The sequence below is a fragment of the Mycobacterium novum genome (genome assembly GCF_010726505.1).
In the GTDB taxonomy this organism is placed as follows: Bacteria; Actinomycetota; Actinomycetes; order Mycobacteriales; family Mycobacteriaceae; genus Mycobacterium; species Mycobacterium algericum.
The window spans coordinates 2,189,511-2,247,181 of record NZ_AP022562.1; the positions used below are offsets into that span (position 1 = coordinate 2,189,511).

General features: G+C 68.9%; 42 protein-coding genes and 1 pseudogene (1 of these 43 only partly in view). 28 read left to right on the top strand and 15 right to left on the bottom strand.

Annotation, left to right across the window (positions count from 1 at the left end; genetic code table 11):
• Nucleotides 1-2,438, top strand: the 3' portion of a protein-coding gene (locus G6N19_RS10175; RefSeq protein WP_193466255.1) for an MMPL/RND family transporter. It extends 463 nt beyond the left edge of the window; 2,438 of the gene's 2,901 nt are visible here — the last part of the coding sequence; its start codon lies off the left edge, out of view; its stop codon occupies nt 2,436-2,438.
• A gap of 6 nt (nt 2,439-2,444) precedes the next feature.
• On the opposite strand, the gene G6N19_RS10180 is transcribed toward G6N19_RS10175, so the two are convergent.
• Nucleotides 2,445-3,005 (bottom strand): TetR/AcrR family transcriptional regulator, encoded by a 561-nt coding sequence (locus G6N19_RS10180; protein WP_013831060.1) that lies wholly within the window; start codon nt 3,003-3,005, stop codon nt 2,445-2,447.
• A 59-nt stretch (nt 3,006-3,064) separates the two neighbouring features.
• Nucleotides 3,065-3,538, bottom strand: a complete 474-nt coding sequence (locus tag G6N19_RS10185) for a DUF2834 domain-containing protein (protein WP_013831059.1) — start codon at nt 3,536-3,538, stop codon at nt 3,065-3,067.
• 81 nt (nt 3,539-3,619) lie between these two features.
• Here G6N19_RS10185 and G6N19_RS10190 point away from each other — a divergent pair, with 81 nt between their 5' ends.
• Together G6N19_RS10190 and G6N19_RS10195 are read left to right on the top strand one after the other, a co-directional pair.
• Nucleotides 3,620-4,198, top strand: a complete 579-nt coding sequence (locus tag G6N19_RS10190; protein ID WP_193466256.1) for a TetR/AcrR family transcriptional regulator — start codon at nt 3,620-3,622, stop codon at nt 4,196-4,198.
• Between the two features lie 67 nt (nt 4,199-4,265).
• A complete protein-coding gene (locus tag G6N19_RS10195) occupies nt 4,266-5,828 on the top strand; it encodes a phytoene desaturase family protein (protein WP_013831057.1) in 1,563 nt (520 codons plus the stop codon).
• A 25-nt stretch (nt 5,829-5,853) separates the two neighbouring features.
• Here G6N19_RS10195 and G6N19_RS10200 read toward each other — a convergent pair whose 3' ends face one another.
• Nucleotides 5,854-6,183 carry a hypothetical protein gene (locus tag G6N19_RS10200; protein ID WP_013831056.1) on the bottom strand — a complete coding sequence of 110 codons (330 nt, stop codon included), beginning with the start codon at nt 6,181-6,183 and terminating at the stop codon, nt 5,854-5,856.
• Nucleotides 6,180-7,733, bottom strand: coding sequence for an MBL fold metallo-hydrolase (locus G6N19_RS10205; RefSeq protein WP_193466367.1), 1,554 nt, complete (start codon nt 7,731-7,733; stop codon nt 6,180-6,182). The genes G6N19_RS10200 and G6N19_RS10205 overlap by 4 nt, the downstream gene beginning before the upstream one ends.
• Before the next feature lie 132 nt (nt 7,734-7,865).
• Between G6N19_RS10205 and G6N19_RS10210 the strand changes: the two are divergent.
• From G6N19_RS10210 to G6N19_RS10225, 4 genes and pseudogenes are all read left to right on the top strand, one after another.
• Nucleotides 7,866-8,655, top strand: a pseudogene (locus G6N19_RS10210) (lysophospholipid acyltransferase family protein).
• A 7-nt stretch (nt 8,656-8,662) separates the two neighbouring features.
• Nucleotides 8,663-9,436 carry a lysophospholipid acyltransferase family protein gene (locus G6N19_RS10215; RefSeq protein ID WP_193466257.1) on the top strand — a complete coding sequence of 258 codons (774 nt, stop codon included), beginning with the start codon at nt 8,663-8,665 and terminating at the stop codon, nt 9,434-9,436.
• A gap of 6 nt (nt 9,437-9,442) precedes the next feature.
• Nucleotides 9,443-10,237: a lysophospholipid acyltransferase family protein gene (locus G6N19_RS10220; protein WP_193466258.1), complete on the top strand. Its 795-nt coding sequence runs from the start codon at nt 9,443-9,445 to the stop codon at nt 10,235-10,237.
• On the top strand, nt 10,237-11,079 hold the full coding sequence (locus G6N19_RS10225; RefSeq protein WP_193466259.1) for an HAD family hydrolase: 843 nt from the start codon (nt 10,237-10,239) through the stop codon (nt 11,077-11,079). The genes G6N19_RS10220 and G6N19_RS10225 overlap by 1 nt, the downstream gene beginning before the upstream one ends.
• 60 nt (nt 11,080-11,139) lie before the next feature.
• Here G6N19_RS10225 and G6N19_RS10230 read toward each other — a convergent pair whose 3' ends face one another.
• Together G6N19_RS10230 and G6N19_RS10235 are read right to left on the bottom strand one after the other, a co-directional pair.
• Nucleotides 11,140-12,849 carry an N-acetylmuramoyl-L-alanine amidase gene (locus G6N19_RS10230; RefSeq protein ID WP_041319127.1) on the bottom strand — a complete coding sequence of 570 codons (1,710 nt, stop codon included), beginning with the start codon at nt 12,847-12,849 and terminating at the stop codon, nt 11,140-11,142.
• 150 nt (nt 12,850-12,999) lie between these two features.
• A complete protein-coding gene (locus G6N19_RS10235) occupies nt 13,000-13,878 on the bottom strand; it encodes an exported repetitive protein Erp (protein WP_041319124.1) in 879 nt (292 codons plus the stop codon).
• Between the two features lie 315 nt (nt 13,879-14,193).
• On the opposite strand from G6N19_RS10235, the gene glf reads away from it, so the two are divergent.
• From glf to G6N19_RS10270, 7 genes are all read left to right on the top strand, one after another.
• Nucleotides 14,194-15,417 carry a UDP-galactopyranose mutase gene (gene glf / locus G6N19_RS10240; protein WP_193374493.1) on the top strand — a complete coding sequence of 408 codons (1,224 nt, stop codon included), beginning with the start codon at nt 14,194-14,196 and terminating at the stop codon, nt 15,415-15,417.
• Nucleotides 15,414-17,315, top strand: a complete 1,902-nt coding sequence (locus tag G6N19_RS10245; protein ID WP_083038067.1) for a glycosyltransferase — start codon at nt 15,414-15,416, stop codon at nt 17,313-17,315. Before glf ends, G6N19_RS10245 begins: the two co-directional genes overlap by 4 nt.
• Nucleotides 17,312-17,872 carry a phosphatase PAP2 family protein gene (locus G6N19_RS10250; RefSeq protein WP_041319118.1) on the top strand — a complete coding sequence of 187 codons (561 nt, stop codon included), beginning with the start codon at nt 17,312-17,314 and terminating at the stop codon, nt 17,870-17,872. The genes G6N19_RS10245 and G6N19_RS10250 overlap by 4 nt, the downstream gene beginning before the upstream one ends.
• Entirely contained in the window at nt 17,869-18,792 is a 924-nt protein-coding gene (locus G6N19_RS10255; protein ID WP_013831045.1) for a decaprenyl-phosphate phosphoribosyltransferase, read from the top strand. Before G6N19_RS10250 ends, G6N19_RS10255 begins: the two co-directional genes overlap by 4 nt.
• Nucleotides 18,770-20,782: a flagellar motor control protein ZomB gene (gene zomB / locus G6N19_RS10260; RefSeq protein WP_269473697.1), complete on the top strand. Its 2,013-nt coding sequence runs from the start codon at nt 18,770-18,772 to the stop codon at nt 20,780-20,782. Before G6N19_RS10255 ends, zomB begins: the two co-directional genes overlap by 23 nt.
• Before the next feature lie 290 nt (nt 20,783-21,072).
• Nucleotides 21,073-22,056: an esterase family protein gene (locus G6N19_RS10265; RefSeq protein WP_109559494.1), complete on the top strand. Its 984-nt coding sequence runs from the start codon at nt 21,073-21,075 to the stop codon at nt 22,054-22,056.
• 165 nt (nt 22,057-22,221) lie between these two features.
• Nucleotides 22,222-23,115 (top strand): esterase family protein, encoded by an 894-nt coding sequence (locus G6N19_RS10270; protein ID WP_193466260.1) that lies wholly within the window; start codon nt 22,222-22,224, stop codon nt 23,113-23,115.
• A 51-nt stretch (nt 23,116-23,166) separates the two neighbouring features.
• Here G6N19_RS10270 and G6N19_RS10275 read toward each other — a convergent pair whose 3' ends face one another.
• On the bottom strand, nt 23,167-24,021 hold the full coding sequence (locus G6N19_RS10275) for a hypothetical protein (protein ID WP_232062610.1): 855 nt from the start codon (nt 24,019-24,021) through the stop codon (nt 23,167-23,169).
• Between the two features lie 161 nt (nt 24,022-24,182).
• On the opposite strand from G6N19_RS10275, the gene culp6 reads away from it, so the two are divergent.
• The 8 genes from culp6 to G6N19_RS10310 all read left to right on the top strand — a co-directional run bounded on the left by culp6 (nt 24,183) and on the right by G6N19_RS10310 (nt 38,525).
• Nucleotides 24,183-25,250, top strand: a complete 1,068-nt coding sequence (gene culp6 / locus G6N19_RS10280; protein ID WP_013831040.1) for a carboxylesterase Culp6 — start codon at nt 24,183-24,185, stop codon at nt 25,248-25,250.
• 322 nt (nt 25,251-25,572) lie between these two features.
• Entirely contained in the window at nt 25,573-27,486 is a 1,914-nt protein-coding gene (gene fadD32, locus G6N19_RS10285) for a long-chain-fatty-acid--AMP ligase FadD32 (RefSeq protein WP_013831039.1), read from the top strand.
• Nucleotides 27,487-27,510: 24 nt separating this feature from the next.
• Nucleotides 27,511-32,859, top strand: coding sequence for a polyketide synthase Pks13 (pks13, locus tag G6N19_RS10290; RefSeq protein ID WP_193466370.1), 5,349 nt, complete (start codon nt 27,511-27,513; stop codon nt 32,857-32,859).
• Complete coding sequence (locus tag G6N19_RS10295; protein WP_193466261.1) at nt 32,856-34,430, top strand: acyl-CoA carboxylase subunit beta; 1,575 nt, start codon at nt 32,856-32,858, stop codon at nt 34,428-34,430. The genes pks13 and G6N19_RS10295 overlap by 4 nt, the downstream gene beginning before the upstream one ends.
• Before the next feature lie 80 nt (nt 34,431-34,510).
• A complete protein-coding gene (locus G6N19_RS10300) occupies nt 34,511-35,110 on the top strand; it encodes a Na+/H+ antiporter NhaA (RefSeq protein ID WP_197912084.1) in 600 nt (199 codons plus the stop codon).
• A complete protein-coding gene (locus tag G6N19_RS20980; RefSeq protein WP_013831035.1) occupies nt 35,074-35,241 on the top strand; it encodes a Na+/H+ antiporter NhaA in 168 nt (55 codons plus the stop codon). The genes G6N19_RS10300 and G6N19_RS20980 overlap by 37 nt, the downstream gene beginning before the upstream one ends.
• 174 nt (nt 35,242-35,415) lie before the next feature.
• Nucleotides 35,416-36,690: a PE-PPE domain-containing protein gene (locus G6N19_RS10305; protein WP_232062612.1), complete on the top strand. Its 1,275-nt coding sequence runs from the start codon at nt 35,416-35,418 to the stop codon at nt 36,688-36,690.
• Between the two features lie 296 nt (nt 36,691-36,986).
• Nucleotides 36,987-38,525 (top strand): MFS transporter, encoded by a 1,539-nt coding sequence (locus G6N19_RS10310; protein ID WP_193466262.1) that lies wholly within the window; start codon nt 36,987-36,989, stop codon nt 38,523-38,525.
• Here G6N19_RS10310 and G6N19_RS10315 read toward each other — a convergent pair.
• The gene (locus G6N19_RS10315; RefSeq protein WP_013831031.1) at nt 38,515-39,123 is read right to left on the bottom strand and encodes a TetR/AcrR family transcriptional regulator; all 609 of its coding nucleotides are present in this window, start codon (nt 39,121-39,123) and stop codon (nt 38,515-38,517) included. The genes G6N19_RS10310 and G6N19_RS10315 overlap by 11 nt on opposite strands.
• A gap of 216 nt (nt 39,124-39,339) precedes the next feature.
• Here G6N19_RS10315 and G6N19_RS10320 point away from each other — a divergent pair, with 216 nt between their 5' ends.
• The 4 genes from G6N19_RS10320 to G6N19_RS10335 are packed head-to-tail and all read left to right on the top strand — an operon-like array spanning nt 39,340 to nt 41,730.
• Nucleotides 39,340-40,086 (top strand): hypothetical protein, encoded by a 747-nt coding sequence (locus G6N19_RS10320; RefSeq protein ID WP_013831030.1) that lies wholly within the window; start codon nt 39,340-39,342, stop codon nt 40,084-40,086.
• Nucleotides 40,083-40,832, top strand: a complete 750-nt coding sequence (locus G6N19_RS10325; protein ID WP_013831029.1) for a hypothetical protein — start codon at nt 40,083-40,085, stop codon at nt 40,830-40,832. The genes G6N19_RS10320 and G6N19_RS10325 overlap by 4 nt, the downstream gene beginning before the upstream one ends.
• 20 nt (nt 40,833-40,852) lie before the next feature.
• Nucleotides 40,853-41,428 carry a cytochrome c oxidase subunit 3 family protein gene (locus G6N19_RS10330; protein WP_193464860.1) on the top strand — a complete coding sequence of 192 codons (576 nt, stop codon included), beginning with the start codon at nt 40,853-40,855 and terminating at the stop codon, nt 41,426-41,428.
• A gap of 2 nt (nt 41,429-41,430) precedes the next feature.
• Nucleotides 41,431-41,730: a cytochrome C oxidase subunit IV family protein gene (locus G6N19_RS10335; protein WP_193464861.1), complete on the top strand. Its 300-nt coding sequence runs from the start codon at nt 41,431-41,433 to the stop codon at nt 41,728-41,730.
• Nucleotides 41,731-41,815: 85 nt separating this feature from the next.
• Here G6N19_RS10335 and G6N19_RS10340 read toward each other — a convergent pair whose 3' ends face one another.
• The 4 genes from G6N19_RS10340 to G6N19_RS10355 form a co-directional block, all read right to left on the bottom strand.
• On the bottom strand, nt 41,816-44,974 hold the full coding sequence (locus G6N19_RS10340) for an arabinosyltransferase domain-containing protein (protein WP_193464862.1): 3,159 nt from the start codon (nt 44,972-44,974) through the stop codon (nt 41,816-41,818).
• The gene (locus G6N19_RS10345; RefSeq protein WP_193464863.1) at nt 44,971-48,249 is read right to left on the bottom strand and encodes an arabinosyltransferase domain-containing protein; all 3,279 of its coding nucleotides are present in this window, start codon (nt 48,247-48,249) and stop codon (nt 44,971-44,973) included. Before G6N19_RS10345 ends, G6N19_RS10340 begins: the two co-directional genes overlap by 4 nt.
• Nucleotides 48,250-48,351: 102 nt before the next feature.
• Nucleotides 48,352-48,672 (bottom strand): hypothetical protein, encoded by a 321-nt coding sequence (locus tag G6N19_RS10350; protein WP_013831024.1) that lies wholly within the window; start codon nt 48,670-48,672, stop codon nt 48,352-48,354.
• Between the two features lie 181 nt (nt 48,673-48,853).
• Nucleotides 48,854-52,075, bottom strand: coding sequence for an arabinosyltransferase domain-containing protein (locus G6N19_RS10355; RefSeq protein WP_408632496.1), 3,222 nt, complete (start codon nt 52,073-52,075; stop codon nt 48,854-48,856).
• Between the two features lie 51 nt (nt 52,076-52,126).
• On the opposite strand from G6N19_RS10355, the gene G6N19_RS10360 reads away from it, so the two are divergent.
• Nucleotides 52,127-52,822 (top strand): alpha/beta hydrolase, encoded by a 696-nt coding sequence (locus tag G6N19_RS10360; RefSeq protein WP_193464864.1) that lies wholly within the window; start codon nt 52,127-52,129, stop codon nt 52,820-52,822.
• Here G6N19_RS10360 and G6N19_RS10365 read toward each other — a convergent pair.
• The 3 genes from G6N19_RS10365 to G6N19_RS10375 form a co-directional block, all read right to left on the bottom strand.
• Nucleotides 52,776-54,635 carry a galactan 5-O-arabinofuranosyltransferase gene (locus G6N19_RS10365; RefSeq protein ID WP_193464865.1) on the bottom strand — a complete coding sequence of 620 codons (1,860 nt, stop codon included), beginning with the start codon at nt 54,633-54,635 and terminating at the stop codon, nt 52,776-52,778. The genes G6N19_RS10360 and G6N19_RS10365 overlap by 47 nt on opposite strands.
• Before the next feature lie 196 nt (nt 54,636-54,831).
• The gene (locus G6N19_RS10370) at nt 54,832-55,608 is read right to left on the bottom strand and encodes a decaprenylphospho-beta-D-erythro-pentofuranosid-2-ulose 2-reductase (RefSeq protein ID WP_193464866.1); all 777 of its coding nucleotides are present in this window, start codon (nt 55,606-55,608) and stop codon (nt 54,832-54,834) included.
• Nucleotides 55,609-57,003, bottom strand: coding sequence for an FAD-binding oxidoreductase (locus tag G6N19_RS10375; protein WP_013831019.1), 1,395 nt, complete (start codon nt 57,001-57,003; stop codon nt 55,609-55,611).
• 78 nt (nt 57,004-57,081) lie between these two features.
• Between G6N19_RS10375 and G6N19_RS10380 the strand changes: the two genes are divergently transcribed.
• A complete protein-coding gene (locus G6N19_RS10380; protein ID WP_232062364.1) occupies nt 57,082-57,642 on the top strand; it encodes a hypothetical protein in 561 nt (186 codons plus the stop codon).
• The last annotated feature ends 29 nt before the right edge of the window (nt 57,643-57,671 follow it).

The window sequence follows — 57,671 nt, forward strand, 5'->3', positions numbered from 1 at the left end:
AGTCGGTCAAGGCGGTGCAGCAGGTGGTCGACAGTGTGACGGCGCCGCCCGGCGTCACCGCCTATGTGACCGGTGGTGCCGCGCTGGCGGCCGATCAGGACAAGGCCGGCACCCGCAGCATGCACGTGATCGAGGGCCTGACGTTCGTGGTGATCATCACCATGATGCTGCTGGTGTACCGATCCATCACCACCGTGCTGCTGGCGCTGTCGATGGTGGTGACCGGTCTGATGTCGGCCCGCGGCATCGTCGCGTTCCTGGGCTACCACGGGTTGATCGGGCTCTCGCCGTTCGCGACCAGCCTGCTGGTGACGCTGGCGATCGCGGCCGCCACCGATTACGCGATCTTCCTGATCGGCAGGTACCAGGAGGCCCGCGCTGCCGGCGAAGACCGGGAAAGCGCCTACTACACCATGTTTCGCAGCACCGCGCATGTGGTGCTGGGCTCGGGGATGACGATCGCGGGGGCCACCATGTGCCTGCACTTCACCCGGCTGCCGTACTTCCAGTCGTTGGGTATCCCCCTGGGTATCGGCATGACGGTCGTCGTCATCACCTCACTGACGATGGGGTCTGCCGTCATCTCGGTGGCCGGCCGGTTCGGGACGCTGCTGGAACCCAAGCGGGCCAGCCAGGGTCGAGGCTGGCGCAAAATCGGTGCGGCCGTGAGCCGTTGGCCCGGGCCGGTGCTGATCGCCGCTACCGCGGTCACCATGGTCGGCATCCTGGCACTGCCCGGTTATGAGCCGGGTTACAACGACCGCGCCTACATGCCGGCCGACCTGCCCGCCAACCAGGGCTTCCTGGCCTCCGACCGGCATTTCCCCTCGGCGCGGATGAACCCCGAGATGCTGATGATCGAAACCGACCACGACGTACGCAACTCGGCCGACTTCTTGATCATCGAGCGAATCGCCAAGCGCGTCACCGCCGTGCCCGGCATCTCCCGGGTCATGTCCATCACCCGGCCGCAGGGCATTCCGATGGAGCACTCCACGTTCGGCTACCTGATCGGCATGCAGTCGGTGAGCCAGGAGATGACCCGGAAGTTCAACGAAGACCGCACCGCCGAGATGCTGGCGCAGGCCGAGGACATGCAGGTCAACATCGACACCATGACCAAGATGATCGAGCTCATGGAGCAGATGAACGCCACCATGGGCCGGATGGTCGGCAAGATGCACCTGATGGTCTCCGACATCGAGGAACTGCGCGACAAGATCGCCAATTTCGACGACTTCTTCCGGCCGATGCGCAGCTACTTCTACTGGGAACCGCACTGTTTCGACATTCCGGTCTGTTATGCGCTGCGGTCGGTCTTCGATGCCATGGACGGCGTCGACACCATGACCGACGCCTTCAAGGGGATCATTCCGGACATGGACGCGATGGCCGCGCAACTGCCGCAGATGCTGGCGTTGATGCCGCCGATGATCCAGATGATGAAGAACGCCAAGGCCATGATGGAGTCCACCTACGCCACCCAGAGCGCACTGGCCAAGCAGCAGGCGGAGGCCCAGGGGGATCCCGCCGCGATGGGGGAGGCCTTCGACAAGGCCCGCAACGACGACTCCTTCTACCTGCCGCCGGAGATCTTCGACAACGAAGAATTCCAGCGCGGCATGAAGATGTTCATCCCCCCCAACGGTCACGGGGTGCGGTTCATCATCACCCACGAGGGCGACCCGCTCAGCGCCGACGGCATCGAGCACATCGACGCGATCAAGCTCGCGGCCAAGGAGGCGATCAAGACCACGCCGTGGGAGGGCTCCAAGATCTACGTCGGCGGTACCGCCGCGATGTTCAAGGACATGCAGGAGGGCTCCGATTACGACCTGATGATCGCCGGAGTGGCGGCGCTGTGCCTGATCTTCATCATCATGCTGATCATCACCCGTGCCGTGGTGGCCGCGCTGGTGATCGTGGGTACCGTGGTGGTCTCGCTGGCCGGCGCCTTCGGTATGTCGGTGTTGGTGTGGCAGCACATCATCGGGCTGCCGGTGCACTGGATGGTGCTCGCCATGGCGGTGATCATCCTGTTGGCCGTTGGCGCCGACTACAACCTGCTGCTGGTGTCGCGGCTCAGAGAGGAGATCCACGCCGGGCTGCACACCGGCATGATCCGGGCCATGGGTGGCAGCGGGTCGGTGGTGACCGCCGCCGGACTGGTGTTCGCCTTCACCATGATGACGATGGCGGTGAGCGAACTCCGGGTCATCGGACAGGTCGGCACCACCATCGGTATGGGGCTGCTGCTCGACACGTTGATCATCCGCTCGTTCATGACGCCGGCGATCGCCACGCTGCTCGGGAAGTGGTTCTGGTGGCCGCAGGTGCCGCGGCTGCGGCCGCCGCCGTCACCGTGGCCCGCACCGCTGCAACGGGATCCGCATGAGGCGCTGGTGGAATCCGGCGGCGGATCCCACCGGAAGTGGTGAGCGTCCTCAGGTCAATGGCGCCATGATCCGCCGTGCGGTGTCCAGCAGGATACTGTGCAGCTGCTCGTCGTCGATGTCCTCGAGTTCGGGATCGGCTGCGGTGGTGAAGGTTCCGGCCAGCAGTGTGGTCGTGATGATGCGGTCTTCGGCGGTCGGGGAGGGGCCTTGCAGGAGTGCCGCCGCCGCATCGTGGGTTGCCATGAAGTCCTCGCGCGAGCGCACCGCGTATTCCACGGCGCGGTCGTAGAACAAGAAGGTGAGCCGGCGGTATCGCACCGCCAGCTCGACCACGCCGCTGACCGTCACGTCGCGCTTGCCCTGCGTGGTCGGCATCGCCTCGGCGATCTTGATCACCCGCACGATGTCGTCGAACATCGGCTCCACCACGGCCATCACGATGTCGTCGCGGGAGCGGAATTGGTAGTACACGGCCGGTTTGCTCACGCCCAGCCGGTCGGCGATCATCTGCAGCGAGGTGCCGCCCACGCTGTGCTCCATGAACAGGTCCAATGCCGCCTGCAGCACTCGCTCGCGCGCGGAGCCGCGCGGCGCCACCGGCTTGGCCACGACATCCCTCCCGTCGTCGCGGCCAAGCCTAGCGCGCGGGGGTTTTCGGAGCGGTTCTGCTACGCCGTTGCGGTGGCGTGGCGGCGCTGGCGTTCCATGGTCGCGAAGTAGAACGCGTAGGCGAACGCACAACTGGTGAACAAGCTCGACACGAAGTACAGCCACGGGTGCCGTAGGCCCCGCCGGTAGCCGTCCACGACGGTGAACAGCGGTAGCAGAATGACGTTGATGATGGTGTAGTCCTGGCTGGCCGAGCCGGCCGCCGGGTTGGTGTACATCAGCTGGATGTACTGGGTCCAGCTGCCCGGCCCCCAGATCGGGTTGTGGTTGGGGCCGCCGGCGTACTCGTTGACGAAGCGGATGTTGAAGTACCAGCCCAGCCCGATCGAGGCGATGCCGATCACGTAGTACACCACCTCCATCGGCGAGAACTGTCCGCCCTGAGGCGGTTTTGCGAAGACCGCGCGGTTGGCCGCCACGATCCAGCCGACGGTCGCCAGGCCCAGCACTGCATGCACGAGGAGCGAGATCATGCGCTCAGTGTCACCACGACCCGCGAGTTTTGTCAATATTGTCATTCTGGACGTGCCGGGCGCTGCGGTACGTTTAGCCGCATGCCCCGAGCGCCGCAGACCGCGCGCAGCGAACGCACCCGCGAAGCGCTGCGTCAGGCCGCGCTGGTGCGGTTCCTGGCCCAGGGCGTCGAGGACACCTCCGCCGAGCAGATCGCCGCCGACGCCGGAGTCTCGCTGCGCACCTTCTATCGGCACTTCACCTCCAAGCACGACCTGCTGTTCGCCGACTACGACGCCGGCCTGCAGTGGTTCCGCAGCGCACTGGCGGACCGGCCTCCGGGCGAGCCGATGGTCGAGTCGGTGCAGGCCGCGATCTTCGCCTTCCCCTACGACGTTGAGGCGGTGACCCGTATTGCGGCGCTGCGCGCCGAGGAACTCGACCCCGAGCGGATCGTGCGGCACATCCGGCAGGTCGAGGCCGACTTCGCCGACGCGGTGGCCGAGCGGTTGCGGGCTACCCAGGGGCCCGCTGACCCGCTGCGGATCGCGGTGACGGCTCGCTGCATCGCCGCGGCGGTGTTCGCCGCGATGGAGGTCTGGATGCTCGATGAGGATCGCTCGTTGGCTGAGCTGGCCCGGATGTGCCGGACCGCGCTGGAGTCGCTGGCCAACCGCTAGTTACGTCAATATTGACAAAACCTCGCCCGCCGTGTCAGCCTCGGCGCAACGGAAGGCGGGTGCGCGGGTGAGTTTCAAGGCCGATTACGACGCGATCGTCATAGGCGCCGGGCACAACGGGCTGGCGGCGGCGCTCATCCTGCAGCGCGCCGGCCTGCGCACGCTGTGTTTGGAGGCCGGGCGTTACCCCGGCGGGATGGCCTCGACGGTGGAGCTGTTCGACGGCTATCGGTTCGAGATCGCCGGTTCGGTGCAGTTCCCGACGTCGGCTGCGGTCAGTGCCGAGCTGGGTCTCGATGCCCTGGACAGCATCGACCTCGAGGTGATGTCGGTGGCGCTGCGCGGTGTCGGCGACGACCCGCTGGTCCAGTACACCGATCCGATGAAGCTGTTCACCCACCTGTCCGAGGTGCACGGCGCCGAGGCGGTCAACGGCATGGCGGGCCTGCTGGCCTGGAGCCAAGCCCCCACCCGGGCGCTGGGCCGCTTCGAGGCCGGCCGTCCGCCGAAATCACTTGATGAGATGTATGCCTGCGCCACAAATGAATTCGAGCGCTCGGCGATCGACGACATGCTGTTCGGCTCGGTCACCGACGTGCTGGACCGTTACCTGCCCGACCGGGAAAAGCACGCCGCACTGCGCGGATCGTTCACGGTGCTGGCCGTCAACACGCTCTACCGCGGGCCGGCCACGCCCGGCAGCGCCGCCGCGCTGGCCTACGGACTCGGCGTTCCCGACGAGAACACCGTGCTGATGAAGAAGCTGCGCGGCGGGATCGGGGCGCTCACCCGGCACTTGTGCGACACCTTCACCGGGTTGGGCGGTGAGCTGCGGCTGCGCAGCGCCGTGGCGGAGATCCTTGTTGGCGATGGGGCGGTGGCCGGCGTGCGTACCGAATCCGGCGACACGCTGAGCGCCCCGGTGGTGGTCTCGGCCATCGCCCCCGACGCCACCGTCACCGGGCTCCTCGACTCGGCCGCCGTGCCCGACGACGTCCGCGCCCGCTACGCGCGCACCGATCACCGCGGCTCGTACCTGCAGATGCATTTCGCCCTCGACGAGGCCCCGGAGTTCGCCCCGCCCTACCAGGCGCTCAACGACCCCGCCATGCAGGCCTCGCTGGGGATCTTCTGCACGCCCGAGGAAGTGCAGCAGCAGTGGGAGGAAGCGCGGCGCGGCGTCGTGCCGGCCGATCCGACCGTCGTATTGCAGATCCCGTCGCTGCACGACCCCGACCTCGCCCCGCCGGGCAAGCATGCCGCGTCGGCGTTCGCGCTGTGGTTCCCGATCGAGGGCGATGGCAACTATGGCGAGATGAAGGTCGAGATGGGCCAGCGGGTGATCGACAAGATCACCCGGCTCGCACCGAATTTCGAGCGCAGCATCAGCCGGCACACCACCTTCACCCCGCGCCATATGGGCACCATGTTCGGCGCCCCCGGCGGGGATTACTGCCACGGGCTGCTGAACCCGGACCAGATCGGGCCCAACCGGCCCGGCGCCCGCGGCTTCCTGGGGCAACCGCTGGTCGACGGGCTGTACCTGGGCAGCGCCGGCTGTCACGGCGGCCCCGGCATCACCTTCATTCCCGGCTACAACGCCGCGCACGCGGTGCTGGCCGACCGTTGAGCGCACGCTGGACGCGAAATACCCGTCAGCCGGCCAGCAGTTCGTCGAGCAGCTCCTGGAACGCCGTCGGATCCACCGGGGTGAACGCCGGCTGCGGCCAGCCGGCGTCGGCGAGATCCAGGGTGATCAGCGTGCTGCGCAACGGCCGCTTGACGTCCAGCGGCAGCCAGCGCCGCAGGTCCGAACTGCCCCACAGCCGGAACCGGTGTGTCAGCATGCCCAGCGGCTCGGCACGATAGCCGCGGATCGCCGACAACGGGATCACCTTCGAGGTGCCGGACGGAAAGTGGTAGCGGCGCAACGTGATCGCCCGGCGGTCCAGGGCGACCAATCCGTCGTCGTAGGAGCCGGTCACAGCTTCTCGCAGCGCAGCTCGTGCCCCTTGGCGGTCAGGCAGCGCCCGGTGCGCAGGTCCCATTGCCAACCGTGCTGATTGCAGGTCAGCGTCTCGCCGTCGACCACCCCGAACTTCGACAGGTCGGCCTTCATGTGGGGGCAGCGGCGCTGAATCTGCCAGCCGGCCAGGGTGATGGTCGCCGAGTCGTCGTGGCTCTCGCCGAACCAGCCGTCGGCGTAGACGATCCGGTCCTCGGTGAGGCACTTGAAAAACGTGTAGAGGTACTCGTTGTAGCCGCCGACCCGCCACGCCTTGAAGCGGGTCGACAAGAAGATGGTGTTGACCCAGTCGGGTTCCTCGTCACGCAGCACGGTGCGCACCAGCTCGGGCGGGATGGCGAAGCCGTACCGGAATTTCTCGCCCGGAACCGGTTCGCGCACCATGCGTTTGGGAAAGTCCAGCACCACCGTCTCGGTATGCCCGGGACCGTCGAGCACCAGCTCGACCGGATAACCGATGCCGTCGCAGATCTCGTTGCTGCGGCCCATGATCGGTTCGAACAGTGCGCGCAGCCCCTCGAGCATCGCCGGGCCGGCCGCCGGCGCCCAGGACGCCTTCTCGGCGGCCAGCACCGGCGCCATCCGATCGGCGTAGGCGGCGATGTAGGCCGCCTTGCCGGCCGTGAAGATCGTCTCGACGTCGTCGGCCGGATGGGTCAGCGAATCCAGTTGCGCTCCGGTGAAATCCGCCGTGGTGCCGGGAACCATCAGCAGCCCGCCGTCGTGGCCGTTGCGCCGCAGCTGATCCAGGAACACCAGCTGGTCGGGGAAGATGTTGGCCGGATCGCCGTGATCGTCGTTGAGATGGCGCAACTCGGAATCCAGAAAGCACGGCGGGCCGGCCGAGGGCACCACCCATCGGGCGCCGACGTGGGCGACGTACTGCCGGGCGCGGTCCATCTGGCGTTGCCGCTTCTGGGTGCCGAACGCCTCCTTCGCGCGGGCCGGCATGTCGTAGACCATCGGGTACCAGATCGCCCCCGAGTACTGCAGCAGGTGCACGTCGATGCCGTCGAACTCGTCGAGCACGTCCAGGTCGATCGGCCGCGAGTCGTTCATGTTGAACACGGTGGTCACCCCGTCGCAGACCACCAGCCCCGAGTCGCCGATCGGGCCGTCGGCCGGGGCGCGCAGCGCGATGATCATCACGTCCAACTCACCCTTGGGGCCCGTCACGGTGTGCCGCACCGAGTCGGAGGTCTCGAAGAACCGGTGAAAACCCAGCGCCTCCAACTCCCGGCGCAGGTCCGGCACCGGATAGTCGGGCAGCAGCACCGTCGCGTCCTTGTTGACGTGGGCTGCCAGGTGGCGCGGGTCGAAGTGGTCGTGGTGCAGGTGCGAGATGTAGAGGTAGTCGCAGTCGCCCAGGGCGTCCCAGTCCAGCGTGGAGTTGTCGGGGAACGGGAACCACGATGCGAAGTAGGCCGGGTTCACCCACGGGTCGCACAGAATGCTCCCCGCGGCGGTGTCGATCCGGAAGCCGGCGTGTCCGACGCTGGTGACCCGCACTTGCACCTTCCCGACGCTGTAACCGATACCTCCCGAGCTTAACGGCGGCACGCCCACCGACATCGCCCAGGCGATCGCAAGCGCGGCGGAGCCCGGCGAAGCGGGTCGGCGTATGACCTAGGCTGGACGACTGTGGAGCCGTGGTACGGGAGTGTCGCTACCGTTGCGCGCACGTTGTGGCGCTTCCAGGGGGTGAAGATCACCGTCACCGGTGCGGAGCACGTGCCCCCCCAGTGGCGGCGCCGTGGTGGCGATCAACCACACCGGCTACCTCGACTTCGCATTCGCCGGACTGGCCGCCTACATGGGCAAACCGCGCCGCCGGGTGCGGTTCCTGGTCAAGCAGGAGATGTTCGACAACCGGTTCGTCGGCCCGATCATGCGCGGCTGCCGGCACATCGCGGTCGACCGTGGCCAGGGAGCGGACGCCTACGCCGCCGCCGTCGACTACCTCAAGGCCGGCGAGCTGGTCGGCGTCTACCCCGAGGCGACCATCAGCCGCAGTTTCGAACTCCGGGAGTTCAAGAGCGGCGCCGCCCGAATGGCGATCGAGGCGCAGGTGCCGATCGTCCCGCACATCGTCTGGGGCGCCCAGCGGATCTGGACCAAGGATCACCCCAAGCGGCTGGGTCGCTCCAAGGTGCCGATCTCGGTGGCGATCGGCGAGCCGATACCGCCGACACTGCCCGTCGAGGATCTGCGGGCGCTGTTGCAGACCCGCATGCAGCACCTGCTTGAGCAGGCCCAGGACGCTTATCCCGAACACCCGGCCGGGGCGTTCTGGGTGCCGCACCGGCTGGGCGGCGGTGCCCCGACCCCCGCCGAGGCGCTGCGGCTCGACGCCGAAGAAGCCGCCCGCAAAGCCGCGAAGCGTGATGCCCGAAATCAGCAGCCCCCGACCGCGACGGGCGGCTTGGAGTAGCCCTGGCATGCAGCCGGTTTTTCGTGCGCTGGAACTGGCAGCGGTGACCATGGTGAAGGTCTCCGCCACCCGACTGGATTTCGAGGGCCTGGAACACATCCCGGCCACCGGCGGCGCGGTGATCGCCATCAACCACACCGGCTACGTCGACTTCCTGCCGGCGGCACTGGCGGTGTACCGGCGGAAACGCCGGATGCGGTTCATGATCAAAGCCGAGATGCAGCGGGTGAAGGTGGTGAATTTCCTGATCAACCACACCGGCACCATCCCAGTCGATCGGGGCGCCGGGTCGCACGCCTACCGGCATGCGGTGGCCGCGCTGCGCTCCGGCGAGGTGGTCGGGGTGTACCCGGAGGCGACCATCAGCCGCAGCTTCGAGCTGAAGGACTTCAAGTCCGGGGCCGCCCGGATGGCCCTCGACGCGCAGGTGCCGATCGTCCCGCTGATCGTGTGGGGCGCTCACCGGCTGTGGACCAAGGATCACCCGAGGGCGCGGCTGGTCGCCAGCAAGATACCGATCACCGTCCTGGTGGGACCGCCGCTGGCCCCGGCAGGCGATGCGGCCACCCTCAGCGCCCGGCTCCGCGCGGCGATGGTGCCGATGCTGGACCGGGCACAACGGGAGTATCCGCACCCGGCGGGTGAATACTGGGTGCCGCGACGACTGGGCGGCACTGCGCCCACTCCGCAGGAGGCTAGGGTTCTCGATGAGCGGGAGCTGGCTGAACGGATGCGCAAAGGGGCGGGTCAGGGCCGACCGGACGCATCGAGCACGGAGTAGTAACGCATGGCCGAACCACTGTTCCGAACCCTGGAGATGGTCATCCCGCCGCTGGTGAGGGCCAACGGGCCGCATCCGACGTTTCAGGGGCTGGAGAACGTTCCCGAATGCGGCGGTGCGGTGCTGACCCTCAACCACACCAGTTACCTGGACTGGTATCCGGCCTCGATCGCGGCGCTGCGGCGGAACCGGCGGCTGCGGTTCATGATCAAGTCCGAGATGACCGAGGTGCCGGTGATCGGCTACGTGATCAAGCACATCAAGCTGATCCCGGTCGACCGTTCCGCGGGGGCAGGCGCCTACGACGTGGCGGTACAGCGGCTGCGCGAGGGCGAGCTGGTCGGGCTGCACCCGGAGGCCACCATCAGCCGCAGCTTCGAACTGCGTGAGTTCAAGTCCGGCGCCGCGCGGATGGCCCAAGCGGCCGGTGTCCCGCTCATCCCGGTGATCGTCTGGGGCATCCACCGGGTCTGGACCAAGGACCACCCGAAGCAGCTGTGGCGCAACCACGTTCCGGTGCTGGTGAAAATCGGTGAGCCGATGGCCGCCTCCGGCGATGCCGAGGCGACCACCGCCGAGCTGCGTGGCACGATGGCCGCGATGCTTGAACAGGCGCAACTGGAGTATCCGCACCCCGCCGGCGCGTACTGGGTGCCGCGGCGGCTCGGTGGCGGCGCTCCCACCATTGCCGAAGCACTGGCGATGCGCGAAGCCGAGCTGGCCGAGCGCGACCGCCAACGCATGGCGCAGCCGCACGGTGGCCGGCTGCGGCGGGCGCTGGCCGGCCGGGGGCGATATTGATGACACGGCCGGCACTGCCGCAGCACCCGATCCCCGCGCTGATCGCCAGTGACGTCGACGGCACCCTGCTCGACAACGCCGAGAACATCACCGAGCGCACCCGGGCGGCGGTGCATGCGGCCGTCGACGCCGGCGCCGGCTTCATTTTGGCGACCGGGCGCCCGCCGCGCTGGATCCCACCGGTCGTCGATGCGCTCGGGTTCGCGCCGCTGGCGGTCTGCGCCAACGGGGCGGTGCTCTACGACCCGAACACCGACCGGGTGATCTCGACGCGGACGCTGTCGGCGGACAGCCTGGTCAAAATGGCCGAGGTCGTCGGCCGCGTCATCCCCGGCGCCGGCCTGGCCGTGGAGCGCATCGGCGAGCGTGCGCACGATGCGGTGACGCCGCAGTTCGTCAGCTCGCCGGGCTACGAACACGCCTGGCTCAACCCGGACAACACCGAGGTGTCCCTGCAGGACCTGCTGTCGCAGCCGGCGATCAAGTTGCTGATCCGCAAGGCGGGGGCGGCCAGCGCCGACATGGTCGCGGAGTTGGCGGCCCACATCGGCAGCGCCGCGGAGTTGACCTATTCCACCAACAACGGGCTCGTCGAGGTGGTGCCGGCGGGCATCACGAAGGCCAGCGGCATCGAGGAACTGATCACGCCGCTGGGGATCGGCATCGAGCAGGTGGTGGCCTTCGGGGACATGCCCAACGATCTGCCGATGCTGGTGCAGGCGGGCCACGGCGTGGCGATGGGCAACGCCCATCCGGAGGTGCTGGCGGCCGCCGCGGAGATCACCGCGCCCAACACCGAGGACGGCCTGGCGCGGGTGCTGGAACGGATTTTCCCCGGTTGACGCTGCGCTGATGGCGCGGCTTTCTCGCAGTCTTCCGCCGTACCCGCAGCATGAACGGCGCTAGTTGACGCCGATCACCCGCGAGAAGCGCTCCAACTGCACCGGCGGGCCCTCCGGCGGGGGCGGCGGCAGTTCTTCGGCATTGCCGTCGATAACCCGGATGACGCTGCCGTCGGCCCGGTTGTAGTTCAGCGTGCCGTGCTGGAAGTTCTGCCCGATCCACTCCGGTTCGGGGATCTCGGCGCTGGTCGGCAGCCCGAGCATGCCGCGCTCGTAACCCAATGCCGCCCAGGCGTCGTAGATCGCCCCGGTGATCGGCTGGGCACCGGTCTCCGGTGACCAGTACACCGCGCCGCGCTCGAAGGTCGCGTACTTGGTGGAGCCCTCGCCGATCGCCTCGGGCGAGGTGGGGGCACCGAGCAGGCCCGCCGCGCCGCCCAGCTCCAGCCAACGGGCGTGGATGGCGCCGCCCTGCATCGTCCTGACGAGGTCTTCGGGGCCCGGCGGATCGCCGAAACGGGCGGCGATATCCCGGATCTCGTTGAGCGCCACGTACCCGTGCTCGCCGGGGCACTCCGTCTCGTCGAGGTCGCGGTGGCCGATGATCGCCGGCAACGACAACGCCGAGCCGCGCGGAAAGTGGGTGAAGGAGCCGCCGCCGGAGGTCAGTTGGACGGTGCTGCGCGGGTCGGTGCGGTCCAGCCCCAACCGCCAGCCCAGCAACCGGCCGACGGTCTCGAGCTGAATCGGCGGTGGCGGCGCGTCGTCGAAGGTGCCGATCATCGACACCCCCCAGGTGTTCTTGTTGAACCCGCCGGCGTGGCTGCCCACGATGCCCTTGGTGATGCCGCCCGCCCGGCCCTCGAACACCTGGCCGTACTTGTCCACCAGCGCGTTGTAGCCGATGTCGCACCAGCCCAGGGCGCGGGTGTGGTAGGCGTAAATGGCCCGGATGATCGCCGCCGAGTCTTCGGGGGAGTAGTCGTTGGAGCCGGCGGTGTGATGCACCACCGCGGCTTGGACCGGGCCGCTCTCGGCCGGCTTGCCGCAGCGGCCGCGGGCGCCGGCACCCCATTGACTGCGGGGAATGATGTTGGGCGGCTGTCCCGGTGCCAGCGCGGCGCTCGGCGGGGTCCATTGCGCGTCGACCGGGGCTTTGGGCGGGGTGATCAGGACCGCGGAGATGTTCTGGGCGAACGGCTGCGCGGCGGTGGCCGGCACATAGCCGAGGTCGGGTTTGGGTGTGGAATGCGGCTTCGACCCGGGCCCCGCCTTGGCCCCGGTCTTGGGATCCGGCTTGGCCTTGGATTCGGGCTTGGTGTCGGCGGATTCGGGCCGGGTGAGCGCGATCTGGACCGCGGTGGTCCGGCCGACGAACACCGGTTCGGTCCCGTCCGGTCCGGGAGCGGGCGCATCGGCCGGCCGGGGCTGCGATAACGCGTCCTTGACCTCGTGGGCGGTGGCATACCAAGGGCCCCACGACCCGTCGGCGCGCCTGGCGCGGACCTTCGCCGAGGTGCCGCTGAGATCGCCGCCGGTGAGCGCCACCATGGTGAAGGGCTCGTCCTGGGTGATCTCTCGGACCGTGACGCCCGGTCCGAGGTCGGGCAGTGGTTGCTGGTTCAGCTTGGTCGCCGCGGCGCTCGGGGGAGCCGGTGTGGTCCCCGCCGACTTCGACCCCGGCCCGGCGTCCAGTGCCCACGGCAGGATCAGCACGGTCGCGACGGTAGCGGTCAGCTTGATCGTCGGCGGGGGACGACGTGTTGGCACGTGCTGATGTTACGTATGTGTCTGTTGTTGTTCGTGATGCGACACGCGCCTGACCGACGTGGGCGAACGTCAAACGACACCGCAGAGTCCCACGTTGCCCGGCGGTGCGGGCTGACTCTGCGGTGCCGTTTAGGGAAACAGGCTTCGTTGTTACGGAGCCGGCACGGCGGCGGGAGCCGCCGCGGCGGCCGGACCGGCGCCCTGCGCGGCTTGCGCGATGGACGGGATCACCACACCCTTGAGCAGGTCGATGGCCTGTCCGGCGCCCAGCTGGTTGGCCGCGCTCATCAGGTCGCTGACGACGCCGCCCTTCTCCTCCGGCACGCCCATGCCCAGCGAGGGGTCGCCGAGGATCGGGTAGGTGCCGTCCAGGCCCGGGTCAAGGCCCACCGGCGAGGTGAGCGGCATGCCGTCGGAGCCCAGCAGACCGGTGTCCGGGCTGGTCAACCCGGGGCTGGTCAGCGACGAATCGGACAGCGACGGGGTGGTCAGACCGGGCGAGGTCAGCCCCGGGGCGCCCAGCGACGGCGTGGTCAAACCCGGCGAGGTCAGGCCCGAGGTGGTCGACACACCGGGTGTGCCCGCCGGCGGCGTGGCCAGCGACGGCGTGGTCAGCGACGGGTCGGTGAGCCCCGGTGAGGTCAGGCCCGGTGAGGTCAGGCCCGGCGAGGTCAGCCCCGGCGAGGCAGGGTAGAGCCCCGGTGAGGTCAGGCCGGGCGAGGTCAGGCCGGGCGAGGCGGGGTACATCCCCGGCGACGCGGGATACATCCCGGACCCTGCCCCGTTGCCGAAGCCGCCCGGCACCGGCGGAAGGTTCACGCCGAACTGGGACAGGCCCTGGGTGAGGGCGGAGATCAGCTCGTTGGGCAGGTCGGCCACCGACGCGGCCGCGACGAAGTCGTGGTGCTGCGGGGCGCTGTTGTGGGCGGCCAGCTCGGATACTGCGACAACTGCAAACGGACTTGCGACCGCTAGGGCGGCGACTGCGCTCATAGTGGTCGAGAGCCTGCGTCGACGTCGGTTCGGCACGGAAGTCTCCTCAATGTGTTTTGCCCTTCAGTCCCGAGGGGCTGTAGAGCGTTTACTGCCTACCCGAACGACGGTACGCGTGTGACTAGTGTGAATAGAGTGACGAGATCGAATCGTGAGGAAACCGCGACCAACCCTTCCCCGGCGCCGGCGCCCCGCCGCTTGCCGATATTGCGCTGACGCCGCGAATCGGCGCGTTTTGCCTGCGTAGGCGCAATCTCGCGGTGCCGCCGGCGCTACGAGGGACCGTCCGGCCGGCTGGGCAGCGGAAATGGCGGGGCGCCGACGCTGCTCGTGGCCGCTGTTCAGCTACCCTTGGCGCCGATGACTTCACCTGCTAGTCGCTACGACCTCTATGTTGTGGGTTCTGGATTCTTCGGCCTGACCATCGCCGAGCGCGTGGCCACGCAGCTCGACAAGCGCGTCCTGGTCCTCGAGAAGCGCCCCCACATCGGCGGTAACGCCTACTCCGAGGCCGAGCCGCAGACCGGCATCGAGGTCCACAAATACGGCGCGCACCTGTTCCATACCTCTAATAAGCGGGTCTGGGACTACGTGCGGCAGTTCACCGACTTCACCAGCTACCAGCACCGGGTCTTCGCCATGCACGACGGCCAGGCCTACCAGTTCCCGATGGGCCTGGGCCTGGTGTCGCAGTTCTTCGGCCGCTACTTCAGCCCCGACGAGGCCAGGGCGCTGATCGCCGAGCAGGCTGCCGAGGTCGACACCAAGGAGGCGAAGAACTTCGAGGAGAAGGCGATCAGCCTGATCGGCCGCCCGCTCTACGAGGCCTTCGTCAAGCACTACACCGCCAAGCAGTGGGAGACCGATCCCACCGAGCTGCCGGCGTCCAACATCACCCGGCTGCCGGTGCGCTACACCTTCGACAACCGCTACTTCAACGACACCTACGAGGGACTGCCGGTCGACGGCTACACCGCCTGGCTGCAGAACATGGCGGCCGACGAGCGCATCGAGGTCCGCCTCGACACCGACTGGTTCGACGTCCGCGAGGAACTCCGGGCGGCCAGCCCCGAGGCGCCCGTCGTTTATACCGGCCCGCTGGACCGCTACTTCGACTACGCGCAGGGCCGGCTCGGCTGGCGCACCCTGGACTTCGAACTCGAAGTGCTCGAGGACTGCGGGGATTTCCAGGGCACCGCGGTGATGAACTACAACGACGCCGACGTGCCCTACACCCGCATCCACGAGTTCCGGCACTTCCACCCCGAACGGTCCTACCCGACCGACAAGACGGTGATCATGCGGGAGTACGGCCGGTTCGCCCGCGACGACGACGAGCCGTACTACCCGATCAACACCCCGGACGACCGCGCGATGGTTGAGGCCTATCGCCGGCTGGCCAAGGCCGAGATGGAGTCGGCCAAGGTGCTCTTCGGCGGGCGGCTGGGCACCTATCAATACCTCGACATGCACATGGCGATCGCCAGTGCGCTGAGCATGTACGACAACGTCCTGGCGCCGCACCTGGCCGAGGGTGTGCCGCTGCACGAGAACAACAGGGAAAACAACCGATGACCAAACCCAAGAGTTCGCGTGCGGTGAGCCGGCTTTCGCGGATCATCTTGCCGCGCCACGGCGAGCCGCTGGACGTCCGCAAGCTCTACGTCGAGGAGTCGGAGACCAACAATCGCCGGGCGCACCCGCTCACCCGGACCAGCCTGGAGATCGGCGAGGAGTCGGAGGTGTCGTTCGCGACGTACTTCAACGCCTTCCCGGCCTCCTACTGGCGGCGCTGGTCGGTGGTCGAATCAGTGGTGCTGCGCCTGGAACTGACCGGTTCCGGCCGCGTCGACGTCTACCGCTCCAAGGCCACCGGGGCGCGAATCGCCGTGGAAGGAAAGCCGTTCGGGTCCGTCGATGGCGACGGCACGCCGACGATCGTCGAGTTCGAGGTCGGTCTGCAACCGTTCGAGGATGGCGGGTGGATCTGGTTCGACATCACCACCGACAGCGCGGTCACGCTGATCGGCGGCGGCTGGTACGCGCCGACCGAGGCCCCCGGGCGCGCCGACGTGGCGGTGGGCATCCCGACCTTCAACCGGCCCGACGACTGCGTCAACGCGCTGAGCGCGCTCACCTCGGACCCAGACGTCGACGCGGTGATCAGCGCGGTGATCGTCCCGGATCAGGGCACCCGTAAGGTGCGCGACCACCCCGGCTTCGCCGCGGCCGCCGCCGCGCTCGGCGACCGGCTGTCGATCCACGACCAGCCCAACCTCGGCGGGTCCGGCGGTTACAGCCGGGTGATGTACGAGGCGCTGAAGAACACCGGCTGCGAACAGATCCTGTTCATGGACGACGACATCCGCATCGAACCCGACTCGATCCTGCGGGCGCTGGCGCTGAACCGCTTCGCCAAGACACCGACCCTGGTCGGCGGGCACATGCTCAACCTGCAGGAGCCGTCGCACCTGCACATCATGGGCGAGGTCGTCGACCCCGGCGTGTTCATGTGGACCAACGCCCCGCACACCGAGTACGACCACAACTTCGCCACCGACTCGCTGGCTGAGACACCCGACCTGCACCGCCGCATCGACGTCGACTTCAACGGCTGGTGGATGTGCATGATCCCGCGCGCCGTCGCCGAGGAGATCGGTCAGCCGGTGCCGTCGTTCATCAAGTGGGACGACGCCGAATACGGGCTGCGGGCAGGCGAGCACGGCTACCCCACGGTGACCCTGCCGGGCGCGGCGATCTGGCACATGGCCTGGAGCGACAAGGACGACGCGATCGACTGGCAGGCGTACTTCCACCTGCGCAACCGGTTGATGGTCGCGGCGCTGCACTGGGACGGCAACATCGCCGGCCTGATCCGCAGCCACCTCAAGGCCACGCTGAAACACCTTGCCTGCCTGGAGTATTCGACGGTCGCCGTACAGAACAAGGCGCTGGACGATTTCCTGGCCGGCCCCGAGCACATCTTCGCCATCCTGGAGTCGGCGCTGCCGGACATCCACGCGCTGCGCAAGACCTACCCCGACGCGGTGGTGTTGCCGGCGGCCAGCGAACTGCCCATCCCGTCGCAACGCCGCAAGCCGATGCGCCCGCCGGTCCAGCCGCTGACCATCGGCTACCGGTTGGCCCGCGGCATCCTGCACAACCTGAAGGCCACCGCGCCCGAGCATCACGTGCGCCCGCAGCTCAACGTGCCCACCCAGGACGCCCGGTGGTTTCTGCTGTGCACCCAGGATGGGGTCACCGTCACCACCGCCGACGGCCGCGGCGTGGTCTACCGGCAACGCGACCGCGAGCAGATGTTCACCTTGCTGCGCGAGTCGCTGCGCCGCCAGTACCAGTTGTCGCGTCGCTTCGACGACCTGCGCCGCGCCTACCGCCGGGCACTGCCCATGCTGTCCAGCAAGCAGCAGTGGGAGACCGTGCTGCTTCCCGACGGTGCCAAGTCGGCATGACCGAATTCGCGCCCTCTGGAGATCCCGATGCGGTTCCGCCGCACGGGGAGGACGCCGTGCTGGTCGCCGTGCAGTCGGCGCTGGCGGGCCGGACCGGCGTGTTGCCGACGGCGCGGTCGCTGTCGCACTTCGGTGAGCACAGCCTGGGCTGGCTGATGGTGTCGGCGCTCGGCGCACTGGCGTGGCCGCGCCGGCGCCGGGCCTGGCTGACCGCGGGGGCCGGGGCGTTCGTCGCCCATGCGGCCGCCGTGGTGATCAAGCGGGTGGTGCGACGCGAGCGCCCGCACCACCCGGCGATCGCGGTCAACGTGGGCACCCCGAGCCGGCTGAGTTTCCCCTCCGCGCACGCCACCTCCACCACCGCGGCGGCGATTCTGCTGGGACGAGCGGCCGGACTGCCGGCGAAGACACTGCCGGCGATACTGGTGCCGCCGATGGCGTTGTCCCGCCTGGTGCTCGGAGTGCACTATCCCAGCGACGTGGCCACCGGCGTCGTCGTCGGAGCCGCGGTCGCCGCGGCCGCGATCCGCCTGGACAACTCGGGAGGCGCCGGATGAGTGCAGCGACCGAACACCGCGCGCCGGAGGCCCGTCCGCCGGCAAACCTGGTCACCGGGATCGTCAAGGCGATGCGGCCCCGGCAGTGGGTGAAGAACGTCCTGGTGCTGGCCGCGCCGCTGGCCGCCCTCGGCGGCGACGTGCACTACGACTACGCCGATGTCGCCGGCAAGGCGCTGATCGCGTTCGTGGCGTTCAGCCTGGCGGCCTCGGCGGTGTACCTGGTCAACGACGCGCAGGATGTCGAGGCCGACCGCGCGCACCCGACCAAGCGGTTCCGGCCGATCGCCGCCGGGGTGGTGCCGGTCGGCATGGCCTACGGCCTGGCGGCGCTGCTGGGAGCGGCGTCGCTGTTCATCTCGTGGTCGCTCAGCCTGAGCCTGGCGTTGGTGATGGCCGTCTATCTGGCGCTGCAGCTGGCGTACTGCTTCGGGCTCAAACACCAAGCGGTCCTTGATATCTGCATCGTGTCGTCGGGCTTTCTGTTGCGGGCGATCGCCGGCGGTGCGGCCGCCAACATCTATCTGTCGCAGTGGTTCCTGCTGGTGATGGCGTTCGGGTCGCTGTTCATGGTGGCCGGCAAGCGCTACGCCGAACTGCAGCTCGCCGAGCAGACCGGCGCCAAGATCCGCAAGTCGCTGGAGAGCTACACCAGTACCTACCTGCGTTTCGTGTGGACGGCCTCGGCCACCGCGATGCTGGTCTGCTACAGCCTGTTCGCCTTCGAGCGCGACAACGGTTCCGGCTCCTGGTACGCGGTGACCATCATCCCGATCATCGTCGCGATTCTGCGCTACGCGGTCGACGTCGACGGCGGCATGGCCGGCGAGCCCGAGGACATCCTGCGGCGCGACCGGGTGCTGCAGCTGATGGCTCTGCTCTGGATCGGAACCATCGGTGCTGCCGTCGTTTTCGGCTAGCCGAGGGCTGCGGACGCCGGACCCCCGGGTCCGGCCGCTGGGCTGGCCGGCGGTCGCCTACACCCCGTCGGTGCGGCTGAGTTCGTGGGCGGCGGTGGCCGTCGTGCTGCTGCTGTTCGGGGTCGGGGCATGGCGGCGGCGCTGGATCTCCGATGACGGGCTGATCGTGTTGCGCACGGTGCGGAACCTGTTGGCCGGCAACGGCCCGGTGTTCAATGCCGGCGAACGGGTGGAGGCCAACACCTCCACGGCCTGGACCTACCTGATGTACCTCGGCAGCTGGCTCGGCGGGCCGATGCGCATGGAGTACATCGCGCTGGTGTTCGCCCTGGCACTCAGCCTGGCCGGGGTGGCGCTGCTGATGCTGGGCACCACCCGGCTGTACGCCCCCAACCTGCAGGGCCGGCGCGCGCTGCTGCTGCCGGCCGGGGCGCTGGTCTACATCGCGGTGCCGCCCGCCCGCGACTTCGCCACCTCCGGGCTGGAGAGCGGGCTGGTGCTGGCCTACCTGGGCCTGCTGTGGTGGATGCTGGTCTGCTGGTCGCAGGCGCTGCGGATGCCACGGTCGCGGGCCCGCGGCCCGCTGTTCACCGGGTGCCTGGCCTTCGTGGCCGGCGCCAGCGTGCTGGTGCGCCCCGAGCTGGCGCTCATCGGCGGCGGCGCACTGATGATGTTGCTGATCGCGGCGCCCCGGCAGTGGCGGCCCCGGGCTTTGATCCTGGTGGCCGGCGGCGCGCTGCCGGTGGCCTACCAGATCTTCCGGATGGGCTACTACGGCTTGCTGGTGCCCGGTACCGCGCTGGCCAAGGACGCCGCCGGCGACAAGTGGTCGCAGGGCATGATCTACCTGGCGAACTTCAACGCGCCCTACGCATTGTGGGTGCCGGCCGTGCTGTTGACGGCGCTGGGGGCAGCGCTGTGGGTGGGTGCTGCGGTGCGCCACCGGCCGCGGCGCCCGGTGCCGCGCGGTGTCGGCAGGTGGGCGCGGCTGGTGCAGAGCCCGGCGGCGGTGATCTGCTTCTTCGTGATCAGCGGACTGCTGCAGGGCGCCTACTGGATTCGCCAGGGCGGCGACTTCATGCACGGCCGGGTGCTGCTGGCGCCACTGTTCTGCATGCTGGCCCCGGTGGCCGTCATCCCGGTGCTGCTGCCCGACGGTGCGCGTTTCCACCGGGAGGCCGGCTACCCGCTCAGCGGCGCCGTCGGCCTGCTGTGGCTGGCGGTGGCCGGCTGGGCGCTGTGGGCGGCCAACTCGCCGGGGATGGGCTACGACGCCACCCGGGTCACCTACTCCGGGATCGTCGATGAGCGCCGGTTCTATTCGCAGGCGACCGGCCACGCCCACCCGCTGACCGCCGCGGACTATCTCGGCTATCCGCGGATGCGTGCGGTGCTGGCCACCATCGAGGCCACCCCCGACGGTGCGCTGCTGCTGCCATCGGGCAACTACGACCAGTGGGACGTCGTCCCGGTCATCCTGCCGCCGCCGCCGGGTATCGGCGTGCCCACCGATCCCCAGCCCGGTGACACCGGACCGCACACCGTCTTCTTCACCAACCTGGGCATGTTGAGCATGAACACCGGCCTCGACGTCCGGCTGCTCGACCAGATCGGCTTGGCCAATCCGATTGCGGCGCACACCGAGCGGCTCGACCACGGCCGGATCGGCCACGACAAGGACCTGTTCCGGGACTTCGTGGTGGCCGACGGCCCGTGGGTCAAGTGGTACCCGCTCATCCCGGGCTACCTGGACCAGGACTGGGTCGCGCAGGCCGAGGCGGCGTTGCGCTGCCCCGACACCGCGGCGGTGCTGGGCTCGGTGCGCGCCCCGATGGGCCCGCGCCGGTTCCTGTCCAACGTGCTGCACGCCGCGAGCTACACCCGGTACCGCATCGAGCGGGTGCCGCGCGACGAGCTCATCCGATGCGGCCTGGCCGTGCCCGAGCCGACCCGCCCGCCCTACACCGGGATGCCGCCCGACGTGCCGTGACGGTATGCGCTCGGCGGCTGGCGAAAATGTGACCGACGTCATGCCGAGTCGGCCGCAGCTACCCCGCGCGGCCGGTCCCACCGGCCCGTATGGTGGCGCGAGCGCAATACGGCGGTCGCCGCAGAAACCGGTGTCCGGCCCATTCGGCGCATGGTGGCAGAACTCTAAGAGCTCGATCCCGGCCTTCTGTGGTTGACTACACCGGCACTGTCGCGCACGCGCGCGCAGAATCTGGCCCGACTCGGGCCCACGTTATGAGCACGGCAACGAGACGAATGAGGATGCCCAGGATGAAGTTGCTTGACAGGTTGATGGTCGCCGCCTCCGGCGCGGCCCTGCTTGCGGGGTTGGTTGGTGCCGCCGGTGGTACCGCGGAGGCCAACGCCTTCTCCCGGCCGGGTCTGCCGGTCGAGTACCTCCAGGTGCCCTCGGCGGCGATGGGCCGCGACATCAAGGTCCAGTTCCAGCCCGGTGGCTCGGACTCCCCGGGGCTGTACCTGCTCGACGGCATGCGCGCCCAGGACGACTTCAACGGCTGGGACATCAACACCCCGGCGTTCGAGTGGTACCTCAACTCGGGCATCTCGGTGATCATGCCGGTCGGTGGCCAGTCCAGCTTCTACAGCGACTGGTACAAGCCGGCCTGCGGCAAGGCGGGCTGCTCCACCTACAAGTGGGAGACCTTCCTGACCCGTGAGCTGCCGGCCTACCTGGCGTCGGAGTACGGCGTGAGCCAGAGCCGCAACGCCGCGGTCGGGCTGTCGATGGCCGGTTCGTCGGCGATGACGCTGGCCATCTACCACCCGAACCAGTTCACCTACGCCGGTTCGCTGTCGGGCTACCTCAACCCGTCCACCGGGAAGGGCTGGATCGGCCTGTCGATGGGCGACGCGGGTGGCTACAAGAAGAACGACATGTGGGGCGACGACAACGACCCGGCGTGGCTGCGCAACGACCCGACCGTCAACGTCGACAAGCTGGTCGCCAACAACACCCGGCTGTGGGTCTTCTGCGGCAACGGCAAGGCCAACGAGCTGGGCGGCGACAACATCCCGGCCGTCTTCCTGGAGCAGAACTTCATGATCGGCGCCAACAAGAAGTTCCAGGAGCTCTACACCGCTGCCGGCGGCAACAACGCGATCTTCAACTTCCCCGAGTACGGCACGCACTCCTGGGAGTACTGGGGTCAGCAGCTGCAGGCGATGAAGCCGGACCTGCAGAGCCACCTGGGCGCCACCCCGAACAGCGGCGAGAGCACCAGCTCGGGCGAGTAGTCAGCAGCAACGATGTACCGCCGACGGCGGCGACCTGCGGGTCGCCGCCGTCGACCGTTTTCTGTCCTGCCCGCCGGTGCCGTGTGATTGACTACCTTCCGGAGTCAGGGCGCGCGACCAGCGGCGGGTGACACCACGAAATCTGTGCCGACGAGCGAGGTGGGTATGAGCGGACTGTCGAAGTTGTGGCGGGCACTGTGCGTGACCGTGCTGATGCTGGGCATGTGGGGCGGCGGCGCGATCGTCGGTTCCAGCGCTCAGGCCGCACCGTACGAGAGCCTGATGGTGCCGTCGCCGTCGATGGGCCGTGATATCCCGGTGGCGTTCCTCAACCAGGGCCCGCACGCGGTCTACCTGCTCGACGCCTTCGACGCCCACCCCGAGGTGAGCAACTGGGTGACCGCGGGCAACGCGATGAACACCTTGGCCGGCAAGGGCGTCTCGGTGGTCGCCCCGGCCGGCGGGGCCTACAGCATGTACACCAACTGGGAGCAAGACGGCAGCAAGCAGTGGGACACCTTCTTGTCCAGCGAGCTGCCGGACTGGCTGGCGGCCAACCGGGGCCTGGCGCCGGGCGGTCACGGCGTGGTCGGCGCGTCCCAGGGCGGCTACGGCGCGCTGGCGCTGGCCACCTTCCACCCCGACCGGTTCGGCTTCGCCGGCTCGATGTCGGGTTTCCTGAACCCGTCGCACACCACGGAAAGCGGTGTCATCAGCGCCGGCCTGGAGAACTTCGGCGGCGTCGACCCGTACGGCATGTGGGGCGCGCCGCAGCTGGGCCGCTGGAAGTGGCACGACCCCACCGTGCACGCCACCCTGTTGGCGCAGAACAACACCCGGGTCTGGGTCTACAGCCCCCTGGGCGGCGCCTCCAACCCGGCCGCGATGATCGGCGACCCGGCCGAGGCGGCCGGCAGCGGGCGGTTCTTCAACATGCAGTACCGCCAGTCGCGCGGCCGCAACGGGCATTTCGACTTCTCCGGCGGTGACAACGGCTGGGGTTCGTGGTCATCGCAGCTGGGGGCCATGGTCGGCGACATCGTCGGTGCGATCCGTTAATTCGGCGTTGACACTGCACTCAGGGCGCAAAAGTGCGAGTAAGCAGCGCCCTCAGCGCAGCGTCAACGTGTTCCAGGCGGCCCTGACGCGGCGCAGGACGTCGCCGCCGCGGTGTTCCTTGAGCACCTTGATGTGCGTCCAGCCCAGCTGCCGGATGTACTCGAGCCGGGTGGCGTCCCAGACGTACTGCGGCCGGTCGGTGAGGTGGTGCTCGCCGTCGTACTCGACCGCCAGCATGAGGTCTTGCCACCCCATGTCCAGAAAGTACTTGGGGCGACCGTCCGGCCCGGGGACCGGGATCTGGGTGGTCGGGCGGGGGAAGCCGCCGCCCATCAGCAGCAGCCGCAACCAGGTCTCCTTCGGCGATTCGGCGCCGGCGTCGACGAGGTCGAGCGCGGCCTCGAGCTGACGCAGCCCGCGGGTATGACGGTGGCGCCGGGCCAGTTCGAGCACATCGGCGGTGCGCAAGCCGGTGGCGTTGGCCAGTGCGTCCAGCCGGGCGACCGCCTGACCCAGGTGCCCACGCCGGCCGAGGTCGAACGCCGTCCGCGCCACCGTGGTCACCGCCATCCCGCGGCGGTGTTGCTGCTCGCCGGGGAGCAGTAGGTCATTGCGGGTCAGCACGCCGGCCGGAGGGTGGGTGTTGCGCCAGATCAGTTCGATCGGAACGGTGGCATCGACCCATTTCGCGCCGTGCAGCGCTGAGGCGGCGGCCCCGGCGACCACCGCCTGGCCGCCCGACCACAGCCAGGCGGCGACCGTCCGCTGCTGCAGGCTCGGGCGGGTGCGTGCCGGCAGGTACACGTTCGGTAGCACCGCCACGTGATGGCGACGCAACTCGTAGCGGGTCAGGTTCCCGGCCGCCAACGCCGCACTGCCGACAAAAGGCATCTCGGAATCCGTCATGCCCAGATGATGGCCGCAGCGGGTCCCAGCGCGTCGACGCTGATCCACAACACCAGTTGACGCTGCGTCCAGGGCGCAAGAGTGCGAGTAAGCAGCGCCCGCAGTGCAGCATCAATGGCCTTAGCCAGCGAAAGCCGCCGATCTGTACCGTTATAGGCGATATGGCCAAGAAAGCACGCAAGTCCACCGCGAAATCCCCACGTAAATCCCCGGCGAAAGCGCTGCGCAACCGGCGCCGCGTGCTGGCGTGGGTGGCCGCCGGTGCGATGGCCCTGGCGGTGGCGCTGGTGGCGGTGGTCGTGGTGATCTGGATCCGGCACCCCGGCTCGCCGCCGATCGCCGATCAGCCGTCGGAGGGCGTCCCGCCGACCAGTTCGGCGCCGCCGCGGGCCAAGAAGCCCCGTCCGGCCTATCAGGACGCCAGCTGCCCGGACGTGCAACTGGTCTCGGTGCCCGGCACCTGGGAGACCTCGCCCACCGACGACCCGCTGAACCCCACCCAGTTCCCCATTGCGCTGCTGCTCACCGTGACCCGCCCGATCGCCGAGCAGTTCGACGCCTCCCGGGTGCAGACCTACACGGTTCCCTACACCGCGCAGTTCCACAATCCGCTCTCTGCCGACAAGCAGATGAGCTACAACGACAGCCGCGCCGAGGGCACCCGCAACACCATCAAGGCGATGACCGAGATGAACGAGAAGTGCCCGTTGACCAGCTACGTGCTGGTCGGCTTCTCGCAGGGAGCGGTGATCGCCGGTGATATCGCCAGCGACATCGGCAACGGCCGCGGCCCGGTCGACGAGGACTTGGTGCTGGGTGTGACGCTGATCGCCGACGGCCGCCGCCAGGAGGGACCCGGCGGCGGGATCGATGTGCCGCCGACCCCGCCGGGGCAGGGCGCCGAGGTGACCCTGCACGAGCTGCCGATCCTGTCCGGGATGGGGCTGACCATGACCGGCGCCCGCGACGGCGGTTTCGGTGACCTGGCCGAGCGCACCTACGAGATCTGCGCGCGCGGGGATCTGATCTGCGCCGCCCCGCAAGAGGCGTTCAGCATCGGTAAGCTGCCGGCCACCCTGGAAACGCTGGCCGGTGGCGCCGGTCAGCCGGTCCACGCGTTGTACGGCACCACCGCGGTCTGGAGTCAGGACGGCCTGTCCGCCACGCAGTGGACGCTGAACTGGGCGCGGGAGCTGGTGGACAATGCGCCGCATCCGCCACACGGCTGAATCCGGCGTAGTCGGGACGCCGCGTAGACCCCGCGGTTTAGCGAGGCTCGACGGAGGAGAGGCGAAGCTGGGACCGCCGCGGGAACCCCGAGATAGCCGTCACACGCGGTACCGTTTGATTTGGCACACGCCGCGCCGACCTCTAACATTAAGAAGAATTTAAGAGCATGCGGCTCGTGGCCGCGGGGCCAGCAGCAGGCGTCGAGGGGTATCGGAATCCCGCTACCATCTGTGAGGTCCCGGGCCCGCGCGACGGACCACACCACGCGGCCGGCCGCGCCCGGCAGCCGACTGAACGTATGTTCGCGACAGGAGATTTTGCATGGCCCCGGCACCAGCACAGGCCTCTTACCACAACCCCTTCGTCAAAGACGGCAAGATCCGGTTCCCCGACAACGCCAACCTGGTGAAGACGGTTGAGCGCTGGGCCGCACTGCGCGGTGACAAGCTGGCCTACCGGTTCCTGGACTACTCCACCGAGCGTGACGGCGTGGCCCGCGACATCTCCTGGGCGGACTTCGGCGCCCGCAACCGGGCGGTGGCGGCCCGGCTGCAGCAGGTCACCCAGCCCGGTGACCGGGTGGCGATCCTGTGCCCGCAGAACCTGGACTACCTGGTGTCGTTCTTCGGCATCATGTACTCCGGCCGGATCGCGGTGCCGCTGTTCGACCCGGGCGAACCGGGCCACGTGGGCCGGCTGCACGCGGTGCTCGACGACTGCACCCCGTCGGCGGTGCTGACCACCACCGATTCCGCCGAGGGGGTGCGGAAGTTCTTCCGCAGCCGCCCGGCCAACGCCCGGCCGCGCGTCATCGCCGTCGACGCGGTGCCCGCCGAGGTGGGCTCGACCTGGGTGATGCCGGAGGCCGACCGGGACGCGATCGCCTACCTGCAGTACACCTCCGGGTCCACCCGCACCCCGACCGGGGTGAAGATCACCCACCTGAACCTACCCACCAACGTCGTCCAGCTGCTGGATTCGCTCAAGGGGCGCGAGGGCGACCGCGGGGTGACGTGGCTGCCGTTCTTCCACGACATGGGCCTGGTCACGATTCTGCTGTCGTGCGTGTTGGGCCAGCAGTTCACCTTCATGACGCCGGCCGCGTTCGTCCGCCGGCCCTACCGGTGGATCAAGGAGATGTCGCGCAAGGAGGGCGAGACCGGGGAGTGCTTCTCGGTGGCGCCGAACTTCGCCTTCGAGCACGCCGCGGCGCGTGGCCTGCCCAAGGAGGGTGACCCGCCGCTGGACCTGAGCAACGTCCGGGCGATCCTCAACGGCAGCGAGCCGGTGTCGGCCGCGTCGGTGCGCAAGTTCAACGAGGCGTTCGCGCCGTTCGGCTTCCGCGAGGAGGCCATCAAGCCGTCCTACGGCCTGGCGGAGGCCACGCTGTTCGTGTCCACCACCCCGCCCGACGAAGGGCCGCGGATCATCTACGTCGACCGCGAGGAGCTCAACAACGGCAACCGGTTCGTCGAGGTGCCCGCGGACGCCCCCAACGCGGTCAGCCAGGCCTCGGCCGGCCGGGTCAGCGTGGACCAGTGGGCGGTGATCGTCGACTACGAGACCGGGGCCGAGCTGCCTGATGGCCAGATCGGCGAGATCTGGTTGCAGGGCAACAACATGGGCGTCGGCTACTGGAACCGCGACAAGGAGAGCGCCGACACCTTCAAGAACGTGCTGAAGTCACGGACCAGCCCGTCGCGCGCCGAGGGCTCCGACGAGGACGGCTTCTGGGTGCGTACCGGCGACTACGGCGCCTACTTCGACGACGACCTCTACATCACCGGCCGTGTGAAGGACCTGGTGATCGTCGACGGCCGCAATCACTACCCGCAGGACCTGGAGTACTCCGCGCAGGAGGCCAGCCGGGCGCTGCGGGCCGGGTACGTCGCGGCGTTCTCGGTGCCGGCCAACCAGCTGCCGCAGGCGGCGTTCGACAACCCGCACTCCGGGCTGAAGTTCGACCCCGAGGACAGCTCCGAGCAGTTGGTGATCGTCGCCGAGCGCGCGCCCGGCGCCCACAAGCTGGAGTACCAGCCCATCGCCGACGACATCCGGGCGGCGATCGCGGTGCGCCACGGCGTGACGGTGCGTGACGTGCTGCTGGTGTCGGCGGGCACCGTGCCGCGCACCTCCAGCGGCAAGATCGGCCGGCGCGCCTGCCGGGCCGCCTATCTGGACGGCAGCCTGCGCGGCGGCACCACCGGCCCGAACGCCTACCCCGACGAGGTCTGACCCCAGATGAGCGAGGCACCGCAGATGACCGGCGACGACGCAGCATTGCGCGGCACCAGCCGCACCGACCTGACCGTCGCCGACATGCGGGCCTGGCTGCGCAACTGGGTGGCCAACGCCACCGCGCAGCCGCCGGAGAAGATCAACGAGACCGCCCCGCTGATCGAGCTGGGCTTGTCCTCGCGCGACGCGGTGGCGATGGCTTCCGACATCGAGGACTACACCGGGGTGACGCTCTCGGCGACGGTGGCATTCCGGCACCCGACGATCGAGGCGCTGGCCACCGTGATCATCGAGGGCGAGCCGGTGGTCGTGGACCATTCCGGCGACGAGGACTGGTCGCGCGAGGCCGACGTCGACGACATCGCGGTGGTCGGCCTGGCCACCCGTTTCCCCGGCGACATGAACTCCGCCGAGGAGACCTGGACCAAACTGCTGGCCGGCATCGACGCGATCACCGACCTGCCGGAGGGCCGCTGGAGCGAGTTCCTGTCCGAGCCGCGCATCGCCGAGCGGGTCGGCAAAGCGCGCACCCGCGGCGGCTACCTGTCCGACATCAAGGGTTTCGACGCCGAGTTCTTCGCGCTGTCGAAGATGGAAGCCGACAACATCGACCCGCAGCAGCGGATGGCGCTCGAATTGACCTGGGAGGCATTGGAACACGCCCGGATCCCGGCGTCCTCGCTGCGTGGCGAGCCGGTCGCGGTGTACATGGGATCCTCCAACGCCGACTACCAGAACCTGGCGCTGTCCGACCCGAGCGTCACCCACCCGTATGCCATCACCGGCAACGCCAGCTCGATCATCGCCAACCGGGTGAGCTACTTCTACGACTTCCGCGGGCCGTCGGTGGCCGTGGACACCGCCTGCTCGTCCTCGCTGGTGGCGGCACACGCGGGGGTGCAGGCGCTGCGCAACGGTGAGGCCGATGTGGCGATCGTGGGTGGCGTCAACGCGCTGATCACCCCGCTGGTGACGGTCGGCTTCGACGAGGTCGGCGGGGTGCTGTCGCCCGACGGCCGGATCAAGTCGTTCTCCTCCGACGCCGACGGCTACGCGCGTTCCGAGGGCGGCGGCGTGCTGGTGCTCAAGCGGGTCGAGGACGCCCGCCGCGACGGCGACCAGATCCTCGCGGTGATCGCCGGGTCCGCGGTCAACCACGACGGCCGCTCCAACGGCCTGTTGGCGCCCAACCCGGACGCGCAGGAGGCCGTGCTGCGCAAGGCCTACAAGAACGCGGGCATCGACCCGCGCACCGTGGACTACATCGAGGCGCACGGCACCGGCACCATCCTGGGTGACCCGATCGAGGCCGAGGCGCTGGGCCGGGTGGTCGGACGCGGCCGCGCCGCCGACAAGCCGGCGCTGCTGGGCGCGGTGAAATCCAATGTGGGACACCTGGAGTCGGCGGCCGGGGCGGCCAGCCTGGCCAAGATCGTGCTGGCGTTGCAGCACGACAAGATCCCGCCGTCGATCAACTACGCCGGCCCCAACCCCTACATCGACTTCGCGGCCACCCACCTGAAGGTCGCCGACACCGTCACCGACTGGCCCCGCTACGGCGGTTACGCGGTGGCCGGGGTATCCGGCTTCGGGTTCGGCGGGGCCAACGCGCACCTGGTGGTGCGCGAGGTGCTGCCGCGCGACGTGGTCGAGAAAGAGGTCGAGGAGCCCGAAGCGCCTGCGCCGGTGGAGGATCCGGTGCTCGAGCACGAGGCGCCCCGCTTCGACGAGTACGGCGAGTTCATCGGACCTGACGGCTCGGACGACGCGCCCGAGTACGAACTGCCCGGCCTGACCGAGGAGGCGCTGCGCCTCAAGGAGGCCGCGCTGGCCGAGCTGGCCGACCGGGCGCCGGCTCGGCTCATCCCGCTGGCGGTCTCGGCGTTCCTGACGTCGCGCAAGAAGGCCGCCGCAGCCGAACTGGCCGACTGGATCGACAGCGACGAGGGCCGGGCCACCCCGCTGGAGTCGATCGGCCGGGCGCTGTCGCGGCGCAACCACGGCCGGTCTCGCGCGGTGGTGCTGGCCCACGACCACGACGAGGCCATCGCCGGTCTGCGGGCGGTCGCCGAGGGCAAGACGAAGCCGAACGTCTACTCCGCCGACGGCCCGGTGACCAACGGCCCGGTGTGGGTGCTGGCCGGATTCGGTGCGCAGCACCGCAAGATGGGCAAGGACCTCTACCTGCGCGATGAGATCTTCGCGGAGTGGATCGACAAGATCGACGCGCTGATCCAGGACGAGCGTGGCGTCTCGATTCTGGAGATGATCCTCGACGACGCGGTCGACTACACCGCCGACACCGTCGAGTACCCGATCGAAGCGGTCCAGCTGGTGATCTTCGCGATCCAGATCGCGCTCGGCGAACTGCTGCGGGCGCACGGCGCCAACCCGGCGGCGATGATCGGCCAGTCGCTGGGCGAGCCGGGTGCGGCCTACTTCGCCGGCGGGCTGTCGCTGCGCGACACCGTCCGCATCATCGTGCCGCGCGCCCGGCTGATGGGCGAGGGCGAAGCCATGCTGTTCGGCGAGTACATCCGGCTGATGGCGCTGGTGGAGTACTCCGCCGAGGAGATCAAGACCGTGTTCGCCGACTTCCCCGACCTGGAGGTCTGCGTCTACGCCGCACCGAGTCAGACCGTGATCGGCGGCCCGCCCGAGCAGGTCGACGCGATCATCGCCCGCGCCGAGGCCGAGGGGCGCTTCGCGCGCAAGTTCCAGACCAAGGGCGCCAGCCACACCGCCCAGATGGACCCGCTGCTCGGCGAATTCACCGCGGACCTGCAGGGCATCGAGCCGATGCCGCTGAACTGCGGCTACTTCTCCACCGTGCACGAGGGCAGCTACATCCGCCCCGGCGCCGAGCCGATCCACGACGTCGACTACTGGAAGAAGGGGCTGCGCCACTCGGTGTACTTCACCCACGGGGTGCGCAACGCCGTCGACAACGGCTACACCACCTTCCTGGAGTTGGCGCCCAACCCGGTGGCGCTGATGCAGGTCGGCCTGACCACCGCCGACGCCGGACTGCCTGACGCGCAGTTGATCGCCACGCTGGCCCGCAAGGCCGACGAAGTCGACGCGATGACGATGGCGATGGCGCAGCTCTACGTCCACGGCCACGACCTGGACATGCGCACGCTGTTCCCGCGCCACACGCAGGGCCCGGTCGGCCCGGAGGAGTTCGCCAACATTCCGCCGACGCGGTTCAAGCGCAAGCCGCACTGGCTTGACGCCCGCTTCTCCGGCGACGCCACCGGCGTCATGCCCGGATCGCATGTCGCGCTGCCCGACGGCCGGCACGTCTTCGAGTACGCCGGGCGCGGCGAGACCGACCTGGCCGCCCTGGTGAAATCGGCTGCGGCGGCCGTGATCCCGGACGCATCGCTGGTGGCGTCCGAGCAGCGGGCGGTGCCGGCCGAGGGTTCCCGGCTGGTGACCACGCTGACCCGGCACCCGGGTGGTGCCGCGGTGCAGGTGCACTCGCGCATCGGCGAGTCCTTCACGCTGGTCTACGACGCGCTGGTCTCGCGCGGCGGTGCGGGCGGTGTGGCGCTGCCCGTGGCGGTCGGCGCCGGCACGTCGGTGACATCGGAATCCGTTGCGGCACCGGCCGACAACGGGCTGGCCGACGATACTGACGACGCAGCGATCCTGCATGACAACCTCACCGCCGGCGCCGGACTGGCCGCCGGTTTCGCCAAGTGGTCACCGGATTCCGGTGAGACCATCGCCGACCGGCTCGGTGCGATCGTCGGCGGCGCAATGGGTTACGAGCCCGAGGATCTGCCGTGGGAGGTGCCGCTGATCGAGCTGGGCCTGGATTCGCTGATGGCGGTGCGCATCAAGAACCGGGTCGAATACGACTTCGACATACCGCCGATCCAGCTGACCGCGGTCCGCGACGCGAACCTCTACAACGTCGAGGAGATGCTCCGCTACGCGGTCGAGCACCGCGACGAGGTCGAGGCGCTGCACGAGCACCAGAAGACACAGACACCCGAGGAGATCGCCGCCGAACAGGCCGCGCTGATCTCGGGTGCGACCGCGACGACGGTGGCCGCACCCGCGCCGGACCCGCAGGCCGAGCCCGACACCGATGCCGCGCCGCCTGCCTCGGACATCCCGGTCCCGCCGCCGCCGACCGATCCGGCCGGGCCGGCGATCCCGCCGCCGCCCACCGATCCGTCCGGACCGACCGCCGGCCAGACCGGCGTGAGCACCAAGACGGCTGCCGCCGCGGCCGCCAAGGTGCTCACCTCCGAGGCGGTGACCGAGGCGCTGGGCGCCGACGTGCCGCCGCGGGATGCCGCCGAGCGGGTCACCTTCGCGACCTGGGCGATCGTCACCGGCAAGTCCCCGGGCGGCATCTTCAACGAGCTGCCCGCCCTCGACGACGACACGGCGGTCAAGTTGGCCGAGCGGCTGTCCGAGCGGGCCGAGGGCATCATCACCGTCGACGACGTCACGTCGGCCGCCACCATCGAGGCGCTGGCGACCATCGTCCGCGACCACCTCGAAGAAGGTGTGGTGGACGGGTTCGTCCGCACCCTGCGGGCACCAACCCAAAAGTCTGCTGGGGGGGCTTCGAAAGCCTTGCCGCTGTTCGTGTTCCACCCGGCGGGCGGCTCAACGGTGGTCTACGAACCGCTGATGAAGCGGCTGCCCGCCGACACCCCGGTCTACGGCATCGAGCGGGTGGAAGGCTCCATCGAGGAGCGCGCCGCCGAGTACGTGCCCAAGCTGCTGGAGATGCACGACGGCCCGTTCGCGCTGGCCGGCTGGTCACTGGGCGGGGCGCTGGCCTACGCCTGCGCGATCGGCCTGACCCGGGCCGGTGCCGACGTGCGCTACGTCGGGCTCATCGACCTGGTGCTGCCCGGCGAGCCGATCGACCAGAGCAAGGAGGGGATGCGGGCGCGCTGGGACCGCTACGCGCGCTTCGCCGAGCGCACCTTCAACGTCGAGGTGCCCGAGATCCCCTACGAGGAGCTGGAGAAGCTCGACGACGAGGGCCAGGTACGCTTCGTCCTCGATGTCGTCGCGCAGAGCGGCGTGCAGATCCCGGGTGGGATCATCGAGCACCAGCGCACGTCATACCTGGACAACCGCGCCCTGGACACCATCGAGATCCAGCCGTATGACGGGCACGTCACGTTGTACATGGCCGACCGCTACCACGACGACGCCATCGTCTTCGAGCCCGCGTATGCCACCCGCAAGCCCGACGGCGGCTGGGGCGAGTACATCTCCGATCTGGAGATCGTGCCGATCGGGGGCGAGCACATCCAGGCCATCGATGAGCCGTACATTGCCAAAGTGGGCGCCCACATGAGCGAGGCGCTCAACCGCATCGAAGGAGAGCAGTGACCACCGAGCTCCCGCCGCCGAAATCCAAGACCACCGCCGAACTCCTGGCTGAGCTCCGCGAGAAGCTGGAGATCGCCAAGGAGCCCGGCGGTGAGAAGGCCGTCGCCAAGCGGGAGAAGAAGGGCATCCCCAGTGCCCGCGCCCGGATCAATGCGCTGCTGGACCCGGGCAGCTTCATGGAGATCGGCGCGCTGTGCAAGACCCCCGGCGACCCGAATGCGCTCTACGGCGACGGCGTGGTGACCGGCCACGGCCGGATCAACGGCCGGCCGGTCTGCGTGTTCAGTCACGACCAGACGGTGTTCCAGGGCTCGGTGGGTGAGATGTTCGGCCGCAAGGTGGCGGCGCTGATGGAGTGGGCCGCCAAGACCGGCTGCCCGATGATCGGCATCAACGACTCGGCCGGCGCCCGCATCCAGGACGCGGTGACCTCGCTGGCCTGGTACGCCGAGCTGGGTCGTCGCCACGAACTGCTGCGCGGCCTGGTGCCGGAGATCTCCATCATCTTGGGCAAATGCGCTGGCGGAGCCGTGTATTCGCCGATCCAGACCGACCTCGTGGTGGCGGTGCGCGACCAGGGCTACATGTTCGTCACCGGTCCGGACGTCATCAAGGACGTCACCGGTGAGGACGTCACCCTCGACGAGTTGGGCGGCGCCGACGCGCAGGCCCGCTACGGCAACATCCACCAGGTGGTCGAGGACGAGGCGGCGGCGTTCCAGTACGTCCGGGACTACCTGTCGTTCCTGCCCGCCAACACCTTTGACGACCCGCCGATCGTCAACCCGGGCCTGGAACCGGAGATCACCCCGCACGATCTGGAGCTGGATGCCATCGTGCCCGACTCCGACAACACCGCCTACGACATGCACGAGATCCTGCTGCGGATCTTCGACGACGGCGACATCTTCGAGGTCGGTCAGCAACGCGGCCAGGCGATGATCACCGCGTTCGCCCGGGTCGACGGGCATCCGGTCGGGGTGATCGCCAACCAGCCGATGTACATGTCCGGTGCCATCGACAACGAGGCCTCGGACAAGTCGGCCGGCTTCATCCGGTTCTGCGACTCCTACAACTTGCCGCTGGTCTTCGTCGTCGACACTCCCGGGTTCCTGCCCGGTGTGGAGCAGGAGAAGGGCGGGATCATCAAGCGCGGCGGCCGGTTCCTCAACGCGGTGGTGGAGGCCGATGTGCCGAAGGTGACCATCACCATTCGCAAGTCCTACGGCGGCGCCTACGCGGTGATGGGTTCCAAGCAACTCTCCGCCGACCTCAACTTCGCCTGGCCGACCGCCCGGATCACCGTGATCGGGGCCGAGGGCGCGGCGCAGCTGCTGATGAAGCGCTTCCCGGACCCCACCACGCCGGAGGCGCAGAAGGTCAAGGCCGACTTCATCGCCGGCTACAACGAGAACATGGCCATCCCGTGGGTGGCCGCCGAGCGCGGTTACATCGACGGGGTGATCCAGCCGCACGAGACCCGGCTGCTGCTGCGCAGGTCGCTGCGCCTGCTCGTCGACAAGCAGAACACCCGCAAGGTGCAGCGCAAGCACGGCCTGTTGCCCATCTAGGCACAATTTTGGCGCGAGCGTGCGGGTCCCCGGCCGACACGCCGAGCGGTCGGCCGGATCCACGCACGCTCGCGCCCGGCTTGGCGCTGCTTGTGGCAACGGCCGCCGCACTGCTGTGGGCCAACTACGCCGGCCAGACGTACAGCGGCTTCTGGGACACGGAGTTCGGCTGGTCGCGGCTGGGTTTGCGGATGGATGGGCGGCATTGGGTCAACGACGCATTGATGACGGTGTTCTTCTTCGTCATCGGCCTGGAGCTCAAACATGAACTGACCCAAGGGGCGCTGGCCCATCCACGCCGCGCACTGGTCCCGGTGATCGCAGCGGTCGGTGGGGCGGTGGTGCCGGCGGCCATCTTTTTGGCCATCACCTGGGGAACCGATGCGGTGTCGGGCTGGGGTGTGCCGATGGCCACCGATCCGGCGTTTGCGGTCGGCATCTTGGCATTGGTCGCCCCGCGCGCCCCAGCAGGACTACGGGCCATCCTGCTGGCGATCGCCACCGTCGACGACGTGCTGGCGGTGCTGGTGATCGCGTTCGGCTACGCGCGCGGGCTCACCTGGGGCTGGCTTGCCGCGGCGGCGGCCGCCGCTGTTCGTTGCCCGCCGAGGTCCGCGCGGCACATGTGCTCGGATTGGGCTGCATGGCCGGGCTCGGCTTCACCGTCGCCTTGTTCGTGACCGATCTCGCCTACACCGACAGCAGCATGATCGAGCACGCCAAGGCCGGCGTATTCGCGGCATCGCTGGTGGCCGCCGGGACCGCCGCCGCAGTCCTGGCCTGCACCGGCCGGCGGGCCGCCACGCATTAAGTTAACGTTCAGCGTTCAGTGCCGACCGACTGAGGCGCGCTGTTATAACGCCTGGTCAAGCCGCGGATCGCCGCCCGGCGATACTAAATTTGACATAACAGAGTGTGATTGGAATCATCCAGTCGACAACGGTCCGTTGATCTGCGGACGTGCGAGCGCGGCGAGGAAGTCGGGATGTTTGATGCAGTCGCGGCACGCTCCGGGCGCCGCACACCAGGCCTGCTAGCCGCACTGGGCGCCGTCACCTTGGTCTCCGGACTCACCGGCGCCCCGCAGCTGACGTCGCCGGCGCCCGCTCAGGCCGGCGTGCTGCTGTCCGCCGGCACCGATTCACTCGCGGAATCGAACATTGCGCTGATCATGGGGCCCAGCATGATCCCGACGCCGAGCCAGCAGTACGCCGACATCGTGAACGACCTCTTTTTGCAGCCGCGCGGTTTCGCCGGCGAACTCGAGGTACTGACCACCCCGCAGGCACCCTATTTGCTGGATGACTCCATGGCCGAGGGCGCGCAGGCTCTGGTCGAGCGGGTGCAGAGCCTGATCGCGGACGGGCAGGCCGGCGCCGATAACCCGGTGACGGTCTTCGGCTACTCGCAGAGCGCCGCGCTGACCACGCTGGCCATGCAGCAACTCTATGACGCCGGGGTGTCGACTGACGCCGTGCGTTTCGTGTTGATCGGCGATTCGGCGAACCCGAACGGCGGCCTGCTGGTCGGTTTCGAAGAGATGCAGGACTTCTACGACGCCATGCGAGATGCCGGCGTCACGTTGGGCAACCCGACGCCCAACGATCTGTACGCCACCGACATCTACACCTTGGAGTACGACGGCTACGCGGCCTTTCCGCACTACCCGCTGAACCTCCTGGCCACCCTGAACGCGATCATGGGTATGGCTACGCAGCACATGGCCTACCTCGGACTGACTTCCGAGCAGCTTGAGCAGGCGATCCTGCTGGAGTCCAGTCCCGACAGCCTGATCAACTCCTACATGGTTCCCAGCGAGCACCTCCCGCTGCTGTTGCCGCTGCTGTTCATGCCCGTGTTCGGAAAGCCGCTCTACGACCTGCTGGAACCGACCATGCGGATCCTGGTGAACCTGGGCTACGGCAACATCGAACACGGCTGGTATGACGGCCCGGCCGACCAGCCGACGATGTTCTCGCTCGATTCTCAGGACGTCGACTGGACGGAGTTCAACGCCGCGTTGGCCGTGGCGGCGCAGACCGGCTGGGACAACTTCGTTGCCGGCGTGATGGACCCGGCGACCTACCAGTGGCTGGACCCGGCCGACGATCCCGCCTTCGCGAATCTGATTGCGGCCGGCGAGGCTATGGGCCTCGGCGGAGGTTCGGTGCCGGAGCTGCTCGAGAACCTGACGAATCTGATGTGGGAATCGCTGGTCGGCCAATACCTAGACCCGGCTTACTGGGCAGACGTCTCCTAAGATCCCTTTCGCCGCGAGCTGGGCCCCCGCTCACTGCGAGTCGCACTACGCACACCGCCGCGCCCGCTGCAGTGAATGACCGGTATCGGGCGGGTAAGTGTTGCGTAACGCTTCAGCAACACCGGCAACTTCTGCCCCAAAGCAATTATCGTTTCCCCCAGGCGATCCCACGCCGGGTTGAACGCCGAGGTCCCAATAGGCCGGGGCCGGAGCGTGATTCCCGGCTGCGCGGTTCGGCTACGGAAACTCCGGTGGTACGACAAGGGGGACTGCGTGTGGCATAGCGACGGACGGCGATGAGCCTGCTGCTGCCGGCGTCGCGGCCACCGGCGCCGGCCAAAGAAAAGCGCCGAAGCACCGCGGAGCAACGCAACCGTGTGCTGCGCAAGGCGATTGTGGCGTCGGCGGTCGGCAATGCCACCGAGTGGTACGACTACGGGGTCTACGCCGTCGTGGCGACCTATCTCACCGGAGCGTTCTTCCCCGACACACTGGGCAATCTCGGCACCATGCTCGGCTTCGCGGTTTCGTTCGTGCTGCGGCCGCTCGGTGGCATGGTCTGGGGCCCGATCGGAGACCGGTTCGGCAGGAAGTCGGTGCTGGTCGCGACCGTTCTGCTGATCGCGGTGGCGACAACGCTGATCGGCGTCCTGCCCACCTACGCCACCGCCGGCTGGTGGGCGCCGGGCCTGCTGATCGCGCTGCGCGTCGTGCAGGGGTTCTCGACCGGCGGCGAATACGGTGGCGCTGCAACGTTCATGGCCGAAAGCGCGCCGGATGCCAAGCGCGGCACCTATGGCAGTTTCCTGGAATTCGGTGCGGTGGCGGGCTTCGTGTTCGGCAGCGCGGTCGTGCTCGCGCTCGAGGCGATGTTCACCCATGAGCAGATGGTCGCCTGGGGATGGCGGATCCCCTTCCTGTTGGCCCTGCCCCTGGGCGTGGTCGGCCTGGTGCTGCGCAGCAGGATGGAAGAGACGCCGGTGTTCACCGAATGCGTTGCCTGCGAGAAGATCACCGGTTCGGCGTGGGACCGCCTGGTAGACCTGCTGACCAACTACACCCGGCCGATCCTGGTGACGTTCGCGTTGTTCGTTGTGCTGAACATCATCGACTACACCCTGGTGACGTATCAGCCGACCTACCTGCACGCCACGGCCGGACTCGACGAGCGCAGCCGGACGACTGTGGTGCTGATCGGGGAGTTGGCGATGATGGCCTGCATCCCGTTCGCCGGCGCCTGGTCGGACCGGGTCGGACGAAAGCCGCTGTGGCGCGCGTCGCTGCTGGGGTTCGCCGTGCTGGCGCTGCCGATGTACTGGCTGATGGGACACGGATTCGCCTTCGCGCTGGTGGGTTTCACGGTGCTCAGTGTGCTGTTCGCCGCGCCACTGGCAACGGTGTCGGCGACGTTCCCGGCGCTGTTCCCCACCCAGGTGCGCTACGCGGGTTTTGCGATCGCCGACAACGCCGCGGTCGCGGTATTCGGCGGCACCGCACCGGTACTGGCCGACTCGGTGATCGAACGCACCGGGTGGCAGCTCTTTCCGGCCGCCTACCTGGTGTTCGCTGCGCTGATCGGGCTCGTCGCGCTGCGGTTCCTGCCGGAAACGCTCGGATACTCGCTGCGCGGTACGGGCGTTCCCGGCGTGCCGGGCGAGCTTGAGCGCGAGTTGTCGGTGCTGACTGCGGAGGAATCGGCCCGCGTGCGCCGAAACCCGGCGTTCGACGAGGTGTGGGCGGTCGACAAGTACCTCCGCCCGCAGCAGCGGACACCCGCCGGCTATCGAGGCGTCCCGCAGCTCGCCGGGGTGAGCGGCCCGCGGATCAGGGTGTGATCACCCGCATGCCGTACAGGTAGGTGGTCAGGTACTCCTCGATCACCGGGGCTCGCATCTGTTTGGCATCGGGGATGGTGATGAGCAGGGCGTAAAGTCCGACCAGAAACGAGATGCCGTTGTGCATGACGTCGACGTCGCCGGGGATCTCGCCGCGGTCGCGGGCCCGCTGCAGTTCCTCGATGACCGCAACGATGACCGGGTGGGTGGGCCACACCTCCGTCGGCGGCCTGGTAGGCGAGAAGTGCAGCACCAGCAGGTCTTTGAACAGGTGACCGCCGAGGCGGCGTTCGAGCTTCTCCAGCACGTGGACGATCTGCGCGAGAGTGGCCCGCACGTCGTGGTCGCGGGTGAAGAAGCGGGTGAGCTCGCCGGCCATCCGCACCTCCTCGCGGTGCTCCAGCTCCAGCAGGACGTGTTCCTTGGTGGGGAAGTGGAAGAAGAACGTGCCGTGGGCGACGCCGGCCGCCGCGACGACGGCGCCGATGTCGGCGGCGGCCATGCCGGCGCGTTTGAACTCGGCGAGCGCCGCGCCGAGTAACCGCTCGCGGGTCTGCAGACCCTTGCGGCCCCGGCTGTCGGTCTTTGAATTCGGCACTGCGGTCAACTCCGGCTTCGGCGAACTGGTTCGGTCGAGTCTAGACCACCGATGACTGACTTGAATCAGAAATAGGCTTGGCAACTGCGGCCCGGCCCGCTACGGTACGGGTGACGTTAAGGCCGGTGCCGCAACGTGTACTACGGCGGGCGGCGGCGGGCTGCAGGCCAGCGGCAGTGTCATCAAAGCTGACTCAAGTCATCTCGGAGGGGTTCGGTGCAGATTCTCGAGGAAGTCCAAGACCTGCCCAGCGCAGGCAACATCAAGGCCCAGTGGGTCAGCTTGTGGACCGGGCCGGCGGTCGGTGCCGTGCTGGTGGTGGCCTTGTTGGCGTTCCCCGGCTTCTTTCCGCCGATGTCGCCGACCATGACCGCCGAGCAGGTTGCACGGTTCTACACCGAGCACACCGACTGGATCCGGTTCAGCCAGATCACGTTCAACCTGTGCGGGATCATGCTGCTGCCGTTCTTCATGGTGATCGTCGTCCAGATGAAGCGCATGAAGACCCAGAGCCACATCTTCGCCTACTGCTACCTGACCGCGATCGTCAGCGGCGCCACCATCTTTGCGCTGTCCAACGTCTTCTTTCTGGTCGCGGCATTCCGCCCGGACCGCAACCCCGAGCTGACGTTGCTGCTCAACGACTTGGCCTGGATCGTGTTCATCGCACCGATCGGCATGGTGTTGGCGCAGTTTCTGCTGTTGGCCGCCGCGGTCCATTTCGACGACGGGCCGGATCCGGTTTTCCCGCGCTGGGTCGGCCCCTATTCGCTGGCGACCGGTCTGGCGATGATCCCGGCAGCAGGCGCGGCGGTCTGGCAGACCGGACCGTTGGCCTGGGATGGGCTGCTGTCGTTCTGGCTGCGCAACGGGGCGTTCGCGGCGTTCGTGGTGGTGATGTTCTTCGTGCTGCGCGGGGCTCTGCTGCGCCAGGCGGCGGCTGAGGGAGTAGTGGCCGGGTGAACCTGCTGTCCCCAGACCGGTATGTCGTCACCGCGGCGGGCGTCCCGGCCGGCAAACCCGATGTGCGCTTTCTGACCTGGTTCTTCCCGGTCTGGTACACCGTCTTCGGCGTCATCATCTGTGTGTTGACGCGGGTGACACCGCCACCGCGGCCGGACGTCTCGACGGCCGGGAAGGTCGCGTTCTTCACCGAACATCAACTGACCATCCAGATCGGGTTCGTCCTGCTGCTGATCCTGCTGGGCGGCGCCCCGCTGACCAACGGCCTGGTCATGTACCACATGAAACGGATGTCGGTGGGGTCAGTGTTCGCCTACGGCTACATCGGCGGCATGAGCGTCGGCGCGCTGCCCGGGTTCCTGCTGGTCGGCGTCTGCTACCTGACCGCGACGTTTCGGCCCGACCGTGATCCGGAACTGATCGGCTGGCTCTACGATCTGGGCAATCTGTCCTACAACGGGTCGCTGGGTTGCTTCACCACCGCCTACGTGGTGCTGGCCATCGCGGTCCTGTACGACAAGAACAATATTTTTCCGAAATGGTTTGGCTACGTGACGGTTTGGCAGGTCATCACCGAGGTCATCGCCACCCAGTTCTTCCTGTTCTACTCCGGGCCGCTCGCCTGGAATGGTGTGCTCAGCCTCTGGTGGGCGGTCGTGGTGTTCTCGGTGTGGCTGGGTGCGCTGATCTTCGTCCTCCGGTCGGCCACCGTGGCTGAACCGGTCGACTCGCCAGGCCTGGACTGAGGGCCGGAAGGACAACTCTGATGCTGCAACTTGAGGTTCCCACCGCACCGCGGACCCGGCTGCCCGGTGACGGTCACATCTGGGTGATGGTGCTCGGCGATCTGGTCATCTTCACCGGCTACTTCATCATCTTCATGGTCTACCGGACCATGAATCCCGCTGAGTTCCTTGCCGCCCAACAACATCTCAACGTCAACATCGGTGTGATCAACACCGTGGTGCTGCTGACCAGTTCCTGGTTCGTGGCGCGCAGTGTGCTGGCCGCCAGGGCCGGAAACCACCGCTCGGCGGTGCGGTTTGTCTATTTGGGGGCAGCCGGCGGGGTGCTGTTCATGATCCTCAAGAGCTACGAATGGGCTGCCAAAATCGGTGCCGGGCACACCAACTCCGACTTGTTCTTCTCGTTCTACTACGTGATCACCGGTGTGCACCTGGTTCACGTGCTGATCGGACTGATCGCGCTCGGCGTCGTCGTCCGAGAGCTGGGTAACCCGAGCCGGCGCCGGCCCGCGGTGGTCGAGTCGGCAGCAATTTACTGGCACATGGTGGATCTGTTGTGGGTCATCATCTTTGGCCTGCTCTACGTGATGAGGTGAGCATGACGGTTTTCGGCTATCGCGAACATCGGCACGAGACCGAGCGGTCGTTGACCTGGGTTTGGATTGTGCTGGTGGCGGTCACCATCGGGTCGTGGACCCTGGCGCCGGCGCACCTGACGCACACCGCGCAGGCCAGTGTGCCGGTGACCGCGCTGGTGCTGGCGCTGGCGTTCGTCAAGTCGCGCATGATCATCGGCCATTTCATGGAGGTCAACACCGCGCCGCGCTGGCTGCGGTACGCCACCGATGGCTGGCTGACCGCGTTGATCGCGACGGTCTTCGTGATCTACCTGTTCTGAGTAAACCCCGTCGCGCGAGCGTGCGTGAATCCGGTCCCGACACGGCGTGGCGGGCCGGGGACACGCACGCTCGCGCCTAGAGAACTCAGGCCTTGATGCGGATCTCGCCCGGTGTCCACCAGCCGCTGCGGGTGGCGCTGCCCAGCTCCAGCTCGGCCGGCGAGGCCGGGACGACCTCGTCGAACTTGCGCAGCGAGCCCCAGTCGCGGCCCCAGTCGTGGTTGAGATACGTGGCCATCACGTGCGCCCGCAGCAGCATGTCGGAGATCCCCAACAGCCCGCCGTTGACGCCGTCCTGCCAGGTGTCGGTGTCCTGCTTCTTGGCGTTGTAGTCCGGGGTGATCCGGTACTTGGGCACCTCGGTGACGCCGTTGGCGTGCAGCATCGGATGCTGACACGGGAACGCCAGGCCGACGGCCCAGTCCAGCAGCACCGGCTGCTCGGAGCCGATGTACTCCTGGATGGTCTTCACCTCCGGCAGCCGCGGCGGCGTGAACGCGATCCAGTCCCGCGGGTTCAGTGACTTGTCCACGGCCACAATGCGAACCGCGACCGCATCGGCGGGAATCTGCTTGCGCGGGTAGCGCAGGTTGCGCCACATCCGCGGCCATTCGCCGAACAGGTCGTAGGGCACCAGTCGCCCGCCGGGTACCACGGCGCCGTCCGGCCCGGGCAGCCCGTACTCCAGCTGCACGTCCTGGCCGGTGGTGTAGCCCTTGAGCACGCTGTTGCCGGCGATGGTGCCCGCCGCGGTCACCGCCAGCAGCGGATGCGCGTCATCGGCGGGCGGCAGCGCATACCACGCGGAGGTCAGCTTGGACTCCTGCTGGCCGTCGGTCGAGTAGCTGCCGGCCAGCGGGATCCGCGCCGGGTCCAGACCGTAGGGCAAAGGGACGGTAGAACCGTTAATACCAGCTGCCGGCAATTTCTTCGGGGCGTCCCAGTCGTAGTCGGTGCCGGGCTGGGTGATGCTCATCCGCAGCGACTCGGCCACGATCTTCTCCGGCACACCGCTGGCGGTGAACCCGACCGGGTCGACACCGCCCAGCGGGCCCAGTTCGCCGTACCTGCCCGGCAGCGGCGTCAGCGCGCCGTCATTGGGGTCGGGCTCGACCAGCACGTTGTCGGCCTGCCCGCAGCCGCCCACGAAGGCCCGCACGTTGGCCAGACCGTTGGAGTAGCTGGGGTATTCGCGGACGATGCCGATCGCCATCGAGGCCACGAACACGCACACCATGAAGCCGGCCGCCACCGGCACCGGGGCGGCGGTCAAAGCCCGAGCCACGCGGCCCTCGCCGCGGTCCCGGGGTGCGAAGTGCAGCCAGGCCGCCCACCCCGCCGTAATCGCGAACAGCGCGAAGAAGATCGTGCTGACGGTCACGCCACCGATGCGCGGCATGTCGGCGTTGAACGGCACCCCGTAGCTCGAGACGTACCACCAGCCGTTGGTGGTGGCGAAACACAGTGCCAGCACGAACAGCACCGCCGCGGCGAACGCCATCCGGTTACGCGACCAGCGCACCACCTGCCGGGATACCAGCACCGTGGTCAACGCGGCCATCGCGCCGGCGACCGCGGCGAACAGCCCGAAGTGGTGCACCCACTTGGTGGGGGCAAACATCAGCGAGAACATCGTGGCCAGGATGACGCCCATCAGCCGCCACACCGGCCCGCTGGCCACCCCGGCGATCCGCTTGCGCCGCAACATGATGAACATCGCGGTGAACAGGCACAGCGCACAGATCAGGAACCCGAACCGTCGCGACAGCGAACCGTCGACGGTCGGCAAAACCAGATAGTAGTAGCGCAGATTCTCGGTGTACCAGGCCTGGCTGGGGCCGATCGCGGTGCGAATCCTGGTGGCCTCCAGCACCGCCCGCACCGTCTGGTCGGCGAAGACCACCGTGAGGATGATGGCGCCGGCGGCCAGTAGCGGTGCTACCAGCGCCCAGGTGCCGTGAATCCGGTGCCGGCGCACCAGGATGCGCAGCAGCGGCCGCCCACCGGCCAGCAGTGCTGCCACCGCGATCAGCCCGGTCGGCTGGATGCCCAGCGTGAACGCCGCGCAGATGATCGCCAGCGCCGCCGGGGTCAGCCTGCCGGAGATGATCGCCCGCTCCACCAGCACCCAGGTGATCAGCGCGCCGACCGCGATGATCCCCTCGGGCCGCAGGCCGTTGTTGAACGGCATCCACGCAGCCAGCAGCACCATCCCGGCCGCCCACAGCGCGGGCTTGCTGGCGGCCACCGCCGGGCCGAACCGGGGGAGCACCTCACGGCTCAGCAGCAGCCAGCACACCAACCCGGCCACCAGATCCGGCAATCGGATCCAGATGCTGGCGTCGGAGACGTGCGTCATCAGCGCCAGCAGGTTGTAGTACCAGCCGAACGGGTCCTCCGGGCTGCCGAACCAGCGGAAGTAGTTGCTCATGTAGCCGGCGTGATCGGCCACCCGGGCCATGCCGAGGATGTAGCCGTCGTCGGACGAGTTCGCCCCGATCACGTACCAGACCACGAAGCCGAGCACCACCGCGACGTCGGCCAGCGAGAAGAACCGCCACCGTGACGGGATCAGCCGGTGCATCCGGCGGCCGTCGAGCCGGTCGAGGCGCCACAGCGCCAGCACCGCGATCACGGTGGCCAGGATCGCCGCGAAGATCGCGGCCCGCTTCAAAGCCGTCGGCTGGGTGGAGAACCGGGTGTCGATGTCGGCGGTCAGCGAAAGACCTTCCGGCGCCGGGCCGCTCAGATCGGAGAACACCCCGACGATCTGCGGGCGCAGGTTCGGGTCCGGCCAGCCGTAGCGTTGCGTGATGCCGCCGATGGTGGCGAAGGTGCCGTCGTGCGACGACGTGACCTCGATGTCGGTACAGCCGGGGCCTTCCACCTTGGCCCGCGGCGCGGTGGCCAGCACCACGTTGCGGTCGGTGACATCCACCCGCTTCTCGGTGACGGTGATGAACAGTCCGTTGAGTGCGGCGTCCTTACCCTTGGCCGGTGCGGTCGACAGCAGCGTGCCGCCCTCGGCGGGCAGCTCACGGACCAGCGCGCACGGCGCCTTCACCGACATCGAGATCGGGGTCTGGGAGATCAGTGGCGCGGTGACGCTGTGCAACTCGCCGTGCTGCGGCCAGTTCAGCGTCGCGGTGGTCTGCACCACCGGCAGCAGCGGGGTGGCCACCGACAGCAGGAAGCCGACCAGGCCGGCGATGATCGCTACCAGGCGCGTGGTGCGAATACTCATGGCAGTGCTCGAATCGGTCCGGGCCGGCTCCAGCCGGTAACGGTCGTGGTGCCCTGGTCGATGACGGCGTCGGGCGCGATCTTGGCCGGGATCAGCCGGTGATAGGCCTCCACCGCACCCCAGTCGCGATACCAGTCGTCGCGCAGGTAGGTCGGAACCGTGGTGGTCCACAGCATCGCCTGGGTGATCATGAACGGCCCGCCGTCCTCGGCGGACTGCCACAGGTTCGACGACGCCGCGGTCTGCTTGTGATCCGGCATGATCCGGTACTCGGGCAGTTCGGCGACTCCGAGGTGTTCGGCGAACGGCCGCTGGCACGGGAAGTTCGCCGCGACCGCGATGTCCATCAGCACCGGGGTCTGCGATCCCATCAGCTCACCGATGGTCTGCACCACCGGCACCCGCGGCGGGGTGAACGCGATCCACTGTTCGGTGGACAGGTTCGGGTCATTGGCGACGATCCGCACGGTATCGGTGCCCGGCGGCGCCCACGCCAGCGGAAAACGCAGGTTGCGCCAGGAGTTCTGCGGCCCGATGTCGATCGGCTCCACCTCGCCCAATGACTTGACGGTGCCGTCTTCGGTGGAGCTGCCCCATTCCAGTTTCAGCGGCTGGCCGTAGTCGAGCTTGCCGTCCTCGCCGTGCGACCAGATGGCGCCCGCTGCGCTGACGACGACGATCGGCGCCCGCTGCGGGCCGGGCTCGGGCAGCCGATACCAGACCGAGGTGGCGTGCGCGGCCACCTGCTCCTTGTACGACCCGAGCACCGGTGTGACGGCCGGGTCCAGCCCGAACGGCAGCGCCACCCGGGAACCGTTCACCCCGTCCGGGGCGTCGTCGGGCAACTTGCCGCCGGCGGTGCCCGCGGCGTCGCTCTGGTTGGCGCTGGGCTTGTTGGGGGAGGCGTCGGCGTTGGGCACACCGGGCTTGGCGATCACCGCCAGCGAGGTGAGGTCGTCGTCGACGGCGTTGGGGTCGAAACCGTACGGGTCCTCGCCGCCGAGCGGTCCCAGCTCGCCGTAGCGCTGGCCCGGGATCGGTTGCAGCAGACCGGCATTGGTGTCCGGTTCGGCCAGTACGTCATCGGCCATCCCGCAGGATGACAGGCCCGACAGCAGAGCGTCGGCGTTGGCCCGGGCGGTGGTGTAGGCCGGGTAGCGGCCCGCGGCGGCCTTGGCCATCGAGCCGACCATCAGCAGCACCATCAGGCTCGCGACGACCAGCAGCGGCGTCGACGCCAGGATCCGGTTGCGCCGGGTGGGTGCCACCTCGGTGTGGCCGGCGTAATCCAGCCGGAAGTGCTGCCAGCCGGCCAGCAGGCCGGTGGCGATCGAGGCCGCCAGGAACATCGACGTCACCGGGCGGCTGGCGATCACCGGCGGGATGTCGAACCACGGCACGCCGTAGCCGCCGACGTAGAACCAGCCGTTGACACCGGAGGTCGCCCAGGCGACCAGGAACAGCAGCGCGGTCACATACAGCGTCATGTTGCGTCGGCTGTGCAGCCCGACGCGGGCGAAGGTGAAGGCGGTGACCGCGGCCAGCGCCCCGGCCAGCCCGGCGAACCCGCCGAACTGCACCGCCCACTTGGTCGGGGTGAACGTCAACAGCAGCAGTCCCACCGCCGTCGTCCCGATCAGCCGCCAGGCGGGCCCGCTGGCCACCCCGGCGATCCGGCCGCGCCGCAGCAGGATCACCAGCATGGCGAACATGCAGAACAGCAGCACCAGCACGGCGAACCGGCGGGTCATCGAGGCGTCGACGTTCTCCTCGACGGTCAGGAAGTAGTAGCGCAGGAACTCCTGATACCAGGCGATCGTCGGCCCGACCACGTATTTGATGCGGGCGGACTCGGCGACCGCGGCCAGCGTCTGCGACCGGCACACCACCACGGCGATGGTGGATGCCGCCGCGGTCAGCACCGCCAGCGGTGCGACAAGTCCGTCGAGGGCCCGGCGCTTGCGGATCACCGCTTCGATGGCCCGCGATCCGGTCAGCAGCGGAGCCAGCGCGATCAGCCCGTGCGGGGCCAGCGTGACGGTGAAGACGGCCACCAGGATCGCGCATGCGGTCGGCACCAGCCGGCGGGTGGCGATGGTGTGCTCCACCAGCACCCAGACCACCAGGGTGCCCAGCGCGATCAGCGGTTCGGGGCGCAGGCCGTTGTTGAACGGCAGCCAGGCCGCGGCGAACATCATCGCGGCGGTGAACACCGCGATTCGGTTGCCGGACAGCCGGCCCAGCCGCGGCAGAATCCGGCGGCTGATGATCAGCCAGCAGGCCATGCCGGCCAGCGTGGCGGGCAGCCGCATCCACACTCCGGCGGTGCTGAGGCTGCTCAGTTGGCCCAGCAGTGCCGGATACCAGTCGAAGGGGGCCTCGCTGGCGCCGAAGAACCGGTAGTAGTTGGCGACGTACCCGGCGTGCGCGACGTTGCGGGCCATCGTGAGGTTGTAGCCGTCGTCGCTGGAGATGGCGCCGATGACGTGCCACAGCGCCAGGGTGCCCAGCACGCCGATATCGGCCAGCCAGGTTATCGGGTTGGCCTTGAACCAGTGCCGCCAGCTGCGCGGGGTGCGGTGGGTGCGGCGGCGGTCCAAGACCGCCAGCGCGATGATCGACGCCAGCACCGCCAGCACACCCAGGGCCATCACGGCGGCCTTGAGCGTCGTGGGGTTGGTGATGAAGCGGGTGTCGACGGCGATGTGCGCGCTCAAGCCGGGCTCCGGGCCGATCTTGAGCTCGGTGAAGATGCCGCCGATCTGCGGCTTGTTCTCCGGCGGCAGGCTGCCGGACGCTCCCGGTATGCCGACGAATTCGGCGCCGACGTCACCGGGGTTGGCCCACAGGCGCAGTTGGCTGCAGTCGGCGATCTTGTCGCGGGGGGCGGCCGCGGCCACATGATCGCGGTAGGCGGCGAACACGGTGTTCTTGTTGGCCCGCACGAACAGGCCGTGCGCGGTGGCGTCGACGCCGCCGGCCGGCACGGTGGACAGCACCAGGCCACCATTGGCCGGCAACGTGGCGATGGCCGAGCAGGGAATGGTGATGTCCAGGCCGCGCGGTGCTCCGGAGACCAGCGGGGCGGTGACGTCGGTGACGTGGCCTTGCGCGTCGACGCCCTGCGGCCAAGCGATGGTGGCGGTGGTCTGCCGGGCCGGGAGCAGCGGCGTGATGCCGCACAGCAACACGCCGGCGATGCCGGCGACCACCGCGATCAGCCGGGCGAGTCGATAGCGGGGCTGGTCCTTAGGCTGCGCGGAGGGGGAGGACACGAGCCTCGATGTTATGCGACCGGGGTCCCGAAGCCGGGACCCCGTCCCGTCGCGCGGCCGGGAGATATGTGGTTGTTGCCCGCCTATGAGCGACACTGCACGTTATGTCGGCTTGCGGGCGGCGGTCTGGCCGGCAGCCCGGTCGCGCAGCGCCATGACCCGCTGGTGGATCCGGTACTCGGTGCTGCGCGGCATGCCGGCCGGGCCGTAGAGTCCGCGGCCGCGCCGGTACACCCGGCCGTGCTCGCGCTCCCAGCGCAGCGCATCCGAGATCGCCTTCGACGCCCGGCCGGCGACCGCGAAGCCGCGGGATTCCAGTTCATCGGCGAGCTCACCGATGGTGGCGGGATAGTCGCGGTGGTGCAGGAAATGGGTCAACACATAACGCAGTTCGATGCCGCGCAGTGTGATCGCGTTCGTCATGACCGGACCTTGCCATCGCGGCCCGACATCATGACCGGACCCTGCCATCGCGGCCTGACATCATGACCGGACCCTGCCATCGCGGCCTGACATAACGCACGTTGTCGCTCGGAGGCGGGCAACGACCACCTATCCGAGGCCCGGTTACGGCTGGGGCAGCTGGGACTCGCGGTCCGAAAGGTCAGTGCCGCAGCGGCGCCGGGCTCCACAACCCGGAGCGGACCGCCGTGCCCAGCTCCAGCTCAGCCGGTGTCGCCGCAGGGTAGTACGGCGTCAACTGCTGCAGCGCACCCCAGTCCCGGAACCAGTCGTGGTTCAGATAGCTGGGCACCGTGGTCGCGCGCACCAATAGCTCGGTGATGCCCAGCGGGCCACCGCCGTTGTTGTCCATCACCGGCGAGTTCGCCTCGGCGCCGAACCGGTCCGGCAGGATCCGCCACTTGGGTACCTCGGTCACCCCGTTCTGGTGGCCGAACGGCCGTTGGCACGGGAACGCCAGGCCCACCAACCAGTCCAGCAGCACCGGGTCCGACGACCCGACCACGTCCTGCAGGCTGCGCAGCTGCGGGACGCGCGGCGGCGTCACCGCGATCCAGTGCTGGGGCGCCAGGTCGTCGTCGCGGACCACCAACCGGATCCGGGTGGCCTCGGCCGGGATCGCCGACATCGGCGTGCGCAGGTTGCGCCACGCCGGTACCGCCCCGATGTCACCGAAGTCGATGGAACCGCCGGGCTTGTCGTTCGCCGCACCGGCGTCGGTGGCCCACTGCGCGGTGACCTCGCCCCGGTCGAACCGGCCGGCGGCCGCCACCACCAGCAGCGGTCCGGCATCGGCCCGGTCGGCGGGCAGCCGGTACCACGCCGAGCGCAGCTGCGCGGGCACCTGCACCCCGGGACGCCAGCTGCCCAGCACCGGCACTCGGGCCGGGTCCAGCTTGTAGGGCAGCCGGGCCCGCGAGCCGTTGATGCCCTCGCGGGCGGTGGTGCCACCCTCGGTGCCCGCTTCGCCGCTGGTCTCGGCGCCGGTCTGCGCGTCGTCGTCGGCCAGCCGGCCCAGCCCGGGCGGGCCGATCACCTGGTCGGCGGAGACGTCGGCGGGAATCCCGTTGGGCGCGAACCCGGCCGAGAACGTCGCGCCGAGTGCGTCGGCGACGGGTGTGTCGACCGGCTCGAGCATCCCGGCATTGGGGTCCTGTTCCACCAGTACGTCATCGGCCAGCCCGCACGTCTTGCCGGTGCCCAGCACGGGAATGGCGGCCAGGTTGGACCGGCCCACCGTCCACGCCGGGTACTGGCCGAGCATCGACACCGTCAGCGACACCACCTGGAAGACAATGAGCGCCCAGGAGGCGATGGCCAGCGGGTAACCGGAGAGCGCCGCCCAGCGCGGCGGTCGGTCCTCGTCGTTGACGAAGTGGAACCACGCCGCGACCAGCAGCGCGAGCACCGTCAGCCCCACCCCCATGGTGGCGAACGCCAGATGCCACTTGGGGAATGCGTTGGACCACGGCACCCCGAAGTTGGAGACGTACCACCAGCCGTTGACGCTGGCGAACGACAGTGCGGTGATGAACAGCACCAGCGCGGTGAACAGCGTCCGGTTGCGCCGGGAGTGCATCGCCGCGGCGCCCACCGCGACGGCGGCCAGCGCGCCCAGCGAACCTGCCAGCCCGGCGAATACCCCGAAGTGATGCGTCCACTTGGTGGGGGTGAACATCATCGCGATGAACGAGATGATGGTGATCCCGATGATGCGCCGGCTCGGCCCGGCCGCGGTGCCGGGAATCCGGCCCTTGCGCAACGCCATCGCCACGCTCACCGCCAGCGCGACACCGAGCGCGAGTACCGGGAACCGCCGGGCCACCGAGCCGTCCGGGGTGGCCAGGAACAACCGCTCGTAGCGGACGTGCTCCTCGAACCAGGCCAGGCTGGGCCCGACTGCGGACTTGAGGGTGCTGGCCTCGATCTCGCCGGCCAGCGTCTGGTCGCGGAAGATCACGATCGCGGTGATGCTGATCGCGGCGGCGATGGGTGCCAGCAGCGGCGCCAGCCCGAACTGTGCCGAGCGCCGGTGCAAGATGGTGCGCAGCGGCCCGATCGCCACCAACAGCGCGCCGATGGAGGCGATCCCGGTCGGCCCGGAGAACAGCGTCAGCGCGCCGATGATGCAGGCGACCGCCAATGGCAGCAGCCGGCTGGTGGCCACCGCTCGTTCCACCGAGCACCAGGTCGCCAGGATGCCCAGCGCGATGATCGGCTCCGGGCGCAGCCCGTTGTTGAGCGGCAACCAGAACGCCAGGAACATGCCGGCCGCGGTCCAGGCCGCCGCCGTGCTGTGTTTGACGGCGTGGCCCAGCCGGGGCAGCACCTCACGGCTGATCAGCCACCAGCAGGCCAGTGCCATGCCCAGCGTGGGCAGCCGCATCCAGATGCTGGTGGTCGACACTTGCGACCACACCGCCAACAGGTCGTAGTACCAGCCGAACGGCGCCTCCGGGGTGCCGAACCAGCGGTAGAAGTTGGCCATATAGCCGGCGTGCTCGGAGATGCGCGCCATGGTCAGGATGTAACCGTCGTCGCTGGTGTTGGCCCCGACGAAGTGCCACCACACCAATACGAGGGTGACGAGTGTGTCCAGCGGCGACATCGACCACCAGCGGGCCGGCAGGAACCGGCGGTGCCGGGTGCCGTCGGCGGTGTCCAGCACGTGCAGAGCGATCAGCGCGATGACCGTCAGCGCCACCCCGAGGAGCATCGCGGCCAGCTTCAGCGGGGTCGGTGCGCTGGAGAAGCGGGTGTCGACGGTGGCGGTGAAGTCCAGTCCGGCCGGCGCCGGCCCGGACAGATCGGTGTAGACGCCGACGATCTGCGGCCGGAAGTCATAGCCGCTGCGAGTTCCGGTCAGCGGCGAGCCGGGGTGCTCGGCGTTGGGGCCGTGCTTGAGGCCGACGAACTCGGCGGTGACGCGGTCGGCGTGCGCGGTGAACGTCAGCTGCTGGCAGTCGGGGCCGAGCACCTGCGACAGCGGCGCCACCACCACCGGCACGTTGCGCACCACCAGGACCAGGTCGTCGTTGACGCGTTCGATGAGCAGCCCGCGGTCGACGGCCTTGGGCGCCTGCTTGGGCACCGTGGACAGCAGCACGGTGTTGGTCTTGGTCAGGCCCGCGGCGGCCTGGCACGGCACGGTGATGTCCAGGTCGGTGGCCACGTAGCTGATCAGTGGGGCTTGCACGCTGGCCCACGCGCCGTGCTGCGGCCAGTTGAGTTCCGCGGTGGTCTGCTTGACCGGCAACAGCGGGGTGAGAATCGCCAGCAGGGTGCCCAGTACGCCGGCGACGACGGCGACGGCCCGAGCGATCCGGAAGTCGGCGCGCGTATCGGTCACGGACCTAGATGCTATCGGGGTGCTTTGCGGCCCCGCGGGGTGTGTCTGGCCGGGCAGACTTGGACTATGGAGACTGTCGAGTACGGCCCCGGCCGGCTGGCCGATTTGTTCGGTGAGCGCTCGCGGCGAACCGCGCTGCTGTGGCACGGCAAGCAGCCCGACGCCCGCACGGCGCTCCGGCCGCTCGCCGAACGGGTGGCCGCCCACGGCGTGCACGTGGTGGTGCCCGACTGGGATTCCCACCACGACGACGGCGGGCGCACAGATCTGCTGGCATCGGTGGGGTTCGCGCGGGAACGGGCCGACGACGCCGACGGCCTGATCCTGGTGGGGTGGTCGATGGGCGGCCTCGCGGCGGCCGGGCTGGCGATTCACACCGGCCGGTACGGCGCCGGCTTCTCCCACGTGGTCTGCCTGGCCGGCGCGTTCCTGGTTCCCGACCCGATCAGCGGCCAGCACCCGGTCGCCGCGCTGCCGGGCGGGCGGCGCTGCCCGATCACGTTGCTGCACGGCACAGCGGACGACGTCGTTCCGGTGACGGCGAGCCGCGAGTTCGCCGCCGCCTTGGCGCACCACCGGTGGCCGGTGGAGTTGGACGAGTTGTCCGCTGATCACGGGTCGATCGCCGGGGCCAGGTATGACCCCGAGGCCGACCGTTATGCGGCCGCCACCGACCGCCGCACGTTGGCGGTCGCCGCCGAGGTGGCCGAGCGCATCACCGCCGCACCGCCAGCACGAACGGGCCGATCTTCGCCACGCTGAATGCCGGGCCGTCGAACAACGCCGCATCCAGTTCCACGGTGTAGCGCTTCACGTTGGGGTGGTTGGGATAGACGTCCTTGGCCAGCCGCAACGTGTAGGTGTCCCCGGCACCGGGCCGCAGCAGAAACACCGTCGGCGCCGGCCACGGCAGGTCGTCGAGGGCGCGGGTGAACTGCGCCGAGGTCTCCAGTTTCGACCACGCCTCGATCGCGGCGGCGCGCGCGGAGAACTGCGCCAGCGGGTTGGCGTAGTGGCTCGTCAGGCCCTGGAACCCCCAGTAGGGGTAGTAGGACAGGAAGCTGTAGTCGGCGGTGAGCACCACGATTTCGTCGCGCGCCTTGCCGGTGGCCTTGGTGATGGCGGCGTCAACCGCTTCGTAGTACTTCGCCGCGCCGGGCGGGCGCCGGTCGCCGCGCTGGCCGTGGCCGTCGGTGTCGGTGTAGGCCACGGTGATGTCGGGGCGCAGCACCTCGGGGATGTCCTGGGTGAACGCCAGCGCCCCGGCCAGCCCGACGGCCGTGGCCACCGGATGAACCACCCGGTGCCAGCCGGTCGCGGCCTCGCCCAATGCCCGGGCGCCCTCGACGAAGCCGAAGACTCCGGCGGTGGCCAGCAGCACCGTCAGCGTCGGCTGCAGCCGGAAGCTCAGCAGTGTGGTGCGGGCCAGCGTCGACAACATCGACAGCAGCGACCAGGCGTAGACGCCGACGACGCCGATCGCCAGCGCCCCCGCCCGGGTGGAGCTGCGGGCTTTGACCACCAGCCATCCGGTGCCCAGCAAGCACAGCGCGCCGAGCAGGGTGAACTGCAGCATCGGGAAGCTCAGCTCGGCGCCGTCGCCGGGCAGGTAGTGCCGGGCGCTGCCGGTGTCGCTGGTCGGGTTGCCGGCGGCGCGCAGCAGATACGGCGTCCAGGTGATCGCCGCGATCGCCAGCGCGATCACACCGATCACCAGCAGCCGGACCAGCGGGCTCAGTGCCGCTTTGAGGCCGTCGCGGAGACGTGATGCGGCCAGCAGCAGCGCCATCAGCACCACGGTGAACGCGCTGTAGGCCACCAGCAGGGTGTAGAACGTGGCGGCGAAGCCCAGGAAGATCCCGGTGCCGGCGACCGCGCCCAAGCCTCGCCCGGTTGCCCCCAGGCCCGACCAGGCCAGGATCAGCACCGGCGGCAGCAACACGGTGATCATCGCCGCGTAGGGCTCCGGGGAGCTATAGGCCAGCGTGACCGCGGCGCCGGCGATGGTGGCGATCAGCGCGTACTCGAAGCGGATCAGCTTGTTCCACAACACCAGCGCGACCGCGACCGCCACGGCCATCGAGGTGATCGCCCACGGCTTGTACATCTCCCAGCCCGGGGTGCCGGCCAGCGCCGCGGCCCGGCCGCCCAGCCAGAACCAGCCCGGCGGATAGAACGACGGCAGGCCCTGGTAGGTCATGTCGGCAAGCGCCGGACTGTCGGTGAAGCGGGTCAGGTATTCGGTGCGGAACTGCTGGTCCACCGAGATCCCGAACAGATACAGCTTGGTGGCGCCCAGCGGCATCGCCAGCGTCACCACCGAGAAGGCGCTGGTGAACACCACCGCCGCCAGCCACGCCAGGACCCGCCGGCCGCGCCGCCACAGCAAGCCGGCGCCGGTCAACCCGGCCAGGCAACCGACCTGCCCGACGGTGGTCAGGGCGTGCAGTTGGTTCGACGACGGGTACGCCGGCCACTCGACCCGGGCGATCGCCACCAGGGCGACCACGGCGACGACGACGGCGATGAGACCGGCCAGGATCATCTGGCCGACGGTCGTGAGCGCGGTGCGCATCAGCGGCGGCCTGTCGAGTCGGCGGCGGCGGAGGGGGGGTGGCTGTTGCCCGCCTTTGAGCGACAGCGGGCGATCGCCTGGGGGTGGCAGCGCGCCGAGTGTGCGGTTTGGGCGCGATATGCCGGTGATTTCATGCCAAAACGCACACTCGGCGGGGGGCGGTGCGGCGTGGGCGGCATAGGGGAGGCGACCGAGATCAGATGGGCAGTCGGCGGAAGATCGCCCGCGGGACGTGGCGCAGCACCATCATGACGTAGCGGAAAGCCCCTGGCGCCCACACCAATTCCTTGCCCTTGGCGGCCGCGGTGACCGCCAACTCGGCGACGTCCTCCTTGTCGACGGTCAGCGGGGCCTCCTTGACGTGCGCGGAGAAGCGGGTGCGCACCTGGCCGGGCCGGATCACCAAAACCCGAATCCCGTCGTCGCGCAGCGCCTCGCCCAGACCGAGGTAGAAGCCGTCGAGCCCGGCCTTGGTGGAGCCGTAGACGAAGTTGGTGCGGCGCACCCGCTCACCGGCCACCGAGCTCATCGCGATGATCTGCCCGAAGCCCTGGGCGCCCATCTTGTTCGCCAGCAGCACCCCGACCGACACCGCTGCGGTGTAGTTGATCTGCGCGACCTGCACGGCCTTGGCCTGGTTGTGCCAGAGCTCCTCGGCGTCGGCGTCCATGCCGAAGGCAACCACAGCCACGTCTATATCGATGGGGCTATCGCCGTCGCTGAAGGCGGCGTCGATCATCGCCGGGTGGGCCGCGGTGTCGAGGGCGTCGAAGTCGATCACCCGCACCGACTTGGCGCCGGCGGCCTCCATCTGCGCCACGGCGTCGTCGCGGCCGGGATCGCCCGGCAGGCAGGCCAGGATCACGTTCGCCCAGGCGTGGCGCAGGTAGCGCGCGCAGATCGCCAGCCCGATCTCGGACGTACCGCCGAGCAGCAGGATGGACTGGGGATTTCCGGTGGCGTCAAGCACCATCTACAGCAGCTCCAAACGTCGGGCCATGTCGGAGGCGAAGACCCCGTCGGGGTCGACCTTGCGGCGCACCGCAATCCACTCGTCGATGCGCGGGTACATGGCGTGGAAATTCTCCGCGGTGGTGCGGGAATCTTTGGCGGTATAGAGCCGGCCGCCGAACTCCATCACCCGGCGGTCCAGCCCGTTGAGGAACTCGTCGAGCCCGGGCTTGATCGGAAAGTCCATGGCGACGTTCCAGCCGGCCATCGGGAAGCTCAGCGGCGCCCGGTTGCCGGGTCCGAACAGTTTGAACACGTTCAGCGCCGACGAGTGCCCGCTGGCCTGGATGTCGCGGATGATCGCTTTGAACTCCTCGACCGCCTCGGTGGGAACCAGGAACTGGTACTGGGCGAAGCCCGCCGTGCCGTAGGCCCGATTCCATTCCCCCAGCAGGTCCAGCGGGTGGTAGAACTGCGTCAGGTTCTGGACCTTGCCGCGGTAGTGCCCGCCGCGCCGGTAGTACAGCTCGCCGATCACGCTGGCCGACAGCTTGTTCATCAGCCCGTTCGGGAAGATGTCGGGCACCGTCATCAGCTGCGGCGCGTCGAATTTCAGCGGGTTGCGGGCCAGCTTCTTGGGCAGCTCGTCGCGTAGTGCCAGCCGGCCCCGGGTGATGGCCGCCCGGCCGAGCTTCGGCGGCGCGCTGACGGCGTCGAACCAGGCCGAAGAGTAGGTGTAGTCGGCCTCGCTGCCGTCGCTGTGGAACGCCACGGTCTCGTCCAGGTCGGCGGTGTTGTCGCCGTCGTTGATGAAGTAGGCGGTTTCGGTGGGCGTCATGGCGATGACGGCGCGCACGATGATCCCGGTCAGCCCGTTGCCGCCGACGGTGGCCCAGAACAACTCGGCCTCGGAGCCGTCCGGGGTCAGATGCCGCACGGAACCGTCGGCGGTCAGCAACTCCATCGACACCACGTGGTTGCCGAAACTGCCCTCACTGTGGTGGTTCTTGCCGTGGATGTCGCAGGCGATCGCGCCGCCGATGGTGACCTGGCGGGTCCCGGGCAGCACCGGTACCCACAGGCCGAACGGCAAGGCGGCCTTCATCAACTGGTCCAGGCTGACGCCGCCGTCGACGTCGACGACGCCGCGATCGGCGGAGATCGAGTGGATCCGGTTCAGCGCGGTCATGTCGACGACCAGGCCGCCGCCGTTCTGGGCGTTGTCGCCGTAGGAGCGGCCCAGGCCGCGGGCGATCACGCCGCGCCGGTTTGCGAGGGATCCGTGATCGGATGCGCGTGCCACGGCTTTGGCGATGATCTCGACGTCCGGGGTGGTCAGCACCTGCGCCACGCTCGGCGCGGTGCGGCCCCAACCCGTCAGCCGCCGCGCGGTCGTCTGCAACTCGGTGCTCAACATCGCAGATGAGGGTACCGCCAACGCGCCCGCAACCCGGGTTCGCGTGACTAATCGGATGACTACCGTTACGATCGCGCAATGCCTGAGACTCCCCCCACAGATTCCGCCCCTTCGGCCAAGCCCGCCAAGCCCAAGACCGCGGGTTTTCCGAAATCTTCCACTTCGTCCCCGGGATTGTCGGTGCCGACGATCGCCGCTTTGGCGTTGGCGGTGCTCGGTATCGTGCTGGCCATCTTCGGGTGGTTCTACCCGTCGACGGGCCAGAAGTTCTCCGACGATCAGCGTCAGGAAGCCAAGGGCAAGATCTGCGACTCGCAGGCCGTGGTGCGCCAAGGCACCCAGTTCAACACCAACCTGCAGAACCCGGTGCCCGGCGACCTGGCCGGTGACCTGGCGGTCGGCACCAACGCCCGGCTGTCGCTGTTTGCCGGTGGCGCGTTCCTGCACCAGCGCTTGGAGGCCAACCCGGCCACCCCGGACGACTTGTCCAAGGCCGTCGGCGACATGGCCGACACCCTGGAGGCGCTGAGCATCAACTACCTGGCCGGGCACTCGCCGGACGACGCGGTGCAGCAGCCGCTGCGCGACCAGCTGCGCGGGCAGATCGACGTGCTCGACAACCTCTGCCAGCCGCAGTAACCCCTACAGATTCCGTTATCCGGGTCAGC

Excerpts from the sequence above, each read along its gene's own strand:
- G6N19_RS10185 (WP_013831059.1), bottom strand. The coding sequence starts at position 3,538 with ATGATCTCGCTCCTCGTGCATGCAGTGCTGGGCCTGGCGACCGTCGGC.
- G6N19_RS10190 (WP_193466256.1), top strand. The coding sequence starts at position 3,620 with ATGCCCCGAGCGCCGCAGACCGCGCGCAGCGAACGCACCCGCGAAGCG.
- G6N19_RS10215 (WP_193466257.1), top strand. The coding sequence starts at position 8,663 with ATGCAGCCGGTTTTTCGTGCGCTGGAACTGGCAGCGGTGACCATGGTG.
- G6N19_RS10220 (WP_193466258.1), top strand. The coding sequence starts at position 9,443 with ATGGCCGAACCACTGTTCCGAACCCTGGAGATGGTCATCCCGCCGCTG.
- G6N19_RS10225 (WP_193466259.1), top strand. The coding sequence starts at position 10,237 with ATGACACGGCCGGCACTGCCGCAGCACCCGATCCCCGCGCTGATCGCC.
- G6N19_RS10245 (WP_083038067.1), top strand. The coding sequence starts at position 15,414 with ATGACCAAACCCAAGAGTTCGCGTGCGGTGAGCCGGCTTTCGCGGATC.
- G6N19_RS10250 (WP_041319118.1), top strand. The coding sequence starts at position 17,312 with ATGACCGAATTCGCGCCCTCTGGAGATCCCGATGCGGTTCCGCCGCAC.
- G6N19_RS10255 (WP_013831045.1), top strand. The coding sequence starts at position 17,869 with ATGAGTGCAGCGACCGAACACCGCGCGCCGGAGGCCCGTCCGCCGGCA.
- G6N19_RS10265 (WP_109559494.1), top strand. The coding sequence starts at position 21,073 with ATGAAGTTGCTTGACAGGTTGATGGTCGCCGCCTCCGGCGCGGCCCTG.
- G6N19_RS10270 (WP_193466260.1), top strand. The coding sequence starts at position 22,222 with ATGAGCGGACTGTCGAAGTTGTGGCGGGCACTGTGCGTGACCGTGCTG.
- G6N19_RS10275 (WP_232062610.1), bottom strand. The coding sequence starts at position 24,021 with ATGACGGATTCCGAGATGCCTTTTGTCGGCAGTGCGGCGTTGGCGGCC.
- culp6 (WP_013831040.1), top strand. The coding sequence starts at position 24,183 with ATGGCCAAGAAAGCACGCAAGTCCACCGCGAAATCCCCACGTAAATCC.
- fadD32 (WP_013831039.1), top strand. The coding sequence starts at position 25,573 with ATGGCCCCGGCACCAGCACAGGCCTCTTACCACAACCCCTTCGTCAAA.
- pks13 (WP_193466370.1), top strand. The coding sequence starts at position 27,511 with ATGACCGGCGACGACGCAGCATTGCGCGGCACCAGCCGCACCGACCTG.
- G6N19_RS20980 (WP_013831035.1), top strand. The coding sequence starts at position 35,074 with ATGGCCGGGCTCGGCTTCACCGTCGCCTTGTTCGTGACCGATCTCGCC.
- G6N19_RS10305 (WP_232062612.1), top strand. The coding sequence starts at position 35,416 with ATGTTTGATGCAGTCGCGGCACGCTCCGGGCGCCGCACACCAGGCCTG.
- G6N19_RS10310 (WP_193466262.1), top strand. The coding sequence starts at position 36,987 with ATGAGCCTGCTGCTGCCGGCGTCGCGGCCACCGGCGCCGGCCAAAGAA.
- G6N19_RS10330 (WP_193464860.1), top strand. The coding sequence starts at position 40,853 with ATGCTGCAACTTGAGGTTCCCACCGCACCGCGGACCCGGCTGCCCGGT.
- G6N19_RS10335 (WP_193464861.1), top strand. The coding sequence starts at position 41,431 with ATGACGGTTTTCGGCTATCGCGAACATCGGCACGAGACCGAGCGGTCG.
- G6N19_RS10340 (WP_193464862.1), bottom strand. The coding sequence starts at position 44,974 with ATGAGTATTCGCACCACGCGCCTGGTAGCGATCATCGCCGGCCTGGTC.
- G6N19_RS10350 (WP_013831024.1), bottom strand. The coding sequence starts at position 48,672 with ATGACGAACGCGATCACACTGCGCGGCATCGAACTGCGTTATGTGTTG.
- G6N19_RS10360 (WP_193464864.1), top strand. The coding sequence starts at position 52,127 with ATGGAGACTGTCGAGTACGGCCCCGGCCGGCTGGCCGATTTGTTCGGT.
- G6N19_RS10365 (WP_193464865.1), bottom strand. The coding sequence starts at position 54,635 with ATGCGCACCGCGCTCACGACCGTCGGCCAGATGATCCTGGCCGGTCTC.
- G6N19_RS10370 (WP_193464866.1), bottom strand. The coding sequence starts at position 55,608 with ATGGTGCTTGACGCCACCGGAAATCCCCAGTCCATCCTGCTGCTCGGC.
- G6N19_RS10375 (WP_013831019.1), bottom strand. The coding sequence starts at position 57,003 with ATGTTGAGCACCGAGTTGCAGACGACCGCGCGGCGGCTGACGGGTTGG.
- G6N19_RS10380 (WP_232062364.1), top strand. The coding sequence starts at position 57,082 with ATGCCTGAGACTCCCCCCACAGATTCCGCCCCTTCGGCCAAGCCCGCC.